Annotated in this window: 54 protein-coding genes, 1 tRNA gene and 1 rRNA gene (1 of these 56 running past the window's edge); 39 read left to right on the top strand and 17 right to left on the bottom strand. The window is 37.7% G+C overall.

Translation table 11 applies throughout. From position 1 onward, the window contains the following. Nucleotides 1-475, top strand: the end of a protein-coding gene (locus tag ACIQZI_RS17485) for an aminotransferase (RefSeq protein WP_403075385.1). The gene continues 692 nt to the left of window position 1, outside the view; the window shows 475 of its 1,167 coding nt (coding positions 693-1,167); its start codon lies beyond the left edge, outside the window; it ends in the stop codon at nucleotides 473-475. A gap of 281 nt (nucleotides 476-756) precedes the next feature. Here ACIQZI_RS17485 and ACIQZI_RS17480 read toward each other — a convergent pair whose 3' ends face one another. Then, complete coding sequence (locus tag ACIQZI_RS17480) at nucleotides 757-2,100, bottom strand: sodium-dependent transporter (RefSeq protein WP_403075382.1); 1,344 nt, start codon at nucleotides 2,098-2,100, stop codon at nucleotides 757-759. Between the two features lie 336 nt (nucleotides 2,101-2,436). Here ACIQZI_RS17480 and yugI point away from each other — a divergent pair, with 336 nt between their 5' ends. The 3 genes from yugI (at nucleotide 2,437) to ACIQZI_RS17465 (ending at nucleotide 5,861) form a co-directional block, all read left to right on the top strand. Beyond that, a complete protein-coding gene (gene yugI / locus ACIQZI_RS17475; RefSeq protein ID WP_028393739.1) occupies nucleotides 2,437-2,844 on the top strand; it encodes a S1 domain-containing post-transcriptional regulator GSP13 in 408 nt (135 codons plus the stop codon). A gap of 317 nt (nucleotides 2,845-3,161) precedes the next feature. Beyond that, nucleotides 3,162-4,325, top strand: coding sequence for an iron-containing alcohol dehydrogenase (locus ACIQZI_RS17470; RefSeq protein WP_403075378.1), 1,164 nt, complete (start codon nucleotides 3,162-3,164; stop codon nucleotides 4,323-4,325). A gap of 186 nt (nucleotides 4,326-4,511) precedes the next feature. After that, nucleotides 4,512-5,861: a glucose-6-phosphate isomerase gene (locus tag ACIQZI_RS17465; RefSeq protein ID WP_403075376.1), complete on the top strand. Its 1,350-nt coding sequence runs from the start codon at nucleotides 4,512-4,514 to the stop codon at nucleotides 5,859-5,861. Nucleotides 5,862-5,972: 111 nt separating this feature from the next. Here the strand turns inward: ACIQZI_RS17465 and ACIQZI_RS17460 are convergent, their stop codons facing one another. Continuing rightward, a complete protein-coding gene (locus ACIQZI_RS17460; protein WP_403075373.1) occupies nucleotides 5,973-6,956 on the bottom strand; it encodes a potassium channel family protein in 984 nt (327 codons plus the stop codon). A 318-nt stretch (nucleotides 6,957-7,274) separates the two neighbouring features. Continuing rightward, entirely contained in the window at nucleotides 7,275-8,561 is a 1,287-nt protein-coding gene (locus ACIQZI_RS17455) for a glycoside hydrolase family 18 protein (protein WP_403075370.1), read from the bottom strand. Between the two features lie 157 nt (nucleotides 8,562-8,718). Between ACIQZI_RS17455 and ACIQZI_RS17450 the strand changes: the two genes are divergently transcribed. The 10 genes from ACIQZI_RS17450 to ACIQZI_RS17405 all read left to right on the top strand — a co-directional run bounded on the left by ACIQZI_RS17450 (nucleotide 8,719) and on the right by ACIQZI_RS17405 (nucleotide 18,696). Beyond that, nucleotides 8,719-8,922, top strand: a complete 204-nt coding sequence (locus ACIQZI_RS17450) for an alpha/beta-type small acid-soluble spore protein (protein ID WP_062185941.1) — start codon at nucleotides 8,719-8,721, stop codon at nucleotides 8,920-8,922. Between the two features lie 212 nt (nucleotides 8,923-9,134). Then, nucleotides 9,135-9,962, top strand: coding sequence for an undecaprenyl-diphosphate phosphatase (locus ACIQZI_RS17445; RefSeq protein WP_483878425.1), 828 nt, complete (start codon nucleotides 9,135-9,137; stop codon nucleotides 9,960-9,962). A gap of 479 nt (nucleotides 9,963-10,441) precedes the next feature. Next, entirely contained in the window at nucleotides 10,442-11,896 is a 1,455-nt protein-coding gene (locus ACIQZI_RS17440; RefSeq protein WP_403075366.1) for a catalase, read from the top strand. 774 nt (nucleotides 11,897-12,670) lie between these two features. After that, nucleotides 12,671-13,003 (top strand): hypothetical protein, encoded by a 333-nt coding sequence (locus ACIQZI_RS17435; protein ID WP_062185947.1) that lies wholly within the window; start codon nucleotides 12,671-12,673, stop codon nucleotides 13,001-13,003. 172 nt (nucleotides 13,004-13,175) lie between these two features. Next, nucleotides 13,176-14,429: a methyl-accepting chemotaxis protein gene (locus ACIQZI_RS17430; protein ID WP_403075363.1), complete on the top strand. Its 1,254-nt coding sequence runs from the start codon at nucleotides 13,176-13,178 to the stop codon at nucleotides 14,427-14,429. 346 nt (nucleotides 14,430-14,775) lie between these two features. After that, nucleotides 14,776-16,722, top strand: a complete 1,947-nt coding sequence (locus ACIQZI_RS17425; protein ID WP_403075360.1) for a hypothetical protein — start codon at nucleotides 14,776-14,778, stop codon at nucleotides 16,720-16,722. Then, nucleotides 16,712-16,975 (top strand): zf-HC2 domain-containing protein, encoded by a 264-nt coding sequence (locus ACIQZI_RS17420; RefSeq protein WP_403075358.1) that lies wholly within the window; start codon nucleotides 16,712-16,714, stop codon nucleotides 16,973-16,975. Before ACIQZI_RS17425 ends, ACIQZI_RS17420 begins: the two co-directional genes overlap by 11 nt. Nucleotide 16,976: 1 nt before the next feature. Then, nucleotides 16,977-17,501, top strand: a complete 525-nt coding sequence (locus ACIQZI_RS17415; protein ID WP_403075355.1) for an RNA polymerase sigma factor — start codon at nucleotides 16,977-16,979, stop codon at nucleotides 17,499-17,501. Then, on the top strand, nucleotides 17,491-17,787 hold the full coding sequence (locus ACIQZI_RS17410; protein ID WP_403075352.1) for an anti-sigma factor family protein: 297 nt from the start codon (nucleotides 17,491-17,493) through the stop codon (nucleotides 17,785-17,787). Before ACIQZI_RS17415 ends, ACIQZI_RS17410 begins: the two co-directional genes overlap by 11 nt. 63 nt (nucleotides 17,788-17,850) lie before the next feature. Then, nucleotides 17,851-18,696 (top strand): GNAT family N-acetyltransferase, encoded by an 846-nt coding sequence (locus ACIQZI_RS17405; RefSeq protein ID WP_403075349.1) that lies wholly within the window; start codon nucleotides 17,851-17,853, stop codon nucleotides 18,694-18,696. A 99-nt stretch (nucleotides 18,697-18,795) separates the two neighbouring features. On the opposite strand, the gene ACIQZI_RS17400 is transcribed toward ACIQZI_RS17405, so the two are convergent. After that, a complete protein-coding gene (locus tag ACIQZI_RS17400; RefSeq protein ID WP_403075347.1) occupies nucleotides 18,796-19,128 on the bottom strand; it encodes a phage holin family protein in 333 nt (110 codons plus the stop codon). A gap of 260 nt (nucleotides 19,129-19,388) precedes the next feature. Continuing rightward, nucleotides 19,389-20,291, bottom strand: coding sequence for a TetR/AcrR family transcriptional regulator (locus tag ACIQZI_RS17395; protein ID WP_062185956.1), 903 nt, complete (start codon nucleotides 20,289-20,291; stop codon nucleotides 19,389-19,391). Nucleotides 20,292-20,532: 241 nt separating this feature from the next. Between ACIQZI_RS17395 and ACIQZI_RS17390 the strand changes: the two genes are divergently transcribed. Together ACIQZI_RS17390 and gntK are read left to right on the top strand one after the other, a co-directional pair. Further along, complete coding sequence (locus ACIQZI_RS17390; RefSeq protein ID WP_403075344.1) at nucleotides 20,533-21,372, top strand: YitT family protein; 840 nt, start codon at nucleotides 20,533-20,535, stop codon at nucleotides 21,370-21,372. Between the two features lie 339 nt (nucleotides 21,373-21,711). After that, nucleotides 21,712-23,256, top strand: a complete 1,545-nt coding sequence (gntK, locus tag ACIQZI_RS17385) for a gluconokinase (RefSeq protein WP_403075342.1) — start codon at nucleotides 21,712-21,714, stop codon at nucleotides 23,254-23,256. Nucleotides 23,257-23,489: 233 nt separating this feature from the next. On the opposite strand, the gene ACIQZI_RS17380 is transcribed toward gntK, so the two are convergent. From ACIQZI_RS17380 to ACIQZI_RS17370, 3 genes are all read right to left on the bottom strand, one after another. After that, nucleotides 23,490-24,158 carry a DUF2642 domain-containing protein gene (locus ACIQZI_RS17380; RefSeq protein WP_403076186.1) on the bottom strand — a complete coding sequence of 223 codons (669 nt, stop codon included), beginning with the start codon at nucleotides 24,156-24,158 and terminating at the stop codon, nucleotides 23,490-23,492. 122 nt (nucleotides 24,159-24,280) lie between these two features. After that, a complete protein-coding gene (locus tag ACIQZI_RS17375; RefSeq protein ID WP_403075339.1) occupies nucleotides 24,281-25,639 on the bottom strand; it encodes an arsenic transporter in 1,359 nt (452 codons plus the stop codon). 1,042 nt (nucleotides 25,640-26,681) lie between these two features. Beyond that, entirely contained in the window at nucleotides 26,682-27,269 is a 588-nt protein-coding gene (locus ACIQZI_RS17370) for a GNAT family N-acetyltransferase (protein WP_403075337.1), read from the bottom strand. Nucleotides 27,270-27,377: 108 nt separating this feature from the next. Between ACIQZI_RS17370 and pdxR the strand changes: the two genes are divergently transcribed. Continuing rightward, nucleotides 27,378-28,772 (top strand): MocR-like pyridoxine biosynthesis transcription factor PdxR, encoded by a 1,395-nt coding sequence (gene pdxR / locus ACIQZI_RS17365; protein ID WP_403075334.1) that lies wholly within the window; start codon nucleotides 27,378-27,380, stop codon nucleotides 28,770-28,772. 262 nt (nucleotides 28,773-29,034) lie between these two features. On the opposite strand, the gene ACIQZI_RS17360 is transcribed toward pdxR, so the two are convergent. From ACIQZI_RS17360 to ACIQZI_RS17350, 3 genes are all read right to left on the bottom strand, one after another. Beyond that, on the bottom strand, nucleotides 29,035-29,460 hold the full coding sequence (locus ACIQZI_RS17360) for a hypothetical protein (protein ID WP_403075332.1): 426 nt from the start codon (nucleotides 29,458-29,460) through the stop codon (nucleotides 29,035-29,037). A 201-nt stretch (nucleotides 29,461-29,661) separates the two neighbouring features. Continuing rightward, a complete protein-coding gene (locus ACIQZI_RS17355) occupies nucleotides 29,662-30,864 on the bottom strand; it encodes an MFS transporter (protein WP_403075329.1) in 1,203 nt (400 codons plus the stop codon). After that, nucleotides 30,848-31,471, bottom strand: coding sequence for a TetR/AcrR family transcriptional regulator (locus tag ACIQZI_RS17350; RefSeq protein ID WP_403075327.1), 624 nt, complete (start codon nucleotides 31,469-31,471; stop codon nucleotides 30,848-30,850). The genes ACIQZI_RS17355 and ACIQZI_RS17350 overlap by 17 nt, the downstream gene beginning before the upstream one ends. A 295-nt stretch (nucleotides 31,472-31,766) precedes the next feature. On the opposite strand from ACIQZI_RS17350, the gene ACIQZI_RS17345 reads away from it, so the two are divergent. The 13 genes from ACIQZI_RS17345 (at nucleotide 31,767) to ACIQZI_RS17285 (ending at nucleotide 45,518) form a co-directional block, all read left to right on the top strand. After that, nucleotides 31,767-32,399, top strand: coding sequence for an FMN-dependent NADH-azoreductase (locus tag ACIQZI_RS17345; protein ID WP_403075323.1), 633 nt, complete (start codon nucleotides 31,767-31,769; stop codon nucleotides 32,397-32,399). Nucleotides 32,400-33,409: 1,010 nt separating this feature from the next. Beyond that, the gene (locus ACIQZI_RS17340) at nucleotides 33,410-34,600 is read left to right on the top strand and encodes a M14 family metallopeptidase (RefSeq protein WP_403075318.1); all 1,191 of its coding nucleotides are present in this window, start codon (nucleotides 33,410-33,412) and stop codon (nucleotides 34,598-34,600) included. A gap of 317 nt (nucleotides 34,601-34,917) precedes the next feature. Further along, nucleotides 34,918-35,754, top strand: a complete 837-nt coding sequence (locus tag ACIQZI_RS17335; protein ID WP_403075315.1) for a peptidoglycan-binding protein — start codon at nucleotides 34,918-34,920, stop codon at nucleotides 35,752-35,754. Nucleotides 35,755-36,255: 501 nt separating this feature from the next. After that, entirely contained in the window at nucleotides 36,256-36,957 is a 702-nt protein-coding gene (locus tag ACIQZI_RS17330) for a polysaccharide deacetylase family protein (RefSeq protein ID WP_403075312.1), read from the top strand. Nucleotides 36,958-36,972: 15 nt separating this feature from the next. Next, on the top strand, nucleotides 36,973-37,572 hold the full coding sequence (locus ACIQZI_RS17325) for a DedA family protein (protein ID WP_403075310.1): 600 nt from the start codon (nucleotides 36,973-36,975) through the stop codon (nucleotides 37,570-37,572). Nucleotides 37,573-37,737: 165 nt separating this feature from the next. Beyond that, nucleotides 37,738-38,874, top strand: coding sequence for an MGDG synthase family glycosyltransferase (locus ACIQZI_RS17320; protein ID WP_403075308.1), 1,137 nt, complete (start codon nucleotides 37,738-37,740; stop codon nucleotides 38,872-38,874). A gap of 117 nt (nucleotides 38,875-38,991) precedes the next feature. After that, nucleotides 38,992-39,444, top strand: coding sequence for a hypothetical protein (locus tag ACIQZI_RS17315; protein ID WP_403075306.1), 453 nt, complete (start codon nucleotides 38,992-38,994; stop codon nucleotides 39,442-39,444). A gap of 183 nt (nucleotides 39,445-39,627) precedes the next feature. Next, nucleotides 39,628-40,839, top strand: a complete 1,212-nt coding sequence (locus tag ACIQZI_RS17310) for a TerD family protein (RefSeq protein ID WP_403075302.1) — start codon at nucleotides 39,628-39,630, stop codon at nucleotides 40,837-40,839. A 142-nt stretch (nucleotides 40,840-40,981) separates the two neighbouring features. Further along, the gene (locus ACIQZI_RS17305) at nucleotides 40,982-41,380 is read left to right on the top strand and encodes a hypothetical protein (RefSeq protein ID WP_403075297.1); all 399 of its coding nucleotides are present in this window, start codon (nucleotides 40,982-40,984) and stop codon (nucleotides 41,378-41,380) included. Nucleotides 41,381-42,326: 946 nt separating this feature from the next. After that, on the top strand, nucleotides 42,327-42,641 hold the full coding sequence (locus ACIQZI_RS17300; protein WP_403075295.1) for a thioredoxin family protein: 315 nt from the start codon (nucleotides 42,327-42,329) through the stop codon (nucleotides 42,639-42,641). A gap of 482 nt (nucleotides 42,642-43,123) precedes the next feature. Next, nucleotides 43,124-44,941, top strand: coding sequence for a glucose PTS transporter subunit IIA (locus ACIQZI_RS17295; RefSeq protein WP_403075292.1), 1,818 nt, complete (start codon nucleotides 43,124-43,126; stop codon nucleotides 44,939-44,941). A 194-nt stretch (nucleotides 44,942-45,135) separates the two neighbouring features. After that, entirely contained in the window at nucleotides 45,136-45,318 is a 183-nt protein-coding gene (locus tag ACIQZI_RS17290; RefSeq protein WP_056524041.1) for a hypothetical protein, read from the top strand. A 68-nt stretch (nucleotides 45,319-45,386) separates the two neighbouring features. Then, nucleotides 45,387-45,518 carry a DUF6254 family protein gene (locus tag ACIQZI_RS17285; RefSeq protein ID WP_403075289.1) on the top strand — a complete coding sequence of 44 codons (132 nt, stop codon included), beginning with the start codon at nucleotides 45,387-45,389 and terminating at the stop codon, nucleotides 45,516-45,518. Between the two features lie 135 nt (nucleotides 45,519-45,653). On the opposite strand, the gene ACIQZI_RS17280 is transcribed toward ACIQZI_RS17285, so the two are convergent. Beyond that, entirely contained in the window at nucleotides 45,654-45,821 is a 168-nt protein-coding gene (locus ACIQZI_RS17280) for a hypothetical protein (RefSeq protein ID WP_172796890.1), read from the bottom strand. A gap of 234 nt (nucleotides 45,822-46,055) precedes the next feature. Between ACIQZI_RS17280 and ACIQZI_RS17275 the strand changes: the two genes are divergently transcribed. The 5 genes from ACIQZI_RS17275 (at nucleotide 46,056) to ACIQZI_RS17255 (ending at nucleotide 50,955) form a co-directional block, all read left to right on the top strand. Further along, entirely contained in the window at nucleotides 46,056-47,021 is a 966-nt protein-coding gene (locus tag ACIQZI_RS17275; protein ID WP_403075286.1) for a bile acid:sodium symporter family protein, read from the top strand. Between the two features lie 259 nt (nucleotides 47,022-47,280). Further along, nucleotides 47,281-48,420 (top strand): histidine kinase N-terminal domain-containing protein, encoded by a 1,140-nt coding sequence (locus tag ACIQZI_RS17270; protein WP_403075283.1) that lies wholly within the window; start codon nucleotides 47,281-47,283, stop codon nucleotides 48,418-48,420. 650 nt (nucleotides 48,421-49,070) lie between these two features. Next, on the top strand, nucleotides 49,071-49,271 hold the full coding sequence (locus ACIQZI_RS17265; RefSeq protein WP_028393766.1) for a cold-shock protein: 201 nt from the start codon (nucleotides 49,071-49,073) through the stop codon (nucleotides 49,269-49,271). Nucleotides 49,272-49,527: 256 nt separating this feature from the next. Then, nucleotides 49,528-50,088 (top strand): hypothetical protein, encoded by a 561-nt coding sequence (locus tag ACIQZI_RS17260; RefSeq protein ID WP_403075279.1) that lies wholly within the window; start codon nucleotides 49,528-49,530, stop codon nucleotides 50,086-50,088. Nucleotides 50,089-50,475: 387 nt separating this feature from the next. Then, nucleotides 50,476-50,955 (top strand): C40 family peptidase, encoded by a 480-nt coding sequence (locus ACIQZI_RS17255; RefSeq protein ID WP_403075277.1) that lies wholly within the window; start codon nucleotides 50,476-50,478, stop codon nucleotides 50,953-50,955. A gap of 243 nt (nucleotides 50,956-51,198) precedes the next feature. On the opposite strand, the gene ACIQZI_RS17250 is transcribed toward ACIQZI_RS17255, so the two are convergent. The 3 genes from ACIQZI_RS17250 to ACIQZI_RS17240 form a co-directional block, all read right to left on the bottom strand. Continuing rightward, entirely contained in the window at nucleotides 51,199-51,738 is a 540-nt protein-coding gene (locus tag ACIQZI_RS17250) for a GDYXXLXY domain-containing protein (protein ID WP_403075275.1), read from the bottom strand. Next, nucleotides 51,728-52,789 carry a DUF2157 domain-containing protein gene (locus ACIQZI_RS17245; protein WP_403075272.1) on the bottom strand — a complete coding sequence of 354 codons (1,062 nt, stop codon included), beginning with the start codon at nucleotides 52,787-52,789 and terminating at the stop codon, nucleotides 51,728-51,730. Before ACIQZI_RS17245 ends, ACIQZI_RS17250 begins: the two co-directional genes overlap by 11 nt. Before the next feature lie 182 nt (nucleotides 52,790-52,971). Then, nucleotides 52,972-53,044: transfer RNA gene (locus tag ACIQZI_RS17240), tRNA-Ala, on the bottom strand. Nucleotides 53,045-53,624: 580 nt separating this feature from the next. On the opposite strand from ACIQZI_RS17240, the gene ACIQZI_RS17235 reads away from it, so the two are divergent. Further along, nucleotides 53,625-54,230, top strand: coding sequence for a DUF421 domain-containing protein (locus ACIQZI_RS17235; protein ID WP_403075269.1), 606 nt, complete (start codon nucleotides 53,625-53,627; stop codon nucleotides 54,228-54,230). Between the two features lie 59 nt (nucleotides 54,231-54,289). On the opposite strand, the gene ACIQZI_RS17230 is transcribed toward ACIQZI_RS17235, so the two are convergent. Next, nucleotides 54,290-54,664 carry a nucleotide excision repair endonuclease gene (locus tag ACIQZI_RS17230; RefSeq protein WP_403075266.1) on the bottom strand — a complete coding sequence of 125 codons (375 nt, stop codon included), beginning with the start codon at nucleotides 54,662-54,664 and terminating at the stop codon, nucleotides 54,290-54,292. A gap of 145 nt (nucleotides 54,665-54,809) precedes the next feature. Between ACIQZI_RS17230 and ACIQZI_RS17225 the strand changes: the two genes are divergently transcribed. Continuing rightward, entirely contained in the window at nucleotides 54,810-55,112 is a 303-nt protein-coding gene (locus ACIQZI_RS17225; RefSeq protein WP_403075263.1) for a type II toxin-antitoxin system HicB family antitoxin, read from the top strand. A 70-nt stretch (nucleotides 55,113-55,182) separates the two neighbouring features. On the opposite strand, the gene ACIQZI_RS17220 is transcribed toward ACIQZI_RS17225, so the two are convergent. Beyond that, nucleotides 55,183-55,911 (bottom strand): MgtC/SapB family protein, encoded by a 729-nt coding sequence (locus tag ACIQZI_RS17220; protein ID WP_253722749.1) that lies wholly within the window; start codon nucleotides 55,909-55,911, stop codon nucleotides 55,183-55,185. 139 nt (nucleotides 55,912-56,050) lie between these two features. On the opposite strand from ACIQZI_RS17220, the gene ACIQZI_RS17215 reads away from it, so the two are divergent. Beyond that, nucleotides 56,051-56,941 carry a DMT family transporter gene (locus ACIQZI_RS17215; RefSeq protein ID WP_403075260.1) on the top strand — a complete coding sequence of 297 codons (891 nt, stop codon included), beginning with the start codon at nucleotides 56,051-56,053 and terminating at the stop codon, nucleotides 56,939-56,941. 653 nt (nucleotides 56,942-57,594) lie between these two features. After that, a 16S ribosomal RNA gene (locus tag ACIQZI_RS17210) occupies nucleotides 57,595-57,671 on the top strand; the annotation flags it as partial.

Raw genomic sequence — 57,671 nt, 5'->3', positions numbered from 1 at the left:
TAATGGTTTTTCCAAAGGGTTTGCTATGACAGGTTGGCGTCTTGGATTTGTTTGTGCGCCAAAAGACATTACCGAGGCGATGCTAAAGATCCATCAATACACGATGATGTGCGCATCGACAGTGGCCCAATATGCAGCTTTGGAAGCACTGCGTAGCGGAATGAATGATGTAGAGAACATGAGGAAAAGTTATCGTCAGCGTCGAAATTATATTGTGAAATCGTTCAATGAAATGGGACTAGATTGTCATATGCCAGGCGGTGCATTTTACGCATTTCCATCCATTGAGAGAACTGGATTGTCTTCACAAGAATTTGCTGAGAAGCTTTTATTTGAAGAAAAAGTTGCTGTAGTTCCAGGTAATGTGTTTGGTGAGAGTGGAGAAGGACATATTCGATGTTCCTATGCCTCCTCTTTAGAGCAACTTCAAGAAGCAATCAAGCGGATGAGCCGGTTTGTTGAAAAATATAAATAAAAAGATAGGATCTCCCATAAGTAAAAGGGCAGACTCGCAAAGTCTATCAACTGTTTTATGAGGTGTAAGTAACCTGAAAAACGTTGATGGAATGCAAGTTTGCCCTTTTTTGGAGATCTTTTTCTTTTTTTAAAAGACTCATTTGGTTGATTGGAGCGGAAGTGCGAGACTCCTGAGGAGGAGGCTCACCGCCCGCTCCGCAAAAAGCGAGAAACTGGAGCGGAAATCAACTAATCCGCACTGCTTGGTAAATAGCAACAAAGTATGCGGAAACAGCCTTTTTAAATAATACCAAGCGAACTTAGTAGAACAAGGATAATTCCAATTGGTGCGATGTACCGAATGATAAAATACCAAATCTTAAATACTTTAGATGAAAGGGTAGAACCAAGCTCTAGTTCATTTTGGACATGTATTCGTTTCATTTGATAGCCGATAAATAGTGAAATGAACAGTGCCCCGACTGGAAGGGCGATATTACTTACAAGGTAATCTGCCATATCGAATATTGATTTGTCAAATATCGTAACATCAGAGAGCACATCGAAGGAAAGCGCGCTTGGGATACCTAAGATAAATACAAAAATACCAGCTAGCCAAGAAGACTTTTTCCGTTTCGTTGGGTCATTTTTTGACAACGCTGCGACAATAATTTCAAGGATTGAGAAAGCTGAAGTAAAGGTCGCGAACGCAAGCAGGATGAAGAATATGAGCATGAAAAAGCTACTAAAGGCCATTTCATTAAATACAGCAGGTAGGACTACAAAGACGAGTCCAGGTCCGCTTGCAGGATCAAATCCGAGTGCAAAGACAGCTGGGAAAATGACCAGTCCAGCGAGAAGACAGATGAAAATATTCAAACCAACAACAGATAATGCTGATTTTGTTATATCTTCCTGCTTCCCTAAATAAGAGGCATACGTTACCATGACAGAAATCCCGACACTAAGTAGGAAGAAGGCCTGACCTAACGCCATTAAAACCGTTTGTCCTGTTAAAATAGAGAAATCAGGCTTTAAGAGAAATTCAACACCAGCATAGGCTCCTTTAAGTGTCAATGAACGAATCAGCAGCACAAGAAAAAGAATAAAAAGTGCAGGCATCATAATTTTATTTGCCTTTTCAATGCCATTTTGTATGCCGCCTTTTACTACAATAATCGTTAAGATCATGAAGACAAGTTGAGCTAGTACTGTTTCATAAGGGTTGCTAATGATCGTTTCGAACAACTGTCCGTATTCATTTTGAGATAATCCTGAAAGGGAACCCGTTATGCTTCGAACAATATAAGAAAGTATCCAGCCGCCAACAACACTATAAAATGAAAGCAGTATAAAAGAAGCGACCACTCCACCATATCCAACGAGAACCCATGGTTTACCCGGAGCGATAGATTTATAAGCAGATACTGCATCTTTTTGGGCATGTCGGCCGATAATAAATTCGGCGATTAAGATAGGTGTTCCAATTAATAAAGTGAATAGAATGAAGAGCAAGAAGAACATGCCGCCTCCATTTGTTCCGGTCATATATGGGAACTTCCAAATAGCACCCAATCCAATTGCAGAACCAGCAGCTGCAAGGATAAAACCAATCTTAGATGTCCATTGTTCTGGTTTTGCCATAGATGTGTAACTCCTTTTTGCTTTTATTATCGTCAAAATACGTAAAACTAACGATTAATTTTATTATCGTACTATTATATTGTCGAAATGTGTAGACTTTTTTTAAAAGATAGTCTATTTCCAACAATTCCCCTTCGATAATGTGTTTAAAGGTAGTACGAAAGAGGCAACTTTTAAATAAAGTGATGGGGATCTTGACTCTCCGTTAATGCGGGATAAAAAGGGTTCGTTTTTTAAAAATGGAAGGTTGTTCCCTTTGATTATTTTCGAAATCTATGATAGAATTTCTAATTGCATGTAAAGAGAAAAAATTTACTTAAAAATAGGAGTGTTACAATGTCTACAAATTACGAAATTGGAGCAGTTGTTGCTGGTAAAGTTACTGGCATTCAACCTTATGGTGCTTTTGTTGCATTAGATGAATCTACACAAGGTTTAGTTCATATCTCTGAAATTACTCATGGATATGTTAAAGATATCAATGACCATTTAAAGGTTGGCGATGAGGTTCAAGTGAAAGTTCTTTCAATTGACGAAGCAAAAGGGAAAATCGGTCTTTCCATCCGTGCTACAGAAGAAGCTCCTGAACGTACAGAAGCTCCTGCTAATAAAGCCCCTAAAAAACGTCAAGCAGCTGTTAAAACTTCAACTAACACTGATTCTTCTGAAGGCTTCAACACATTGAAAGATAAACTTCAAGAGTGGATTGAACAATCTAAACGTGAAGATTTAATCAAGAAATAATGACTTAGTAAGCTGGTGGTCCTTTTGGATCAACCGGCTTTTATTTTTTTATGGAGCAGATTTAGATTTTGGAGAGGTTGTTCAAAAAGTCCGGTAAAAATAGTTGTCGAATTGCTTCAAAGCTCTGTCTCTCCGGTTCTCTCGAGATGCGCACCTCCAACTTCTCGGCTCTTTTTATCCTCCTTTTTGAACATGAATTTGTAGTGATTACAAATGCGAATTATGGTAGCCTCCTTAACTTTATAAAGTTCTAATCGTATGTTTTGTAATTGTCGGAGTTCTTGTAGATAATAAGAGTATAAAAAGGAGGGGATTGAGTGGAGAATTTTGTATATAAGAATCCAACTAAGCTTATCTTCGGAAAAGATCAACTTAGTCAGTTACAACAGGAAATTCCGTCATTTGGTAAAAGGGTACTCGTTGTTTATGGTGGGGGCAGCATTAAAAAGAATGGATTATATGAACAGGTGATGGCGATTCTAAATGAAATCGACGTCAAAACGTTTGAGCTGGCTGGTGTGGAACCGAATCCACGTATTGCGACAGTTCGTAAAGGCGTAGAGATTTGTAGGGAACATAAGATTGACTTTATCCTTGCTGTTGGCGGTGGCAGTGTGATTGATTGTACGAAGGCAATCGCAGCTGGTGCGAAGTATGATGGGGATGCATGGGATTTGGTGACGAAAAAATCACCAGTAAAAGCAGCGCTTCCTTTTGGAACCGTTCTAACCCTTGCTGCGACTGGTTCTGAAATGAATGCTGGATCGGTTATCACCAATTGGGAAACGAAAGAGAAATATGGCTGGGGAAGCCCTATGACGTACCCGCAATTCTCAATTCTTGATCCAGAGAATACTTTCACAGTACCGAAAGATCAGACTGTCTATGGAATCGTTGACATGATGTCTCATGTGTTTGAACAATATTTTCATCCAGCCGCTCATGCACCGTTGCAGGATCGCTTTTGTGAATCACTGCTAATCACCGTAATGGAAACGGCACCGAAGCTATTGGAGGATTTAGAGAATTACGAGCATCGGGCAACGATTTTATACAGTGGCACAATTGCCTTAAATGGATCTTTAGGAGTTGGATACAGAGGGGACTGGGCATCTCATAATATTGAGCACAGTGTCTCAGCTGTTTACGACATTCCACATGCAGGCGGACTAGCAATTCTGTTTCCAAACTGGATGAAGCATGTTCTGCATGTTGATGTTAGCCGTTTTAAACAACTTGCTGTCCGAGTGTTCAACGTGGATCCAGAAGGCAAGACAGACGAAGAAACCGCTCTTTTGGGCATTGATAAGCTTCGTGAATTCTGGTCAAGCCTTGGTGCACCAACGAGACTTGCAGATTATGACATAGATGATTCTGAAATTGAAACTATGGCAGACAAAGCGATGGTATATGGAGAGTTTGGTAAGTTCAAATCATTAAATCGTGATGATGTATTAGCGATTTTGAAGGCATCTCTGTAAGTGCTTCTTACTTGAACAAACATGCTGAAGACCCGTTCAAGCAATGTTGATTTTTTTAGGATTTGTTCATTTGTAAAAACATTCAGATAATTTTTTTGGTTGGTTACGCTTTCATTGAGCTGAAGTCTTGATTATCAGGGAAGCTTTCGTTAAAGTGAAAGAGTAATCTAAATAGATGGAGGAACGATGATGACACATGTACGTTTTGATTATTCCAAAGCATTGTCTTTTTTTGGAGAACATGAAATTACATATTTACAAGATGCAGTAAAAGCGGCACACAATTCTTTGCACGAAAAAACAGGAGCGGGAAATGACTTTTTAGGTTGGATTGACCTTCCTGTTGATTATGACAAAGAGGAATTTGCCCGTATTCAAAAAGCAGCAAGTAAAATTAAATCTGATTCTGATGTGTTGCTTGTTATCGGAATCGGCGGTTCTTATTTGGGCGCTCGTGCAGCAATTGAAATGTTGCAACATAGCTTCTATAACGCGCTATCTAAAGAACAACGTAAAACGCCGCAAATTATCTTTGTAGGCAATAATATCTCTTCTACTTACATGAAGGATGTTATGGAATTGCTTGAGGATAAGGATTTCTCAATCAATGTGATTTCAAAATCTGGTACGACGACAGAGCCTGCTCTTGCATTCCGTATTTTCCGTAAGCTATTGCTTGAAAAATATGGTGTCGAAGAAGGAACTTCACGGATTTTTGCCACAACTGATAAAGCGAAAGGTGCACTTAAAACCCTTTCAAATGAAAAAGGATATGAAACATTTGTCATTCCTGATGATGTTGGTGGACGTTATTCTGTATTGACGGCTGTTGGCTTATTACCGATCGCGGTTAGCGGTGCCGACATTGAAGAAATGATGAAAGGTGCAGCTGCTGCACGCACGGATTTCAGCTCTCCTGAATTAACGGATAATGCTGCATATCAATACGCGGCAGTTCGTAATGTTCTGTATAACAAAGGCAAAACGATTGAAATGCTAATCAATTATGAGCCAGGTCTTCAATATTTCTCTGAGTGGTGGAAACAATTGTTTGGTGAAAGTGAAGGGAAAGACCAAAAAGGAATTTTCCCAGCTTCTGCAAACTTCTCAACAGATCTACATTCAATGGGGCAATACGTACAAGAAGGACGTCGTGACTTATTTGAAACGGTTATCAAAGTTGAAGAGGCACGCCATGAATTGACGATTGAAGCAGAAGATAATGATCTTGACGGTTTAAACTATCTTGCAGGTGAAACTGTTGATTTCGTAAATAATAAAGCATTTGAAGGCACGTTGCTTGCTCATACAGACGGAAATGTTCCGAACTTAGTTGTGAACATCCCTAAAATGGATGCATACACATTCGGATACTTGGCCTATTTCTTTGAAAAAGCATGTGCGGTAAGCGGCTACCTATTAGGTGTCAATCCATTTGACCAACCAGGCGTAGAAGCATACAAAGTCAATATGTTCGCGCTACTTGGCAAACCAGGCTTCGAAGAAAAGAAAGCTGAACTTGAAAAAAGACTTTAACAATAAGAAATGCAAAAAAGGCACAGTCGACCGACTGTGCCTTTTTGCGAAATATTTAGGGGTCAGACCCCATTTCCCAGAATATTTCCCGGATTCGTATTGATCGTCCATTCAGCGCATGACTAGCAGGATATCTTCAGAAGAGACTTTGGTTTCCAGAGGGGGAGGGAGTAGCTTCTTTTCTTTTCGGATGATTCCAATCACGACTGTATGTTGTTCAAGCAGTAGGATCGTTAATTCTTTGTATGTTAGCTGTTCCCATTCATTTTTCAAAGCAAGTGAGCCTAGTGATACATTCGAATCATCTAACAACTCAGCAACATCCATTTCTCCCATTATTTTTTTGAGCATATAGTCGCTGGCAAAGCGATTCGTCTCGATTAACCCATCGGCCCCAGCTCGCCAAGCATTTTCACGTTGATCGACTGTTAAGATTTCCACTAAACAAAATAGATCTTTTTTCAAACCTTTGATGGCCAATAATGTCAAAATAGAAAACATGTCTGTTTGAAATTCATTTTGCCTTAAATCTGCAGTAATTAAAACACGATCAGCATGACTGATATTCGCTCGAAGCAAAACGGTATCAGTTGTGGCCTTACCGTGTATGAAATGGATATTTGTCAATGGCAGAGGATGTTCTGTTAATGACTCATCGATTAAGACGATTTGTAAGCGTTGATTTCTTTCATGAAGTTCTTCAATAATTCCACGAGAGCGTTCGTTCCACCCGACAATGATCACATGACCTGCACCATTAAATTTCTTCTTCCCTTGGCGATAGGTTTGCTCTGAGGTGGCAGCAATGGCGGAAACAGAAGCGAAATAAGAAGAGACAAGTCCTGCACCAGATAAAATGAGCAAGATCCCAATGGCCCGTCCAAAGTCGCTATTCGGCGCATAATCCCCATAGCCAACAGTAGCCATTGTCACGATTGCCCACCAAATTCCTTCATAAAGAGTAGGGAATGTTTTAGGTTCAGAGAAATGAATCAGCATTCCGAATGAAAAGAGAAAAATAGCAATTACACCAAGTAACCTGAAAAGACTTGGCCACCTTGAAAACCTTCTATCAAATTTCCTCAATCGAATCATTGAAGACACCACCTGTCCTTACTGTATCTCTTATCAGTATGGACAATAGGATATGGCTTTCATAACAAAGTCGTTAAGTTTTAGGCGTGTGCAAAAATAAAAACCACAAAAAGCCCTCAGTTATTTTCAAACATCGAATAATTAGTTGGCATAAATCTCACTTGTCTATATTCGGTAGTCAAACATAAAAAAGGGATATCCCTTAAGAAAAGGGTCACCCACCAACTACTATAAATATTTTATATGAAATATAGGTAAGGTATGAAAACTGTGTGTGGTATAGGAGATCGGACCCGTTTAGGCTATCCTTACAAACCATTAGCCTCTTTTTCGTACATGAAAGTTATCGCTGATTAACAGCCAATTTTGCGGGAAAGCAAGCCCAAGCTTCCAATAACTCATTCCGCGGATCTTCAGTTCTTTTAGTAAGTCAAACTTAGCCTGAATCGAACGGGCGTCTTCAAACCAGACTTCATGGTTTTTGTTTTCGCTATCTTTGTATATGAAAAAAGGTGCCTGCTCTTCATAATTATATTGAATTTCGACTGAGTGCTCTAAAGCTAACTGTATGGCTTGTTGCGGACTGACGGCTTTTGCGATTGTTCCCTGAACGAAAGGAAGTGTCCAGTCGTAGCCATATAAGTTTTGGCCCATGAGAATTTTTGATGCAGGCATCTCTGTAATGGCATACTCAAGAACGTCTCGCACTGGACCAATGGGTGAAACGGCACGCGCAGGTCCACCACTATAGCCCCACTCATAGGTCATAATCACAACAAAATCAACAATTTCTCCATGAGCTTTATAATCATGCCCTTCGTACCAAAGTCCTTTTTGATCCGCGCTCGTCTTAGGTGCAAGCGCCGTCGAAAGTAACCATCCTTCTTGTTGAAAGCGTGTTTTTGCTTTTCTTAAAAAACGATTATAAGCTTCTCGGTCTGCTGGTCTAATGAACTCAAAATCAAAATGAATATCTTTAAAGCCATATTTTTGTGCTGTATTTACAATATTATTTAGAAAGGTATTTTGAATGGTCATATCATTTAAAAGTATCCTCGCTAGTTCATCGTTGAATTGGTCATTCTCTTGATTCGTAATCACCATCATTAAGACATTTCGATTGTTTCGGGCAATGGTTGGGAAGCCATCAAGAAGTGGCTCTTTCAATGAACCATTGCGAAGGGCCTGAAAGCTAAAGGGAGCTAAGTAGGTTAAGTAGGGTGCTGTTTCTCTGGCGCTACTTATCAAATTAGGGCTAACTGTCGTTCCGCGCGGTTCCACATAACCGTTAAATTCAGCTGTTCTTTTTGGTTTCGCAGGAATATATAACCGAAAACCGACAGAAAGTGTTTGATTGACTGATAGCTGGTTAATTCGTACAAGCTCTTGAACAGGAATACCTACCTTTTGTGATATAGATGATAAACTATCTCCTGGTTGAACGAAGTAATAACTGCCTACGATGGGTATAACAAGGGCCTGCCCGACGACAAGGCGATCTGGATTTTCCAATTGATTGGCCTCACTTAAACGGTTAGCAGGCACACTATATGCTTCGGCGATGCTCGTCAGTGTTTGATTTCGCTGGACTACATGAATTTGCAAGTGCATAACCTCCTGAAAAAGATGAGCGGATGATGAAATATATCCGTTGTAAAAAGTTTATGATAGATAAACCATTTCATGATGCAAATCGTTTCCGCAAATTCCCATTCATATAAAAATAAAATTTACAAATAATTAATAACAGGAGGTGATAAACATGGCAAATAACAATAACAGCAATAACTTAGTCGTACCTGGAGCAGAGCAAGCACTAGAACAAATGAAGTATGAAATTGCTAGTGAATTTGGCGTGAATTTAGGAGCCGAAACTACAGCACGTGCAAACGGATCTGTAGGTGGAGAAATTACAAAACGTTTAGTGCAAATGGCTGAACAGCACTTAGGCGGTTACAGCAAATAATTAAATATAAATGGATGAAAGAAGGGGACTTTAGTTCCCTTCTTTTTGTTGTTATTCCTATTAAACAGGTAGGGATGAAGAGAGTCTCCTAAGTAATTGAAACTTCACTTTATGATAATTAGATTAAAAACAACAAATTAATTAGACATTCTCTTTAGTGGGAGGTACAATCTATTTTGTGAATAGAAGCCGTAATAAATGAGGTGGAAGAAATTAATATGTGGGAAATTTTTGTGGCGATTGTTCTTGGACTTGTTGAAGGGTTAACGGAGTTTGCTCCAGTTTCTTCTACAGGGCATATGATTATCGTCGATGATCTGTTGTTTAAATCAAACGAGTTATTTGGAAATGAAATAGCGAACGTGTTTAAGGTTGTCATTCAATTAGGTAGTATTTTAGCAGTAGCTGTTATTTTTTGGGATCGGATTTTGGATTTATTAGGTCTTCGTAAAATGAAAAATGTGGATAGACCGAGTGGGGAAAGACTAAGTCTCCTGAAAATTATTGTCGGTTTAATCCCGGCGGGAATATTAGGCGTTTTATTTGAAGATTACATAGACGAGCACTTATTCTCAGTTAAAACAGTGGCAATTGGTTTACTAATCGGTGCGTTCTTAATGATTGCGGCCGATAAAATCAAGCCGAGAATTCAAACAGCAACGGTAGATGAAATTACTTATAAGCAAGCATTAGGAGTAGGGTTAATTCAATGCTTGTCACTTTGGCCTGGTTTTTCACGTTCAGGATCAACCATATCTGGAGGCGTTCTGCTTGGGCTAAGCTATCGAGCAGCGGCTGATTTTACTTTCATTATGGCCATTCCTATTATGGCCGGTGCCAGTTTATTGAAAGTTGTCAAGTACTGGAGCTTCTTTTCACTAGATGTGTTGCCATTTTTCATTGCAGGTTTCATCAGCGCCTTTATCTTTGCTTTAATCTGTATCCGTTTCTTCTTAAAATTAATTGAAAAAATTAAGCTAACACCGTTTGCGATTTACCGAATTGTTTTAGCTGCGATCATTTTATTTATTTATTTGTAATACATTTGTGTAATTTTTTATTATCTTCGATTCCTCGTGGGAAATTTAGAATTAGTACATGAAAAAACGAACCTTCACCTCTTTTAAAAAGAGGTGGGGGTTTTTGATTATTAAAGATAGTTGTAAAAATAAACTTTGTCAGTAACGAATTCATGTATTATAAATGAATATTTCCTGTGTTGAATTATCGCATTATTAAGTCTTTTTATTGGCGTGATATCGTACGAACACGTATAATATAGTGGAGTGATATCACGCTTACTTGAGTCATTTTATTCGGTTTTTAATGAATCTGCATGTAATCGCTTTCTTTTGTAAGTTTTGATTGCGTCTTTATGTGTATTTTGTAAATTTTTTATTCTGAATATTTACATTAAAATAAATAATATTACATTACAATTATTATAAAAAAGGATTGATTTTTTTATAATAAGTATTATTATTATAAGTATACAAAATAAATTTAGAGGTGATTCAAAATGACAAACCAGAAAAACCTTACAACTAGCTGGGGAGCTCCAGTTGGAGATAACCAGAACTCGGCTACTGCTGGTCAGCGGGGTCCAGTATTAATTCAAGATGTACATTTACTTGAGAAACTTGCTCATTTTAACCGTGAGCGTGTACCTGAACGTGTAGTTCACGCAAAAGGCGGCGGCGCGCATGGTACATTCACAGTAACAAATGACCTTTCTAAATACACAAAAGCAAAACTATTTAACGGCGTTGGGAAAGAAACTGACATGTTTATCCGTTTCTCATCAGTAGCAGGTGAGCTTGGTTCTGCTGATACAGCACGTGATCCACGCGGATTCTCTGTTAAATTTTATACAGAAGAAGGAAACTATGACATCGTTGGGAACAATACGCCTGTATTTTTTATCCGCGATGCCATTAAATTCCCTGACTTTATTCATACACAAAAAAGAGATCCAAGAACACATTTAAAAAATGCTACTGCTGTTTGGGATTTCTGGTCTCATTCGCCAGAATCTCTTCACCAAGTGACAACTTTGATGTCTGATCGTGGGATTCCAGCAACTTGGAGACATATGCATGGATACGGAAGCCATACCTTCAAATGGGTAAACGATGAAGGACAAGCTGTTTGGGTGAAATATCACTTTAGAACAGAACAAGGTGTCAAAAACCTTGATGTCGATCTTGCTGCAAAAATTGCTGGTGAAAACCCAGACTATTATACAGAAGATCTTTTCAATGCAATTGAAAAAGGCGATTTCCCTGCATGGAGACTATATGTGCAAATCATGCCTTTAGAAGATGCGGATACATACCGCTTCGACCCATTTGATATAACGAAAGTATGGTCACAAAAAGATTACCCACTAATCGAACTTGGCCGTATGGAATTGAATCGTAATCCTGAGAACTATTTTGCTGAAGTAGAGCAAGCTACATTCTCTCCGGGAACATTTGTACCAGGTGTTGAAGCTTCTCCAGACAAAATGTTACAAGGACGTATATTCTCTTATGGTGATGCACATCGTTACCGCGTTGGTGCAAATCATAACCAACTTCCAATTAACCGTCCAAAAGTAGAAGTGAGTAATCATCAACGTGATGGTTTCATGGCTGCAGACGGAAACGGTGGACGTTCTGTCTACTACGAGCCGAACAGCTTTGGTGGACCAAATGAAGTACCGGAGGCAAAATTAACTCCATTTGAAGTATCAGGACAAGCGGCACAAGTAGCTTATAACAGTGATGATCATTATACGCAAGCTGGTGACCTATACCGTTTACTTAGCCAAGAAGAACGCACACGTCTAGTTGCTAACATCGTTGGAGCAATGGAACCAGTGGAATTAGAAGAAATTAAATTGCGTCAAATCGGCCATTTCTACAAAGCTGATCCAGAATACGGTACTCGTATTGCTGAAGGTCTTGGCTTAGCTGTACCACAAGAAGTGTAAGAATCACTCGCTTTATTCTCTTATATGGACGAGGGTATCCCAAAAAAGGGTCTTGACCTCATGCTCTATACACCGTTTATTGTGTCATGTACACATTATACAAACGATATATAGTAGACGTGGGGCCTGATCTTTTCGTTATGGGGATAGCCTCGTTTTTTTCTTTTTAGAGGTTGTTCAAAAGTCCTATTCAGATGATTCTCGAATTACACCCAAGCGCTGTCTTTGGACTTCGCATAATCATTCATAGCAGGCGTAGAGACTATTGCTCCTCAAACTTCTTGGCTCATTTGTAGAAAGGGGGCGGGGGCTTCGCAAAATCAGCTACGCACCGCGACCTTCATAAGGTGATACAATTTGAGAACCTGAACCTTTTTCATCGCTTTAGTTTTAGAGCAGACACTTATGGATGTTTTTATCTTCTTTTTTTAACCAGCACGTCTAGCAATATGCCTTCCACTATTTGCTGAATCGTTTTTTTTGCATCTCTTATAGAAAATTTCGTAAGCTATTGAAAATGGCTTTATATCTTCATCTGTGTGAATGGTTACCTCAACTAAACGCTATTAACATACTGGTAAGTTTCATTGATATTTCATGAATTGGGGAATTACTTCAAAAAGAAAGGCGACAAGGTGTAGCTAGATTTCGCTGATACCTTCTAACCAATAGTTTCTAGTTTTTTTCGCGAAAATTTAGGGTAAAGTGTCATACATCCTGTTAAACTGAGATACATATAGATTAAAAGCTTTATTAAAGTGAGGATTTCATTCAATGATAAAAAAGATAGTGCTTCTAAGTAGTTTACTTATTATATTGGCTATATTAGTATACGTTTCATTTGGTGACAAAATAAATCGGGTAGAGCATGTAACAATTGTGGACAAGTATTATCCAGAATCATCTGATGGGAAAGCTGTTGGTTATAAAACGGATAAAGTAATCGAAGTATCTAAAAACGGAAAAGGCTATAATTGCGCGATGGAATTCGATAACGGAAAAATATTGGAGTTAGACTGCAGTGTAAACGTAGATTATAAAATTGACGAAAAAGTGTTTGTTACAAGTGATGGGAATCAGATTACAGAAATTCGTAGAAAGAAATAAAAGGGGAGATTATTGGAATGGAATCGTATTATTCAAAATACTAAATAGTACGATAGACTTTTCTGAAAAACAAATTTATTAGGAGTTTAGTAGCTTATTTCTAGTAAGTTTTTCATAATAATAGTATGATTCCCTTATGTAAGTTCATTATCTTATGTAAGGGGAGTTGTTAGTGAGTCGTTTGAATTACGTATTTCGAACTAGCCTTTTAGTTATCCCGGCCTCATTTTTGATAGGATTAGTAGTAACTCAATTGAATAGTTTAACTGGAGTTAACTTTTGGATGACTCTTATCGGTCTGACGATCGTTGGCGGAGTATTAGCAGTTGTGTCTTCCATAATCAATTATCAACGGTTTGTTGTACCGATTGACTCAATTAATCAATTTTTAGAGCAATTGGCCGATGGTGATGTGCAAAATCGGCTTAATCCGAAAGAAGTCGGTCTTTTTCATTCGGTGGCAGATAGCATCAACAAAGCTACGGATTCTTGGGGGAATGTGCTGGCTAAACTCCAAGAGGCATCAAAAAATATGGCTGCTTATACAGAGGATTTGGCTCAAGGAGCAGAGCAAACGAATCAAGCAACTGAACAAATTACAGATATAATTGAAAATATTGCCAAAGGGGCAGGGAGTCAAGTAGAAGGAATGCATCAAGCTTCTGCAACGATTTATCAAATGTCTGCTAGTTTATCTCAAGTGTCTACCAATGCCGTCACAGTGACAGAAAGCATGGATGAGACTTTGAAAAAAGCAGATACTGGTTCCGTAACGATTGAAGTAGCCAGCAAACAAATGGAGTCCATTCATTCAAATGTAACTGAATTAGCTCGAGTGGTACAAGGATTAGGCGAGCGTTCGAATGAAATTGGCAAGATTTCAGAAGTCATTACAGGAATTGCTGCACAGACGAATTTACTTGCTTTGAATGCGGCTATTGAAGCAGCTAGAGCAGGGGAACATGGAAAAGGCTTTGCGGTTGTTGCGGATGAAGTGAGAAACCTAGCTGAACAATCTGGACAGGCGACAAAACAAATTAGTGAAATCATTTCTCATATTCAAAAAGAAACGAATGAAGTCGTTGGAACGATGAAAGCTGTGAACCATGAAGTTGGCGAAGGAATTGAAGCGATGAGTGGTGCTGGGGATTCGTTCTTGCAGATTCAAGAATCCGTTAATTTTGTCTCAGAACAAGTGGAGCAGGTTTCAGCTGCCATCCAGCAAATGACTGCAGGAACGGGGATGGCTGTATCATCAATGGACACGATCTCGAATGTTGCAGCGGAATCCGCAAAATCAACTCAAAGTGTGTTAGCGGCGACGGCTGAACAAGCAGAATCAATCAAGGAAATTAGCTCCTTTGCTGGTTACCTAAAGAAACAAGCAGGAGAATTACAGGAAATGATCTATACATTTAAGCTATGAGAAAGAGTGCCTATGTAAAATAGGTGCTCTTTTTTGTATGAGGACATGGGGACGGGTCTTCGCGACTTACTCATATTGCCATTCTCCTTAGTGGGTATATTTATATGATCGAGAAAGCATCCGAAATTCCGGCTCCGCACCGCCACCATTTTGATTAGGTGAGTGTAGCGTGCTTAATGATACATCCTTCATAGTAACTGGTGGCGTTTTAACGCTATTCGGATTTTGTATAGGAAATATATGATTATTTTAGTTCAATCTTCAATATCGATGAAACCTTTTGAGAGGTCCGTTGTCAAAGTTAATGTGTGGCCCACAGAATAGAACAAATAAAGGAGTTATTAATATGGAGTGGATTAGCCGATTTGTTTTGCACGTTGATTCGTACTTTCTTTTAAGTACATATAGTAAATGGATTATTCAGTGGACATTAGCAGGATTGATCGTATATTCTTTATTATCTTTGTATGATAAGAAATGGGACCAGCCTAAAAACTGGTTATATGTAGGGGTTATTATTCGATTCGTCCTCATGATTGGTTTGTCGATTGAGATGTTTCACCAAGTACATGTTACGCAATTGGCTCATATATATTGGGATAAGGAGCCGTCCGTCCGCCAGTTTCTGCATTTCATGTTTTTCGGTTATATCGTCGTTGTTGGATTTTATTATATGATGACGATTCACCAATCGAAAAATAAAGGTCTGTTTTATACATTTGATATTTTGCTATTAACCATGCCGATTTTACAGCTTTTGACCGGTTTGATTTTCTCTATACGGGAGTATGGGATTACGCTTTCAGATGTAGTGTTTTCATTAGTCATCGTACTTATTACTGGCTTACTCATTTATCTTTTTTATGTGAATTATTGGGGAGTAAAGTGGTACGCAATCATTACTTTTTATGTTGCAGGATTTAGCTCTTTAGTAGTTTTATATATCAGTGAATTTGGCAACTATCGATTGAAAATACCAGAACTAACGAATTTATTTGTATTTTTAGTACTATTGATGACCTATCATTTCATAATAAAAGGTAACCAAAGTTGGCTGAATCCTTATAAAAAGGGATTCAAAATCGGAATGGTCATTGTATTCCTCTTTTTAATCAATCCCATTTACAATTTAGGTCATGTTGCCTTGGCAAAAGCCGATGCAGAGGTTCAACTGCAATACTTTGAATCAGCTGAATTAATTACTTTAAAGGAAGCGGAAGGTCTTGCAAGAAAATTGACTGGTGATCAAGACTTTTTCTTAAGGCAAAGCAATGAAGACTTTCATAATCGATATCCACTCGTTTCTAAAAACTATGATGTGGATATTCATGGAATGTCAGGTACGTTCTTTAATCTAGGGCGAAAGACTCCTGCACAAGGGCAAGAACTTTCCGACAGCCAGTATGTTACTCGTTCCAAGCAGGTTTTGAATACATTGGGAAGGAAATGGAAGGAAGACTCGATTTATATCGAAGTCTCAAAGGGTGATGAAGGGGCAACGATTGTGACGATGCGACCGCAATTAGCAGATGGTACACCAAGTACAGATGATTGGGCTGTGACGACATTTTACTGGGAAAAGGAATCGCTAATGGGGTTACATGAAGAGGCCGCTCTATATTCGCTTGAATCGCTAAAAGGAGTTAGCGTGACAGAAGCTAAGATTGAAAGAAGTATAAAGGGATGGTACGGTTTGCTCGGGCAAGTAACACCGGAGTATGCGCTTTTAGAAGCCCAATATGATTATGGAACTGGACCAATCGAACTAAAATATTTCACGAAAACGGGGGATGCGTTTACAGTTAGCGGAAAAACAGCTGAAGTCCTGCGTTTTTCCGGGAATCTATCAAATAGGGTTCCTTTTGAAACACTCGAGAATACCATCATCAGCGAAAAAGAAGCGGATCTCTCTCAGTGGAAACGTACACGAGCACAGGATTCATGGTACTGGAGTGAAGAGAGTTTGGAGGATTCGCAAGTTTCATATCGGTATACTTTCGAATATAAAGAGGGAGTACCAGCTTTTAGCTATTCGAAAAATATGAACTATCGGATTCCTTCTGACAGTGGGATAAAAGCAATTGATCGGGAAGAGGCATTCAAAGCCGTTGCGAAAAAAGTAGGCAAAACATCTGTTTATGCGAAACGGGCAAAACTTACCCAAGTTATCAATGACGAAGGGGAGATAAGAAAAGCATGGCTTGTTGTCATTCAGCCATTTGGCACGGCGGAGCATAAATTATACTTAGTCGATGTCGAAACCAATAAGGTGGACGCTTTATATGAAAAGTAACCAAGATTGTGCTGTGTTTCAAGATTTATATGAGCTATATGTCGATTGCGAGCTGGAGCCTGAAACGATGGAGTGGATGAGAGAACACGAAATGGGATGCCAGCATTGTCTAAATGAAAATCAGACAAAAATAGAGAATGTTACTTTTCTTGAGGATTTTGAAAAAATAAAAACCATCCGTATTTTGACGGTGCTGCTTTATGGGTCTTTTGCTGTGCTATCATTATGGATGTCTGTCTGGTATTTTTGGTAAAATGAGTAACTGGCATAGTTTAGAAGACTTGTATAAGCTGCATTATACGGAAATTTTTCGTTACTTGCTTCGGCGAGTTCGCCATAAGGAAATTGCTCAAGATCTTACGCAAGATACATTTTTAAAGGCATTTAATGGTTTATCGACATTTAAAGGGAATTCGTCAGTGAAAACATGGCTTTATACGATTGCCCATAATACGTTTATTAACTGGTATCGAAAAGAAACAAAATATAAACAAGATCTATTTGAGCATATCGACCTGATTGATGAGAACTTTTATAAAAATCCAGCCGTGTTTTTAGAAAAAAAAATCACACAACAAAATATACTCCACGCGATTCATGCTTTAAAAGTGGACTATCAACATGTCATCATTCTTCGAGAATTCCAGCAACTATCATATGGGGAAATAGCAGAAGTATTGGACTGGAAGCTTTCTAAAGTGAAGACGAATTTACACCGGGCAAAGCTGGAACTTCGTAAAAGTTTAAGTAAAGTCGAAGGTGATAGAAATGAAATGTAACATAATCAGAGATGTATTGCCGCTATATATAGAAGGGGATTGCTCGAAAGAAACAAGAAAAATAGTGGAAGCACATATCGCTCATTGCCGGGAATGTCACGAATTGTTTGAACTTATGCAAAATCCATTGGAAATTGAAGCGACATCGATGGATGGAACGGAAGATATACAAGAAGCTGGTAATGACGTTTGGAGAAGATATTATGGAAGGCTTATATTAAAAGGCACAGGCCTATTTATAGCTGTTTATATCTTAATCATTGTGATTGCTTTGTTGATGAAGTAGTAGTTTATGATTGGTGGAAATGTAGTATTATACCAGTGGATACTTTACTAAGGGGGGATTCATTTGAAAGAAAAGCAATTAGTAGAGATAGAGGAATTACAAAAGGTGTGTGAGCAAGGAACATTTTCTTTAAAACTAAACTGGGATACATTGCGAAGCCGAGTGGGAAAAGTGGGAGAAGATTTCTTCCATTATGAAGGTGACAGGTTGATCGGGTATCTTGGGATCTATGATTTTGGAGGAAAAATTGAATTATGCGGGATGGTTCATCCAGACTACCGAAGACAAGGGATTTTTACAAAACTAGTAGAGAAGGCACTTGTGACAGCGAAGAAACGGGATCCAAGGGCAATCTTGTTAAATGCTCCAGCCGATTCCCAATCAGCAAAGGGTTTCTTAGCTGCTCTGCCATGCCGATTTGACGTAGCTGAATATCAAATGAAATGGCAGGAAACAGAGCTTACAGATTATGAAGGCGTTACACTCCGTCTATCTACAGAAGCAGATAAGGCTATGGAAATTGAATTAGACGTCGATTGCTTTGGGTTTTTACAGCATGAAGCAGCTTCCTATTACGAGCGGATAAAGAAAGAACGCTTGAACACGTTTGTGATTGTGTATGAAGATCAAGTTGTTGGGAAAATTCGCGTTGAGGAAAGTGATGGGGAAGCTTGGATTTATGGGTTTGCCATTGCTCCTGCCTTTCAAGGAAAAGGTATTGGCAGAAAGGTACTTAAGCAAGTGATTCTAAAACAGCAGAAGAAGGGAAATCCTATCTATCTTGAAGTAGAGGCAACGAATCCAGCAGCGTTAAAACTTTATGAATCTTGTGGTTTCAGAAGCTATCACCAGCAGGATTATTATGTGTATGTACAGGGGTCAGACTCCATTTCCCGGCCTTTATTGTGACTCTGGAAACTAGTGGTATCAAGGTTTCCAGGATGGGGGGAAGGGGTCAGATCCTATTTCCCAAGATGAAAAAAGAGTAAACCTTTCATAATCGCAGGTTTACTCTTTTTTTTCTAACAAACTTTGTGCAAATCCTAACAACACCGAACCGACAAGCGCTCCCCAAAAGGATGTTACCTCAAATCCGCTTACAAGCAGGGAGGCGAGGGTAAACGTTACCGCATTAATCACAAAAGAAAACAGCCCAAATGTCAAAATGGTAATGGGGAATGTTAGGAGGTGCAAAATAGGTTTGACAAGAAAATTAACAATCCAGAGCATAAAGACCGCTAATAAAGCACTGCCGTAGGAGTCAATGGATATGGAGTCAAATAGCCAGTCAATTACGAGTAAAACTAGGCCACTTATTAAAAAGCGTATAAAGAAATTCATGTGATAAGCTCCTTAACGTTGGAATTCTTTCTTTCAATCATTATTACTATTCTATTAGCAAAATCCCTTTTTAGAAGAATACACGTCATTATTCTAATTGTCTAACTCTGCGCATTATTTCTTATAGACTTCTCCGTGAAGAAAATGTCAAAGGGTGAGTTCGACGCCTTTACTCACCTCTTCCTGCGTTGAAACTAACTAGAGGGCAAGACGAATGTCCACTCGCAAACATCATGATCCCCCTGTCGTTAACATGGTTTTCATTTTCCCAAATGAGTCTCAATAAGACTGCTTAATTTCTTAATAGAGTGTAAAAGCTTGGGATGAGAGTATGAATGTAAAGTAGTAAGTACGCTTTCAATGATAAATTCACGTGGAGCCTGTTCCTGCATGAGTTCTTGTTCAAGGAAGCTTAGCAACTCGAAAAGTTTCGAGTTGTCATTTTCAGATTGGATATACTTCTGAGCGGTGCTTTTTAAGGTATGGATTGTCAAAAGCAGCTCTTCTTGAAGAGACAACGGCCCCTCTTTATGATCTGGTAGCCATTGCTTTAATAATTCTGGATAGAATATCTGTTCACCTTGTGTAGAAACATTTTGGACAATATTAGAAATTCTGTTAAAGCTATAGCGAATCAAATTTGAAACCTGGTACCCATCATGCCCTCGATTAATAACAAAATTAACATGCATCATATGATGGAGCATCCCTTCAAACAAGATTGCGCAATCTAACAAATAAGGTTTCTTTTCTTCACCAAAAATATCGATGAAGCGATGATACAACCAACACATACCTAACAGTTTCATCTGTTGAATGGATTGTCTTAATTCAAGTTCATTTGATACGAGTACTTCTTCAATCAATGTGAATATGTTGTTTTTTTTGTTGGAAATTAACTGAACTTCAATTTGTTTTATGAAGATATCCGTGTCTTTAGTGCTTTGCCCAATCATTAGCTCATTACGTTCTTTTTCCAACTTTTCATGCATGCTATTGAAGATTGCAATCATTAATTCACTTTTAGAGGAAAAATAATTATAAAATGTTCCTTTCGAAATGGCGCTATTTTCAAGGATGTCTTGTATAGATGTAGCTTGATACCCTTTTTCGATAAAAAGCCGATGGGCTACATTGATCGTATGCTGTTTCCGACTGTTCATATTGGTCCCCTCCGTCCCACGTTGGACAATTGGTCTTTTAACGTATATTACCCTAACCTTTGTTGGACTAATAGTCTGTACTGTTTATGATAATGGTGTTGGTCGGTAATATGCAATAAAATAAACTGTGAATTCTGTGAGGAAAGCTGTTGTTGTCTACCTTATAGCATCAGAGTATAATGGGGAAGGCTTGTTATGAACGTGGATTAACAGCGATTCTCTAACAGTAGTGAGGTAGGGTATGAAAAAAAGAGTTATAGACATTTTTATCATTTTATTAGGTGCTTTTCTTTTTGCTTTAGCAGTAAACTTATTCGTGATTCCGAATGAAATGGGTGAAGGCGGAGTTGTTGGGATTACAATCATTTTATACTATCTTTTTCAATGGTCCCCTGGTCTTGTGAGTCTACTATTTAACAGTTGCTTACTGATTGCCGGATATAAGTTCTTAAGTAAAATGACAATTGTCTATACGATTATTGCGGTGATCCTCCATTCGCTTTTCCTCCATTTAACGAAGGACTGGAGTATTGATTCGGATGAAATGATGGTAAATGCAATCTTCGGAGGAGTTTTTGCTGGGGTTGGGATTGGTTTGATTATTCGGGTTGGCGGCACAACCGCTGGGACTACGATATTGGCAAGAATTACGAACAAATATCTAGGTTGGAGTATCAGTTATGGTCTTTTGTTTTTTGATTTAATTGTTGCATTTTCTTCCTATTTTATCATTGGAGCAGAGAAATTGATGATGACCATCATCATGTTGTACGTAGGAACCAAAGTGATGGAATTTGTCATAGAAGGGGTCAATCCAAAGAAGGCCGTTACGATTGTTTCGAGCGCACCAGATGAGATTGCCAAACAAGTTAATGAACGGATGGACAGAGGGGTTACGGTTTATTCTGGACATGGCTACTATACAAAAACACCCAAGGATATTCTTTATATCGTCATTAGCAAACAAGAAGTCGTTAAGCTTAAGAAGATTGTTAAGTCGACTGATACGAGTGCATTTATAGCCATTCACGATGTCCGTGATGTTTTTGGAGAAGGATTTATCGATATTTCAAAAACTTAATCTGTCAGAGGTGTTACCGAAAGTATATCAACTCCTCCATTGTTATCGCGCATAAAGTGAAACTTCAATCAGTGGGGGTTCTTCATCCCCACTGATTGTTAGTTGAACCAATCGGGCTTTTACGGGCAGTTTATCCCCCGCCTACGCTTCTTCGATTCCTCAAGCCTTGAGGTGGGGGGGACTGCCCGTTGATGCGGGATAAAAAATGAGCTAACATTTTCGTATCTTGCGCGTCTTAAAGAAAAACAATTCAGTAAATAAAGCTGGCTTGTTTTTTCTTTTTATATAAGTGTAGTAAGATAGATAAGTAAATGACTTCTAGAGGTTTGGGGTGGGAAATTGTTGAAGACCAAGTATATGATAGGAATTGATATGGGAACGACGAGCACAAAAGCTGTTCTTTTTTCCAGAGCAGGAGAAGTGATTACTTCTTTTACAAAGGGGTATCCTCTACATAGTCCGACTCCCTCGGTGGCAGAACAAGATCCTGAGGAAATTTATCAAGCAGTTGTATTAGCCATTGGTGAAGTAATGAAGGCAGGCGGGATTAAGAAAGAAGAGTTAGGGTTTATATCGTTTAGTTCTGCGATGCACAGTGTTATAGCTGTTGATTCTAATGGACTGCCGCTAACGAACATTATTACCTGGGCGGATAATCGAAGTGTCAAATATGCAGAGCAGCTAAGAGCAACGGAACAAGGACATGCATTATATCGCCGTACAGGAACGCCTATTCATCCAATGTCTCCGATTACGAAGTTGATGTGGCTTCGTCATGAACACCAGGAAATATTTGCTAAAACGAGTAAATATTTAGGGATTAAAGAATATATTTTCTATAAATTTTTCAATGAGTATGTGATGGATTATTCGCTGGCGTCTGCAACAGGCATGTTTAATATCAACGATTTGACATGGGATGCAGAAGCATTAAGCATAGCTGGAATCGATGAGGAGAAACTTCCTAAGCTTGTACCGACAACGTATACTACGTCAGGTTTACATAAGGACCTTGCTGAACAGATGAATATTGCAGAAGATACTGTATTTGTCATTGGTGCAAGTGACGGAGTCTTGGCAAATTTAGGGCAAAATGCGATTGAACCAGGCGTACTTGCTGTATCAATTGGGACAAGCGGTGCGATCCGAACAGTTAGTGACCGACCGTTGACGGATCCAAAAGGTCGAACATTTTGTTACGCTTTAGTGGATAATCTTTGGGTGATTGGTGGTCCTGTTAATAATGGCGGGATTACGTTTAGATGGGCTCGAGATCAATTTGGCCGCGCTGAAATTGAAGCAGCTAAAGAGACTGGCCAAGATCCGTATGAAATCCTAACCGACATGGCTGCAAAAATTGCACCTGGAGCGGACGGTCTCATCTTCCATCCTTATATGGCAGGAGAGAGAGCACCGTTATGGAATGCTAATGCCAGAGGTTCGTTCTTCGGTCTTGCCCTTCATCATACAAGAGATCATATGGTAAGAGCGGTTCTAGAAGGTGTGATGTATAACCTATACAGCGTGCTGCTTGCGGTGCAAGAGTTAGCTGGACTACCGAAAAAAATTCATGCAAGTGGCGGATTTGTCCGCTCAAAGCTATGGCGTCAAATTATGGCTGATGTGTTTAACCAAAACGTTACGATACCCGAAAGCTTTGAAAGCCCAAGCTTAGGTGCTGCTGTACTTGGTTTGTATGCATTAGGTGAAATTGATAGCTTAAATGTGGTTTCAGAAATGATTGGGGAGACAAACGAGCTCGTACCAATTGCACAAAACGTTGAAGTGTATGAAGAGCTGATGTCGATTTATTTATCAGTCAGCCGTCAATTAGAAAGCGATTATGGCCGCATTGCGGATTTCCAGCGCCGTCATTTAGAATAAGTGTTGAGAAGTAAGGGTCTGACTTCGCCCTTTAAATCAGTATGTAGTGTTTCATTCACGTATCTCATCCTGTATTTAAATGTTGCGGGGTCTGACCCTTCGCCTGTGGAACAACACCTTTAAAGATATGCTGATTACTTAAATATCTAAAAAACCATTCGAATTTTTCGAATGGCTTTTTAGATATTTTGAAACGGAATACGACTACCTTTAGAATTATGAAAAATCTCTATTTAAAAATCAGTATTAGGAAAATGCAGGGATTTAACATGAGTAAGTTTTAAATACACGGTTTCTCCACTTGCAATGGCTATTTTCAACAGGTTATCTTTTACACCTTTTAACAATCCGATTTTCATTGGATCTCCTCCACCATCAATCACCACCAGTTTTCCCTCTACCTTTTTTAGTTGGTCTTCAAAGGAGCGCAATAAAGGGACGTTTGAAGGATTAACAGGCAGGCTTGTGTTACTGAGAGTATAAGGAGTAATATTTTTATTGTATGGGGTAATCCATTTCAAGTGTGATAGGGAAATGTACATCGTCTTAAAAACTGGTGAATAAAAAACAAAGTAATCACTTAAGACGCTGAGAATATAGCCGTGGAAAGTCAGATTGCCAATCACAGAAATTTCGGCAAACATTCCTTTGGCATTCGTTAATATTTTACGATAGGAAATGGATTCCGTTTCTTCAGCTAATGACGACTCTGTCGGCTTATCAACCTGGTCATCCGTACTACTATTAAGTTGGAGGCTACGGACATGAAGCCATGGGATATAAAAAAACTTATGACCATCATATAAGATTAGTATGTCTGAACCTACATCTATAAGCATACCTTTAAAATAGCTTTTCTTTGTCAATTCTATACAAACATTATCTCCAATTAATTCCGTCATACTGCCCAACAAAATCTCCTCCTATTTTTAATTGATTGAATTTGTTTTGCTAATAACAACAAACTTTACAAAAAGAGCCTATATCAACGATTGTAGTCTTAATATACATGTTGTCTGTACCTCTATGAAGAGAAGACGAGTTGTATCCAGTTATATAACAAAAATAAGGTTACAATCACTGTTGGTGGAATGACAATTAATGATACGCTTAGATAATCTTTCCATTTCACTTTGATCTTATTTTTCTTTAAGATATGCAACCAGATTAAGGAGGCAAGTGTCCCAATAGGCAGTAATAATGATCCTATATCGCTTCCGATAATACTTGCAAGATATATGGTCTTCAGCGTGATAGGATCCAGGTTCATTTCTGTTAACGTAATGGTTCCAATCAACAAGGCGGGATGATTATTAAAAAGGTTAGATAATATGGAAACTAATCCCCCCATGATGAAACTTGCATGGAATAATCCCTCCTTTACAATCGGTTCACATACATATAAAAGTAGGGCTGTTAATCCTGAGTTGTGAAGGCCATAAATGAGCACATACATGGAAAAAGCGAAAATCAGGATGTGCCAAGGCGTTTTCTTCAATATATCAATAGGATTTGTACGTAAGTGGTACCATCTCCATATAAGCAACACGAGTGATCCCGATATCGCAACAAACTCAATTGGAATCGCAAGGAAAGATGCAACAAAGAGTGAACAGCGCATGACAAAGACAAACAGCAAGATCTTTAACATGAATTTTGTGCGTTGACGTTTGGAATCAACTGAAATTTGTCCTTTTAAAGGATGAAAGTTTTTTGTGAAAAATATGTGTTCAATGTCAAATGCTGACTTTGGTAATTGTTTTGGCAATTTCCGTTTTACCACTACATACATTAACCATGACATAAACAATAATCCTAACGATGACGGGATAAACATCATCGCAGTATGCATGTAAAGCGTCATGTTAACAATTTTCAATGCAATTAGGTTCACAATATTACTTACCCCGATAGGTGCGCTTGAAGCTGTGGCAATAAGTGCTCCAGTTAAAAGGTAGGGAATTTGCTGATGGGGTTTTAACTGCAGATTTTTGAGGAGTAGAATTAAAATTGGGGTAGTGATTAGGATACTGCCATCATTATTAAATAATAGTGTCATCAAAAAACATAACAACTGAATGTACCAGTATAGCCGATAGCCTGAACCTTTAGCTAAAATGGCAAGTCGTGCTGCTGACCAGTGAAAAAAACCGAAGCTTTCTAGAATAACTGCCATAACTATTGTTGAAATAATAGTGATTGAAGCGCCGCCAATCTTATGGATAATGTCTAGAACATCAGCACTTGATACAACGCCTGTTAATAAAATCATCGTTGCGCCAATTGATGCTGGCCAAGCTTCATTAATGCCTTTAGGTCTCCATAAGATTACTGCCGTTGTGATAAGGAACACAAAAACTGAAATCATGATGTGAATATCCATTGTAAAGTATTACACCTTCCTTTCTAAAATCTCTTAGTATCTAATTGAGCGATAACTAATTGGGATCTTACCAACATTACAGAAAGCTTGCACGCAAAGTCCTTCCTAAAAGAGTTTCAAATCAGATGGATGAAGCTTTGTTTTATGAGCGAGTTATGGTTCGATTTTTAGAGAATATATAACCTTGGTTCTTTTCTTTTAAATCAAAGATTGTAGCCTTAACGTTCATTTTTTCGACATGTTGTCTGTACTCCTACTAGAATAATCCCTAATCCAAACGATGCTGGACAAACATTTACCCTTCTTGGATTCTATAATATAATTAACATTGACAATAGGAACACCAAAGCAGCTATGGATGAACAATTTACTTTCCCTTCAATGACTGGACATTAGATACTACATGTCCGATTACTCATATGTATATTCATCTCTACTGATTAATAGCTGGATATGCGACTAGATTTATTAAAATGTGCGTTTGTGCTTCTAGTAAAAATATCTTATAAAGATGAGTGACTAGTTGTCTAAATGAAAAAGGTGCCCACCGACCTAGTTAGATAGACAATTAAAAATTTTAAAATGATACCGGTGGATATACAAATTTCATCGAGTGGATAGGAAACAAGCGGGTATCTCATAAGGGGCTACCCCTTTGACTTTTCGGAGATGGATAGCTGAACAAGAACAGAATATTATTTAACATTTTGAATGAAAATTTATAGCTTTTTTTGTGCAGTTACTCCTTATCGGAATTTGCAAGAGCTAATCTTAGAAGTAAAATCAGGAATATAGCTACCTACTCTCCATCATTACAAGTGACAGACATATAGAAAATAAGTGATGTTGTCATTTCTTCATACTTTATTTTGAACCAAGGAAAATGGGGAAAAAGAGTAATCTAAATATAGACTAAATTACTCTTTTTTTGACTAATTTTTGTTAATTCTACGTTAGCTTCTTAATTTTGCTTGCAACTTTTTCTATAATTAACTAAACATCTGAAAAAGGAACCCCTTTTACAAGATCTTTAAAAGGACTATCACTTTTCATGCTCTGACAAAAAGTCACGTAATCGTTGTCTCACACTTGGCCATTCATCATTTAGGATGCTATAGACCATGGTGTTTCTCATCGTTTTGTCTGTTAATCTTTTTTCTCTACGTAATCTACCTTCCTCCATAGCGCCCAAGCGAAGAATGGCCGCACGTGATCGAGCATTTCGTTCGTCTGTACGAAACTCTATTCGGCCTAATTTCCATGTTTCAAAAGCGTGTTGCAAAAGTAAATATTTGCATTCAGTATTGACAGCTGTTCTCCATTTAGACGGATGATACCAGGTTGATCCAATTTCTAAGCTTCCATTATCCAACTGGATGTTTCGATAAGAAGTGCTTCCAATAACCTTGCCTGTTCCGTTTTCAATCACAACGAATGGATATTGCTTCCCCTCTTCCATCGCACGCAATCCTTGATTCATATAAGCAACAGCATCTTCACGAGAATAAATCTTCGTCACCAACCAGTCCCATATCTCAATGGGTTTGGACGCTTCATAAAATCCTTCGAAATGTTCTTCAGATAAAGGCAAGAGTGTAACGGTTTTCCCTGTTAATTTGATGTATTCCATACGATTCTTCTCCTTTTTTTAGCAAGTATGTTAGCATTGTAATAAAAAACTGGTTCTGGTATAAGAATCAGATTTGGTCTATTTAATAGAACCAGTTAGGAGAACGAGATGTTTGAAATGACCCCGCATTTTCAAAAAATAAAAAAACACCCTTTGTATCTTCAACTTTATGAGTATATTAAACAAGAAATACAAGAGGGAAGGATTCAAGCTGGAATGAAATTGCCTTCAAAACGAAAGCTGGCTGTTCATCTGAACCTCGGTTTGAATACGGTGGATGCGGCTTATCAGCAACTAATCGCAGAAGGTTATGTAGAAAGTAAGTTACGAAAGGGATATTTTGTGGTCGAGTTTGAAGAGGATGTTATAACGAAAAAGGACCCGATCCCTTCACAGCAATCCAATATTCCAGAAGTAAAGCCGGAATATAAGATTAACTTTAATCATGGAATAGTGGATATGGCACACTTTCCTTTCACTGTCTGGCGGAAATTACTTGTGAATACGTCCTGCCAGCATGAGTTATTCATGAATGGAGATCCTCAAGGTGAACGAAATCTTCGTGCGGCTATTACTGATTCTATTTTTCAATCAAGGGGAGTACGCTGTTCGCCTGATCAGATCATTATTGGAGCAGGTACACAATATTTGATGCAGCTCCTTTGTTTGCTCCTTGGTAAGAATAGAACCTTCGCGATGGAAAACCCAGGCTTTCACAGAGTTCGCCAAGTATTTCTAGATTTTGAAAGGAAAATTGAAGGAATCCCATTAGATGAAGATGGGTTAATCGTCGAGCATCTACTTCGCATTCATGCTGACATTGTCTATGTGACACCCTCACACCAATTTCCAACCGGCACAATCATGCCGATTTCAAGGAGAATGGAATTATTGAAATGGGCGAGAGAAAAGCAAGCTTATATTATTGAAGATGATTATGATGGGGAATTTCGTTATGTCGGTAAACCAATCCCTTCCTTGCAAGGGCTTGATTCGGATAACAGGGTCATCTACTTAGGGACGTTTTCAAAGGCATTCATACCATCCATTCGAGTCAGTTATCTGATTTTACCACCTGAGTTGCTGAAGATATATCATCAAAAATTTAGAGGGTACAAGCATACCGTCCCGCGCATCATCCAAGAAGCACTTAATCAATTTATCGAGAATGGCCATTGGGAACGACACCTAAACAAAATGAGAACCATTTATCGAAAAAAGAACCATATTTTGACCGAAGTAATTCAGCAGCATTTCGGGGATCGCGTAAATGTAATTGGTGAGAAGTCGGGGTTGCATATTCTCCTGCAAATTAATAATGGATTGTCTGAAGCTGAGCTTGTGGAAAAAGCATCGCAAGTAGGCGTGAAGATTTATCCTACTTCGTTGTATTATGAAAAAGGCAAATACAGTCATGAACCAACTGTCTTATTAGGCTATGGGGGACTATCACATGAAGAGTTGCAAGAGGGGATTTTGTTTTTGAAAAAGGCGTGGTTTTAAAAAAGTAAGCAAGTGATCGGATGAAAGTCATCATTACTATACAAAACAAATATGGCGTTAAAACGCCACCATTTGCTATGAAGAATGTATCATGAAGCATGCTATACTCACCTCATCTCAAAGGTGGCCGTGCGGAGCCTGAATTTGGGATGCCTTCTCAAATCAGTATACCTGATAAATAGATTGGCTATATTCAGAAGGCGCAAAGCTCCGTCCCTATGTCGCTCATACAAAAAAAGAGACCTTAATCAGATCTCCATGCTCATTTACGATAAAGTTCCTTATAAGCGATAACTTTTAAAGCAAGTAGTTCTTCTTCAGATAACTTTCCTTGAAGGTCTGTAAGCACTTCTTCTTTAGATAGTGTTCCATCTTGAGCTTGCACTTTTATGTCCAGAAGTTTAGTTATGCCGACCTTTTTGACAAGAACACGTGTCGCTGCTTCTTTTGTCGTGAAAGGCAATGAACTTTCGTCAACAGATTTCGCTTCTTCTATGAATTTTTTCAGCTGTGGGTCATTTTCTATAAATTGCTTTACTTCTTCTGTTTGTCCATTATTCTCTAGCTCAGTCGAAACAGCATCCATCAATTTTTGAGAGGCCATGTTTGTGCCGTAATAATAAATGGCATACCCAGCAACACCTACAAAGACTACTAGCACTACAATGAATAGTAAGAACTTCTTCATCGTCTCACTCCTAACTTAGAGAATACTATACTATAAATAATGGAGATAGAGAAGAATATCATTAGTCCCAATTTTTACAAAAGAGTGCTGTTACAAATTCCCCTTACGTAATCGAATTCTTTGATCAGGACTATTGGTTTTTGAATATCCTGAATTTGTTGAATGGTCATTACAATAAAGTTATTTAAAACTCTTACAATGCTATTCAACTAAGACTTCTACCATTTGTTTTTCTTTCCACATAACTGTAATACCGAGGCCGACGACCAAAATAACAGCAGAGAAAAGATAAGGATAGTGGATGTTTACGTCAAATAGTATTCCGCCTATGGATGGCCCGACGATATTACCTAAGCTCGTATAGGTTGAGTTCATCCCAGCAACAAATCCTTGCTCTTTCCCGCCAGCTTTTGACAAAAATGTCGTCAATGCCGGACGAAGCAAGTCAAATGCGAGGAAGATGAAGCAAGTTACCGCCAGTACGGCTACAAAGCTAGAGACCATGGTGGACGCTATCGCCAATATGGCACCTATAATTAAACATAATTGGATCAGTTTCTTTTCACCGAGTATATCTACCATTTTTCCAAACATAAATACTTGCACAACAACTCCGAAGATTGAGCTTATCGTAATAATAGTTGCAATGTCCTTTGGCGTGAAGCCGAATTTATGATCAGAAAATAGGCTGAAGACCGTTTCATATGCTGATAAACCGAAAGCAAGTACAAATACAATGATAAAGGCAATAAAATAGCGCGGATTAAGTGATTTTTTTAAATCGCCTATAAAGTTTGTTTGGTTAGTATCAGCAGAGATTTCTGCAAGCTGTTCTTTTGTTAGCGGCTCTTTTAAAATAAATATTGATGAAATGCATGCTAAAAAAGCAATGGCTGCCGCAACAAAGAAGGGCACGCGTATACCATATTCTGCAATAAAGCCACCGATACCAGGTCCTATAATAAAGCCAGTGCTAATGGCGGCAGAAATATAGCCCATCGCTTTTGGCCGTTCCTGAATGGAAGTAATATCTGCAACATATGCCGTAACACCTGGCATAATGAAGGCAGCACTAAATCCCCCTAGAATCCTTGATAGATAAAGCACCGATACGTTCGTGCCTGCACCAAAGATAAGTTCTGAAACACCAAAAAGAAATAAGCCGATAATGATGATTTTCTTTCTGCCGTAACGGTCAACCCAACGTCCTGCGAATGGTGACATAAGCAGCTGTGCTATCGCAAAAACGGCAACAAGATAGCCCATCGTACTTCCTGATAAATGCATGATATTCATAAAAGACGGCATAACGGGGATGATGAGTCCAATTCCTAGAAAGGCAATGAATAAATTGCTTAGAAGAATCATTAGGACCATCTTTTGTTCTTTAATTGGTTTCTTCATGTATGAACACCTCTTTCTGTATGGATGATTGATGTGAGATCCCTCTCCAAAATACTGTCCAAGAGGCAGCTAATTTAGCCTTCAGCCGTTTGTCATCATTGCCATATACAAGCTCCAGCATAATGGAATCGACTACTCCTAAGAAAGCAAAGGTCGGCGTTATTGCTGCATCACAAACGATTAATTTAGCGTTGATCCAATCTTGAAATTTACTTTCCAGCATCGCCTGTAACTTCTCCTCAATATCGATTACTTCCACTTCGATTGCTTTAGCAAGATGTGCGGGCGGAAAAAAAGACATGCGCAGCCAAAACTTTAACTGCTCACTTTGTTGAAAAAGTTCGATGACCAATTGTAGAAATCCGTATAAATCTTTTTCAGGATTGTTTGAACCAATTTCACTGAAATATTGCCGTTTTGAAGAGAGCTCTGTCTGTTTCGCATCACGTAAAACTTGAAGAAAAAGATCATCCTTACCTTTAAAATGGGCGTAAATGGATTGCTTTTTCATGCTGACTTCTTCAGCTATAAGAGAAAGGGATGCCCCTTCATACCCATGAATTGTGAAATATTTTAAAGCGGCCTCCTTAATTTCATTGGTTTTCAATACTATCACCTCGAATCTAACGAACGTTCGTTAGTTAGTTTAGCAAATAAAGGAAGTATAAACAAGTGGAAAATTATATTTAGAGAGATATATAATTCAAATATATTTCACTATATGAAGCGGCATAAAAGTGTTAACGACCACAACGAATGAACAATGCTTATGAGATGCCGATTTCGTGTCTTTTGGGTTGTAGTTTGTGGTTGAGTTGTGTTTCGTTGACATTTACACTACTTTAATATATTATTAATTCGAGATAAATAAATTAACGATAAAAAAGGAGAGTTACAATATAATGAACGTATTAGTAGTAAAAGCAAATAACCGTCCAGCAACAGATGCTGTATCAAGTAAAATGTATGAAACTTTCATGGAGAACGTAGAAGGTGTTAACGTAACAACTTACGATGTATTTGCAGAAGATATGCCTTACTTTGGTCAAGATTTATTCAACGCCTTCGGTAAACTAGAATCAGGCGAAGAAATGACAGACGTAGAACAACGTATTTTAGCTGCCAAACAAAAAGCAATGGATGCATTAACTGCAGCAGACGTAGTTGTATTCGCATTCCCATTATGGAACTTAACAATCCCAGCTAAATTACAAACTTTTATCGATTATGTATACCAAGCTGGTTTCACATTCAAATATGACGAAAATGGCCAATTAGTAAGCTTAATGACTGACAAAAAAGCCGTTATTCTAAGTGCACGTGGTGGCGTGTACTCAACACCAGAAGCAGCACCTATGGAAATGGCTGCTAACTATATTAAAAATGTTGTTGGTGGCGTATTCGGTATGGCGATCGAACAAGAAGTTATTATTGAAGGTCACAATGCAATGCCAGGTCAAGCTGAAACAATTATCGCTGAAGGTTTAACAAAAGTTGCAGATGTAGCAAAAAATCTTTCAGCAGTGACGGCTTAATAAATCTGTATAGATGAAATCTTTGAAACGTATCATCGTTTTTGAAGATTTTCAAAACAAAGAAGGGTCTGACCTCGTACTCTAAATCAGTAAGTAGTGTTTCATACACGTCTCTTATACTGTATTTAGTTGTAGCGGGGTCTGACCCTTTGTATTTATCCACTTCTTTTATTCTACGCAATTTAGCTTATACATAATTGTCTTATAATCCTCTTAAAAAAAAACTTAATTCTCAACAAAATTAAAATTGCTATCCATGCTTACTTCTTAAGGAATTTTATCCCGCATTAACGGACAGTAAGATCCCCACCTCAAGGCTTAGAGGAATCGAAGAAGCGTAGGTGGAGGACAACTGCCCAATCTAGTTGCGGCTCCTAGCCCCTCTGAGGTCATAAGCTGTAATACTCTGTGGCGAACTACGCCACGCCGATTCCATCTCATCTTATGCTTGTCGGACTATCACAGGATGTGATGGCGTCTCTGTTGCTCACAGGACGTGAGCGATCTTAGGAGACGTTCCTTGTACCAGTCGCCTCACTTTTTGAAGTAAAAGTCCGATTGGTGAGAAAACTTACCTTTGTGGTTTTCAAAGGTTTAGTTGAGGCCCACAGGATGTGGGTCACACAGACGAAGGCATGAGGACGGGGCGCACTTAGTCTGTGAATCATTGAATCAGATTCGTACTGTCGATTGATCGAAGTGGTAGCGAAGATCTTAGCGACAGTAGAACGGGACTAACAATCAGTGGGGGGATGAAGAAAATCCTCACTGATTGAAGTTTCACTTTAATAAACATTCTTTTAATGCTACTGGACAAGTGGTGAGTGAAAATGGTGTTTTAATCTACTAGACGACGTGTACATATTTGAGCTCGAATAGATCTAAAGATTCCATTTTCCCGCTTAATTTGATGGGAACATAAAAGGGTTCCTTCTTTCAAAACTAATTCTGATTCTTCCTTCATTGCATATAGTGTATATAGCAGCCTTGGTCAAACGAGGAGGAGAGCTATGGAAGTTATTGTGAGAGAGGGAGATTCCCTTTGGGGTTATAGTCAGTTATTCGGTGTGAACGTCCAATTAATTGTTGATTCAAATCCAGATGTGAATCCGAGCCAACTTACGATTGGGCAGAGGATTAAGATACCAGGATATGTTACGGTTGATTATCGTGTTGTTGCTGGTGATTCATTGTGGTCGATTGCAAATCGGCGGCATATCTCGGTTGAATCCATTAAGCTTGTGAATGCAAATATAAATCCGAATGCCTTGAAAATCGGCCAGGTGATACTTGTTCCATTACGAATTACTTGGCGGCTTGTGCAAGGGAAACAAAATTATGACTATGAAACAATGAAAAGAGATCTGACAAGGCTGCAGAATGTGTATCCTTTCATACAGATGCCCTCGATTGGAAATTCGGTGCTGGGAAATGAAATTCCTGAAGTGTTAGTTGGGAGTGGGAATAAGCGGGTTCACTACAATGGGGCATTTCACGCGAATGAATGGATCACGACACCTGTTATTATGACGTTTCTCAATGACTATTTACTGTCTTTGACAAACAACGTATCGATTCGTGGGCTTCAAACATTCCCGCTTTATCAGGAAACGATGTTGTCCATTGTGCCGATGGTGAATCCTGATGGAGTGAATCTTGTTTTGAAAGGACCGCCATCCATTGAACCATATCAAACGAAAGTAGTTGAGTATAATAACGGCAATACTGATTTTAAAAGTTGGAAAGCGAATATAAATGGAGTCGACTTGAATGATCAATTTCCAGCAGAGTGGGAAAAAGAAAAAGCACGGCGTAGGCAGAGTCCTGGACCACGAGACTATCCGGGCGAATCCCCCTTATCACAGCAAGAAGCAATCGCGATGGCTGCTTTGACGAGGAAGCGGGACTTTCAAAGAGTCCTTGCTTTTCATACACAAGGTAAAGTGATTTATTGGGGATTTGAAAATTTAGAACCGCCTGAATCGGAAACCATCGTGAAAGCATTTAGCAGAGTAAGCGGCTACGAACCAGTTCAAACCATTGATAGCTATGCAGGCTTCAAGGATTGGTTTATTCAAGATTGGCGTAGACCGGGATTTACCGTAGAGCTTGGCATGGGGATCAACCCGCTGCCACTATCACAGTTCGATGAAATTTATGAAGATGCACTCGGGATTTTGCTCGCTGGTTTGTATATGTAGAAGTAGGAGGGGGTCTTATAAGGGTCTGACCTCGCACTCTAAAACAGTATGAAGTGTTGCATACACGCATCTTTACTGTATTTAGTTGTTGCGGGGTCTGACCCTTTGCTTTGGGACAACGCTCCTGTTTTGCGTTTTTAGAAAGAAGCCAATAAAAAGATGAAAGTTTTTCTTGATCTAGTCTATCCGACTTTGACTATTCAGCTTATAAAGTAGTTGAATAACTAGTTTCACTCGCTATTTGCTGTAATTCATAGATAATAGTCCGAACCGGTTGTTCAATTTTTAAATAGGATAGTGGGAAAGGTGGGGAAAGAATGGTATTTAAAATGACATATGATCAAAGGAATTTGGCTAATATTAACAAACTAGCAAACAACACACAAAAAGCCGCCTTACAATGGTACCAGTACTGTAGTGAACAGGAAATTGACCTGTTAATTTATGAAACGACAAGAACATTGGAAGATCAAGCAAGGAACTATCGATCAGGCGCTTCACAAACAATGCGATCTTATCATTTAGTAGGGCAAGCGCTGGACTTCGTACCAGTTAAAGACCGTAAGACTATTTGGAATGGATTTGGCTCGCCAAAAATTAAAAAGGCCATCGCAAAGGCGAAGCAACTAAGGTTTACGTGGGGCGGAGATTGGACGACACTTGTCGATAAGGTCCATCTGCAATATGAATATAGAGGATACGGCACAGATCCTTTTGGCAGTGGGCAAGAAGCAGTCACTGTTCCAAGTCCAATAAATGTAGGAAGCAAAACAATTATGAACATACAAGAAACAGTAAATAGTTGGTACGGAACCGGACTGAAAATGGATGAGAAATATGGGCCTGCCACAAAAAAGGCACTTATAAAAGGCTTCCAAACAGAATTAAACAAACAATATAAGGCAGGGCTTACGGTTGACGGAATTTGGGGGTCAAAAACAAAAGCTGCCGTTCGAGTTGTTAAAAAAGGGGCAAGAGGCAATATCACTTACATTCTTCAATCCACACTCTACCTCAGAGGTTTTGATCCACAAGGCATAGACGGCATTTTTGGAACAAACACGGAAATGTCCGTAAAGAGCTACCAAAGATCGAAAAACCTTACACAAGATGGAATGGCAGGGCGTAACACATGGAACGAGTTATTTGCATAATATTTGCTAGAACAGAGGTTATCTAAAAAAAGATCTAACCCTTTCGTTACGTTACAGCCTCTTTTCTAGTTTAAAGAATGATAATGGATACCTCGGAAAGCAGTTCTAACTGAAGTGGCTTCCCCCTGATATTGTGATCATATGGGAGAATATGCGTCAAACCGAGATCATTCATAAAAAAAACACTTGAATTCCTTTACAGTTCAGGTTAAGGAAACACAAATTCAATCATACGACAATATTCGATATATGAAAAAAAGTAATATTGAACTATACCTTGACTACTTTACATACAGAAATTCCTTCGTATCATCCTCCGCCAGATCACGCGGTATCAAGTCCTTCATATAACCAAGCATTTCTGTCACCATAGATTAAGCCCAAAAAGTTAGGATTCAGGAGACTATAGAAAAACATATAATAAAACATTATAATAGGAAAAAAACGTAAAAAGGCTATCTAGAATGAATAAATAGTAATGGGAAGGAACGGTATTTTTTCGTGATAAAGATCTTGATCATTAGTTTTATTGTTATTGTGTTACTTGTTCTTGTTTATTCAGTGCTCCCGACGCTACTTATTCGGATCTGCAACTTAGGAATAATAAAGACAGTCCAAAAGGAAAATAGGATAGCTCTAACGTTTGATGACGGGCCTAATCCTCAATATACGCCCCTTTTACTAGATATATTAAAAAGCTATGGTGTGAAGGCAACTTTTTTTGTAGTGGGCAGCAAGGTGAAAAGAAACCCTGAAATCATCAAACGAATGCATGAAGAAGGTCATGCAATTGGGATCCATCATTACGATCATATTTCAAGCTGGTTGATGTCCCCATTTAAATTAAAGGACCAGCTTATGAGAACGGAAAAAGTAATAAATGAATGCACACATGAGAAGGTTACTCTTTATCGGCCACCTTGGGGGCATTTTAATCTGTTTACATTATGGGGAAGTAAGAAGTATAAGGTCATCATGTGGTCGAATATTTTTGGCGATTGGAAGGTAGAGACGTGTAAACAAGAATTGCTCGATCAATTACGAAACACGACGGCCGGAGGCTCTATTCTTCTGCTTCATGACTGTGGCGAAACATTTGGTGCAGATCAAGAAGCACCGCACTATATGCTCGAAAACTTAGAAATTTATCTTAAGGAAATGACAGAAAAGGGAAGGCGTTTTATCACACTAAGCGAATTATAAGTAGATGAGGGTTATATGAATAGTGATACGATTTTACATTATATAGATTTATACGGATATTTGATTATTTTTCTGTTTTTATTTTTGGGAATTGTAGGGATTCCTGCTCCCGAAGAATCATTGCTATTTTTAATTGGCGTTCTGATTGTTCACCATAAACTTAGTTTTGGTTGGGCTGTAGTAAGTTCCATTTCTGGTGCGTTTATTGGCATGCTTACAGCGTATGTATGTGGCAAATACATTGGTCTCCCATTTATCAATAAATACGGCAAGTACGTGGGGATAACCAACGAACGACTAGGGAAAGCGAGTAGTAAATTTACGAAAAATGGATACAAAACAATCTTGTTTGGATTTTATCTTCCGGGTTTACGTCAAATAAATCCGTATTTTGCGGGTATTTCCCATATACGTTTTGGCGGATATCTCTTATTTTCGCTGATCGGCTCGATTCTCTGGACCGTTCCATTCATCGTTGCTGGGTATTATATTGGTGGTACTTTTCCGATTAATCCTGCCTATGTACCCTATTTAGGTGTTTTGTTCTTAGCTCTTTTTCTATTATATGTTTCATTTAACTTTGTTAAAAAGAAGCTAAAATCCAGAAATAGGTAGTCGATTCAACGAATAAATACCCTACTAGTATCATTAAAAATTCATTTTAGCATGCCCTAAAGAATGATACATTGTAAGAGGAGAATGTCCTAAAAAATGTAGATCGTCTTTTTATGGTAAATGTATAATAGGATGGATGGTTTATGAAATTAGGAGATGACATATATGAAAAAAATCTTGTTTTTACCTCTCTTACGAATGCAGTCTGGACACCACCAAGTGGCAGACGCGTTAATGGATATGTTAAAAATGAGGACAACTGGGGTTGTTCTTAAAAAAATAGATTTGTTAAGTTATACAAACGAATCGTTAGAGAAAATGATTTCCAATGGTTATCTAAATTGGATTCGGTATGCGCCTGAAACGTATAATCTTGCTTATAAGAATTTTTTCTATGTACCCCCTACAAAAATACATTTCTTTAAATGGTATCAACATATATTCTTAAACAAAATGAAGCGATTGTTATCAGAGGAAAAGCCTGATTTAATTGTGTGTACACATGGCTTCCCTTCTTATCTACTAAGTCAGTTAAAAAGAAAAGGGAAATGTAACATCCCGACTATTAACGTGTACACTGACTTTTTTATCAATAATATATGGGGAAAGGAAGGCATTGATGTTCATTTTCTTCCTAGTCAAGAAGTGAAAGAATCCATGATAAGGAAGCATCAAATTCCGAATCAAAGCATGATTGTTACGGGGATTCCGGTACATGAAGAAATTATGACGACCGCTTGTATCCCGAAAAGCGTAAGTCGACCAAAGATCCTAATATCTGGGGGAAATAGCGGCCTTGGAGGGATATTAAAGCTATCTGAAGAGTTAAAGAAATCGAAAGGACTCGACTTCTATGTGCTTTGCGGCAATAATCGAAAGCTGTATGACGAAATCATTACTTGGGATTTAGACCATATTAAACCATTCCCTTATATATCATCAAGATCAGAAATGAACAAGCTATATGAAGAGGTAGATGCAATCGTTACGAAACCTGGTGGTGTCACCATTAGTGAAGCATTAAGAAAAAGACTGCCAATTTTTGTTCATTCGATGCTTCCTGGTCAAGAGGAAATCAATCTACGCTATTTAAAAGACTCGTCGCTTGTATTCGAACTTGATCATAAACAATCATTTGAAACGCAACTGTTTAGTATTTTCAATGATCATGAAAAAATAGAACGTTGGAATTTGGCTGTTGATTCGTATCATTTGGGACTAGAGCTGACAAGTGCGGAGTATATGGTGGAAGTTATGCAAGGGTTCCTTGACCTTAGATTGGAAGTAGGTACACATGCTTAATAGGTTTAAAAATCATGAATGAACATCTGGAAAGAAAGAGGATGCAATCGTGGGTAGGATACCATTTTGTCGCTCGTGCTAGAAGACGTGGGGATTTCGCTCTCAGGTAAAATCTTTTTGAGTACAGAATTTCTTTCCTATACGAACAAGATAAATAGGCTGCCTTTGGTAGCCTATTTATTACTATGGATCAATGAGTATGATACTCTCCTGGATTATGTCCATACATGGGGTTTTGCATCTGTGGATAGCCGTGATGATATCCATCGTGATTGTAATGATGTCCTTGATGCCAATTATGCTGAGGGTGCCAATGTGGTTGCTCATGCATGTGATGATAAGGGTTCCACTGTTGATGATGCCCAGGTTGATGGGGATTCCAGTAATTCCTATCATACTGTCCGGGAAATTGTACATATTGAATTTGAGGGTATACCATCTCTCCACCTTCTCTTTCTTAGAATTCCATACATGATATGTGCGGATGTGGAAATAGAGTATGTCTACCTGGCAATTGTGCTGGGAACATCATCAGCTTTGATGAAGATGACAACCAGCAATAGGAGCTAAAACGTGTGGCAGCAACTAGTGATGGCAACTACGCGACATTAAATAATAGAAAGAAGAATTTGAAGAACTCGAATAGAAGAGAATTGACATTAGATATCCAATTTTTCCTGATGCTATGAAAATCATAGCCACACAGTATAATTGATAGTAGGAATAAAGTATTGTGATTAGGGAGTTGTGAATATGATACCTACTTTAATTAGAGGGCAAAAGGCTGATGTAACGAAGAATAACTATGGATTGAGAAAACTAAGCGTGGGATTACACTGGGATGCTCAATTGAATATGGAGATCGATGCTTCTGCTTTTATTCTAGGTCAAAATGGAAAAATAACAAAGGAAGAAGATTTTATTTTTTATGGACAACCTGTGTCTAGTTGTGGATCTGTTACGTTACGACAATCTAATTCAGGGACAGATAAACAAGAATTCCTGATTGACTTGGATAGAATATCCACCCATGTACAAAAAATTGCTTTTTCGCTGACGATTCATCATGCTGAAGATAGAAAACACTTTTTCCAGGCAGTCTCAAATATGTGGATTCGCCTAGTGAATGATGAGACAAAAATGGAATTCTTGCGCTTTCCGATTACTTACTCCTTTACGGATGAAAGTGCCATTATCGTAGCGGATTTGTATAGATACTCGAATGAATGGAAATTTAATCCCGTTGGGGCAGGATATTTTGGTGGATTAACAGCTTTATGTCAGGATTTTGGTATCGATGTGGAACCAGAAATAACAACGACACTGGTTGCTGAACAAAAGCAAGTATCGCCGAAATCTCAACCAATACCAGCTGCTAAACCGATTAAAATAGAATTAAAGAAAAAGCAATCCGTTAATATCAAAAAATCTAAAACGGTAACTGCAACACTTGAATGGGAAACAGACAAAGATTTGGACCTTTATTGCTATTATGTAACGGACAATGGACGTGTGGGTAAAGTCTATTACCGAGATCTAGGTTCCTCTTCTGTGGCTCCTTATATCGTTCTTGATGGAGATTCACAGGAGTCAGGGAAAGAAACGATTCGTATTTTTCGACCGGAAGCATTACGGTATGTAATGTTTGCTGCCTATAGCGCGGTTAGTAACGGTGCTGGCAGTTTCTTCTCTTTGAGGGCGAAAGCGGTTGTTGACAACCATATGGGAGATGTAGTTATTGCACCTTTATTAGAAAGAAATGACAATGCATATTGGGTGTGCATCGCTCATATCGATTTCACGAATCCGAAGGAAATGAAGATCTCTCATGTTGAAAGCTATTCAAAAGATCATTCTGAAGCTTCGCCAGTATTATATGAAAATGGAAAGTTCCGTATGGATGTAGGACCCATTGAGTTTAAAGATGAGGTGGATTATGATATCTATTTTGGACAAATGCCATGAGTTGATCCAATAGAAGAATTATGAACAAAAGGACATAAATCATTCACACGAAATTTTATTAAACAAAATGATCAAGTTAAGGTATATCTCCCCTCCTAACACAATATGATGAACTATCAATAGATGGAATGAGGGGAAAGAATTGAAAAATAGCGAGAATAACTTGATTACAAGAGACAAGCTGGCTCAATTCATTGAGCTAAGTCGCAAGAAAAAGGAAATAGAAACTCAATTAGATGATTTAAAAAATGACTTTAATCAACACTTTGATCAATCAGTCGGAAAACTTGTTAAAGGTGATCTGATGATAAGTGATTACAAAGTGCAAAGACAAATAAGAACAACAGAAAAGTTTGATCAAGAAGTTACAGTTCATAGATTAGAAGAGTTGAATTTAACAGATCTTATTCAGAAAAAACCGGATGAAGGGAAGATAAAATCTGCCATACATCTACGTTTATTGAGTGAAGAGGATTTAGCAGGCTGCATAAGCAAAAGTTTTTCGCAGGCTATTTATGTGAAACAGGTAGATTCAAAATAAGAATGGCTTCGGGGACACTATTAAACTATTTTTAATGATAAAGTGTGTAGAGTTACGGATAGCCCCTTTTGGACTACGTCTATTTACGAGATATTAAGAACCTTGCAGCTTACACTATTCACTTTTGAAAAATCAGAAATCACAGTCGAATAAAAAGGGGCTAAATGTAACGTAGGTATCGAAAATGATGCTTCTTTTTTCTGTTTATCCCGGTTTAACAGGCTGTAAAACCCCCACCTCAATTTTTGTGAGAGAATCAAGAAATAAATAGGTGTGGGATAAACAGCCTGTAAATCCCCGATTGGTGAGATACAGTGAAACTTACCGATGCGTAAGCAGAGGTTTAGTTGAACCAATCGGGTTCGTAGTGTCGCTTTATCGGAGATTTAGCGACAGTAGAACGGGACTAACCATCAGTGGGGGATGAAAAAACCTCCCACTGATGGAAGTTTTACTTTATCAGCCAGATCCCATCGAACTACTATATGAACAGATCATTGGTTAGAACTTTATCATTTAACAGAGAGAATCCAGACGGAATCTTAGTATAGATGAATCTAGCAATAGTTCTTTTCGATGATCAGAACAAGCGAGATTCAAAGTATCTACAAACACATACTCGTTTCCTTGCTAAACATTTAATTAGCATGATAAACTACTAAATGTACCGAATAGTAGGTACATGAATATATCATCAGTCAATAAGCCTTAATAATTTTTCTAACAGACCGTAAGTGCGTGTTCAAAATGGAAGATAAAAAGAGCCGAGAAGTTCTGCGAGCGATCGCCTTGAGACCTTTCGCGTATATAATAATACGTGAGGACCGGAGAGACAGAGCTTTGATGCAATTCGCAAGTTTTTTTACCGGACTTTTTGAGCAAACTCTGTAAGTAAAGAAAGAAAAAATTGTATAATAAGATAGAGGAACTCATAGGAGGAGAAAACATGAAACAAATCAAAACTGAGCAAGAATATCGTGAACAGATCAAACAAGATGAAGTAACGATTGGCGTGTTTACGACAACTTGGTGCCCAGACTGCAAACGTTTAGATATGTTCATTGATGAAATTACAGATGAGCATCAAGATAAACAATGGTTTACAATTGACCGCGACGAGTTCCCAGAAATTTCAGAGGAACAAAGTGTAATGGGAATCCCTTCACTGTTAGTCTTTAAAAATGGCGAAAAGCTGTCTCATTTGCACAGCGCTAACGCCAAAACGCCAGACGCAGTTAGAGAATTCTTAAACAATTTATAAGAGGTTTTCTTTTGGGACATGGGGTCCTTTCTTTCCGAGGAACCTCATTTCTTGGGAATCTTTCTATGAAGTAATAATAGTGAAAAGCGAAGTGGGATATATTCCACTTCTTTTTTTTATGTGCCAGCATGTGTGCAGTCTATGGGGGAAAGAAAAAATAAAAGTGGGAAATCGCTTTCTATTTGTTTGTTTAATAAACAAATTAAAGATATAATAAATTGTAATATTTCAATAGTCAGTCAAATGATAGAAAACGTTTTCGCTTGGTTAGTAAGAAAATTGCGTGGTCAAGATTACTTGTTATGTCCAAAGAATGATGATTTTTGTTTAAAAGCCTAGGTTAGGTAAGTTAAATAAAAGAAAAATTTAAGGCGGAATTTTTACTGGTAAAGCAAACTTATTGAACAGTGGCTTATTGTAGAGTTTGACTGATTGATTTAAGGTTTTCTTTTTTGAATAGAGTAAGTAAAGGGGCGCATCATATGAATGATCAACAGTTTGTTAAGAAAATCCTTCAACAAATTGGGGGAGAAAAAAATGTGTCAAGTCTTGTCACCAGTGCAACAGAGCTCATAATTGAGGTGAAAGATAAGACAAAAGCAAATCAACTTGCCTTGGAAAATACGGAGGGAGTTATTAGTGTAGAAGAAAGAAACGGACATTTTTTAGTAAAAGTAGAGGGCACTGTTGAAAATCTATATAAGGAAATCAACAAATTGGGGGATTTTAATTCAGATGACGAAAAGGAGTCTGTGATGAATAAGGTTTTAGAAATAATCGGGGGAAGCTTCGGACCCATATTGGGCGTGCTTGCTGGTGCAGGGTTGTTATCAGCGTTATTAGCCGTGCTCACTATGCTAGGGTGGGTGTCTACTGAAAGCGGTACCTATGCGATTCTTTCGGCAGCTGGACATGCGGTTTTTTATTTCCTTCCTATTTTTCTTGGAATTACGCTAGCAATTAAACTTGGTGCCAACGCCTATGTCGGTGGTACTATTGGGGCGGCACTTTTGGAGCCGCATTTTACTGATTTAATAGGTAAAGCAGAACATGTAGATTTTATTGGAATCCCTGTAGTGTTAATGAACTATTCCTCTACTGTTTTTCCAATCTTCATTGCTGTTTCTATTTATGCGGTATTAGAAAAATTCTTAAAAAAGGTTATTTACAAAGATATTCAAATGTTTATCAATCCGTTGATCTCATTAGTTATTATTGTTCCATTAACGGTGCTTGTTTTCGGCCCTTTTGGTATGTTTGTCGGAGAGGGTATTGGGGCAGTTATCGAGTTTTTAAGTTCAAAAAGTGGACTTTTAACAGGGGCAGTATTAGGTGCCGTTTGGACTTTCCTTACTCTTTTGGGTCTTCATTGGGCGGTTATTCCTATTGCCATCGCAAATCTTGCGAATGGCCCTGATCCAATTATCGGAATGGCTGCAGCAGCACCTTTTGCCCAAATTGGGATGGCAACTGCGGTGTTATTAAAAACAAAAGATAAGAAATTGAAAACGCTCGCTGGTTCAGCAATCGTGCCTGGTGCATTGGCTGGTACTACAGAAATAATCAATTATGGAATCCTCTTACGATATAAACGAACGATGGTTTATGTAGCAGTGGCAGGAGCTGTTGGAGGCGCTATTAATGGTGCTCTTGGAGCGAAAGTGACCGTTTTTGCTCTCCCAAGTTTATTGTCTATTCCGGCATTTACACCGATCGGATTTTATGTAATCGGTATTATGGTTGCTTTAGTGTTAGGATTCATATTTACGTATATTTTTGGGTTTGAAGATAAAAACAAAAAAGTTTCTACTAAGTCAATATTCGAAACAGATTTAATTAGTGTAAAAAAAGAAACGATTATAAGTCCGTTAAGTGGGGCAATTATTCCTTTAAGCATGTTTAATGATCCACTTTTTTCAACTGAAACAGTAGGGAAAGGAATTGCGATTGAGCCGGAAATAGGAGAGGTAGTTTCGCCGGTAGATGGGTTTGTCTCTACATTGTTCCCAACGGAGCATGCGATTGGAATCACGTCAGAAGATGGAGCAGAAATTTTAATTTTTATCGGCATTGACACAGTGAATTTGAAAGGTCAATATTTTACATCCCATGTCCGGCTCGGAGATAAAGTGAAGCATGGCGATCTGTTGATTGAGTTTGACATAGAAAAAATAAAAGCTGAAGGATATCAAATAACGACTCCTGTTGTCATAACTAATACGAGTCAATATCTTGATGTGACGCATACAAACAACGCGACTGTTCGGGCTAATGAAGACTTACTAACTGTAATTGTGTAATTTATATGGGGGAGCCAATAAATTAGAAATCAACCCATTTGAGAAACTATTTAGGGGTTCACCTATTTAAAATATGTTATTCTTTTTCGCGAAATGTCCTTCATATATGGAGTATATAGTAAAGCTATCTGTTTTAAATCAAGGTATATTTCTTCTTTCTATTCTCATACTAAAGACAAGAAGGAGGGGTATCCATGGCAAAACGAACAAAGAAAAATGATGCGGATCAAAAGAACAAACAAGGATTTGATTCAAGCAAAACGGATTCAGAGTTCTCTCAAGAATTTGGCAGTGCAAACGCTAATCAAGCACATAAAAATAAAGCGAAAAAAGAAAAAGCGTCCAAAAACCAAGGTGAGTGGAAAGGCATGCACTGATTTACATTTGTCAGGCCTGATACATGAAATAAAGATGCCTTCACTTTATGTAAAGGAGACTTATCAAAATGACTCAATCTAAACGACAAGAAGAACGACAATGGAGAGAGCGAAAACAATCGCAAAATCCACATGGCAAAGTCAATTCTTTTGAGCAATTAGCTGAAGGTACGAGAAAAGATGAAACGGAAAACAAGTAAAGCCGTTTAAATTAAGAACCAAGATATTTCTATAATGTCTTGGTTCTTTAACGTTTCGAGGATAAACAAAGGAAAGGCCACAATCATCGTGAGTGACGATTATGACCTTTTTACGATTTGTATATACGTAGTAATCTAAGGCATTTCGTCCTCTTTTACCCGATTCTTAAATGCCTCATGTGTAACAATATCTTCAACTTGTTCAAACTGTCGACTGTGCTCCTTCTCCTCACTCAAGCTATTTGCAGGGAAGTTTCCAGGATGTCCTTTTTCTTTGTGATTAAAATGTTTACCGCGACTCATACTTATTCACTCCTTTCAATACTGACTTCTTTAGTTTGCACCATCTCAAAAAAAGTATCCCAGAATAGCTTATCGCTCCTTGAATAAATAGTGTTTCAAAGGAAGATGTCTGTCTAATGAATGAAACCGCTAACAAATATTCATGCAAATTTAATTATTTCGAATATTGTATTTATTTGTTATTTGACTTATACTATAGCAAGATATTAAATACACGGAAGGGTTTTGGTTATTATGAAAACTTTAGAACGAATCAGTCAATTTGTGGGGAAAACCTTTGCTATTTGGGTGCTTGTATTTGCCGCATTTGCCTTTTTTGCACCATCTGGATTTACATGGATTGCACCTTACATTACGATCTTATTAGGAATTATCATGTTTGGCATGGGGTTAACTCTTTCTGGTAACGACTTTAAAGAAGTGTTTAAAAGGCCGAAAGATGTTTTTATCGGCGTAATAGGCCAATTTATCATCATGCCGGGTCTTGCTTTTGCTTTAGCAAAAGGTTTGCAGCTACCACCGGAAATTGCAGTGGGTGTAATATTAGTCGGTTGCTGCCCAGGGGGCACTTCGTCAAACGTTATGACATATCTCGGAAAAGGAGATGTCGCATTATCAGTTGCAGTTACATCGGTTACAACTGTTCTTGCACCAATCGTAACACCAGCTCTTATTTTATTACTTGCCAGCCAATGGGTACCAGTAGATCCAAGCGGACTCTTTCTTTCAATTGTTAAAATTGTCATACTCCCAATCGTGCTAGGTTTAATTGTGAAAAAATTATTTAATAAACAAGCACAAGCGAGTGCTAAAGCGCTACCTCTCATATCTGTTATTGCAATCGTAGCTATTGTGACAGCCGTTGTATCTGTTAGCCAGCAACAAATTGCCAAAACTGGATTAGCCATTTTCGCTGTTGTTATTCTTCATAACTTACTTGGTTACTTGCTAGGGTACTTGTTCGGTAAACTCTTTAAAATGAATTTATCTAAGAAAAAAGCCATTGCAATCGAAGTGGGTATGCAGAATTCTGGCTTAGGTGCTGCGATCGCAACCGCACACTTTTCACCAATGGCAGCCGTACCAAGTGCCATCTTTAGCGTTTGGCATAACATCTCCGGACCGATCCTGGCTACGATTTTCAGCCGTATGAAAGAGACAAAAGTAGGAGAAGTAGAAGAAACGATTATTAGTAAATAGAAATGGAATGAACGTATGGAGCCTTCAGCAATATGTTGAAGGTCTTTGTTTTGTATAAATTAATCAGCCAAGCTAAGAGTTAGCGGTTAAAAAAAATTATGTATACAGACCCCTTCAGCTAAATAGAAGGAATAAAATGACACATCAAAGGAATATACATTATTATGTCGCAAAAAGTGCAGGAATTTGATGCATTGTGTCGAATGATTTTAGTATCAGGAAACTTAAAATTTAACAATAGGATGTGGTGGTCAATAATATGGAATCGTCATCGGACCAATTGAAGACTAAAAAAGTATTACTCCAATATTTAGAAGAACATCAATCATTGTTTTTAAATGAATGGAACGAGACCATGATAGTCAATGAAATTGACCCATACAAAGAAACGATTAAAGAAAATGGGTATGAGATGTTTTCTTTGGTCATGAATACAATTAAAGGGTCATTGTCCGAAGAAGTACTTAGGAAATTGGCATACAAGATTGCAACTGAACGCCTTGAAGCAAATATTAATATTGGAGACTTTCTGTACAATATTAATTTAGGGAGAAATATTATGGTCAGAAATATTTTTGGAGCAAATCTTCCTATTCATGATACTCAATTGTTCATTGAAGCCATCAACAAACACTTCGATACATTCAGCTATCATGCCGTGACAAGATATACAAATTTAAAAGATGATGTGATAGACGAAAAAGATACTTTTATAAGCGAAAATCACAAAGATAAATTAGCGGTCTTGGGCCAAATATCATCCAGTTTTGTTCACGAATTCAGAAATCCCTTAACGGCTGTGATGGGGTTTAATAAACTCCTGAAAAAGGAGAACCCCAATCTTAAATATTTAGATATTATAGATTATGAACTAAATCAGTTGAATTTTAGAATTACGCAATTCCTCCACACCTCTAGAGCTGATTTTAACGAAGGACAAAGAGAGCAGATCTCCGTTATGGAATTAATCGAAGAAATCCAACAACTAACTTATGCGAGTATAATCGATGCTAACATAAATGTAGAGATCGTATTTTTTCCGGACTTGTATGTAACGGCGAGCAGGAATGGGTTAAAGCAAGTTTTTCTAAACCTTTTTATGAATTCTATCGATGCATTAAAGAATAAAGAACAGCCGAGAAAATTGATTGTACACGCCTTCACTGAGCGGAATGAATTGGTGATAAGCATATCAAATAACGGGCCTGCCATTGCTAGTGAAATCACAGAATCAATTTTCGAGCCTTTTTTCACAACGAAAGAATTAGGAACAGGAATCGGACTTTACGTTTGTAAGAAAATTATAGAAAGTAATGATGGTTATATGAAATGTGTGTCTAATGGTGATTTAACAACATTCAGCATACATTTTCTCGATAGTAAAATGATGGATGACTAAGTGTGCAAAGGAATACGACAGTCAAAAAGGTAGTTTCGTAATAAGATGCTCCTGCTATGCACATATAGAACAATAGTGTCCATCCAAAATGGTTCAGGGGAGATTAGGGCGTGAAACAAAGTAATCGTACCTATTCAAATGGTTGCAGCTTCTACAAGTAGATGAAACTAATTATTTGAAAAATGATTGTAAAAGAAAAATAAGCAAAAGAATAGGGATTTGCCATGATGATTATAGGCATAATCGTTTACCAGTTTGCATTATTTCCGATTAAACTTATAGGTAAAGTTTAAATATTTTTGCCGAATTCCGTTTGAACAGTGAATCTCTTTGCTTACATGGCTCACAGAGGAATATGGATAAGGAAGGGATTGCTGATGTTCTTTATGTTTTTATCCATAATTTTGCCAAGGTACCGTTTCCTTCAGAAATAAATAGAAAACAATACTCCGAATAAATGTTAAACAACTATGAGTAGAATGAGTAATCATGTGAAATGATTTGCATTTGTTTACATTACCTGTTATGATAAAGAAGAATTATTTTTGTTCGGTGAAAAGGATTGTATAAGTTCAACTTTTCGTCTTAATGATCACTTTGGGCAGGGATAGTAATACATTGTGTGTTTTTCACACTAGGAGGCAACAAAAATGGAACAAGGTACAGTTAAATGGTTTAATGCAGAAAAAGGTTTTGGATTTATCGAGCGTGAAAATGGAGACGACGTATTCGTACACTTCTCTGCTATTCAAAGTGAAGGCTTCAAATCATTAGACGAAGGTCAAAAAGTAACTTTTGAAGTAGAACAAGGTCAACGTGGACCCCAAGCTACAAACGTTCAAAAAGCTTAATATTGACAATATATAAACCAGACTCTTTAATTAGAGTCTGGTTTTTTTATTTTATCCCGAATTTGGGCCATAGTTTTGTTCGGTCATTATTGCACTCATCTATCTACAGGAAATTCTTAAATATACAACGGATTTGGATAGGGACTATACATATTACCTATTCATATTCTAAGAATAGAGATATTTAACATGGCACAATGTCATTGCATGATACATATAAATACAGTGAAAATGATTATATGGAAGGGGCAACATTATGAATAAGGAATTGTTTACTCATATGATTGGTAAAGTGCTCAGGTTAGATAGAGGTGGGCCGGAATCTCGGATAGGAATATTATTAGGCATTACAGATGACCATTTAGCGATATTAACAGAGCAAGAAGGAGTTGTATACTATAAAACAAATCATATCAAGAGTATTACAGAAAATGTGAAAAAAGGATTAGATTTTAATCTAGAGATCCCCGAAGGTTTTTCATATAAAACTGCTCCTACATTTAAAAGTTTACTAGGCGATCTGAAGTCTCAATGGGTGAACATTAACCGTGGCGGACCTGAGAGGCTTGAAGGTGTGCTTTTTGATATTAATGATGAATTCGTTACGCTAATTTTTAACGAAGAAGTTATTCGCTTGGCAATGTTTCATATTCGCAGTATTAGTTATGGGGTAAAAGTAGAAAAACAAAAGAAAGAGGAGGGGAATTCAGGGAATAACAAAGATGATAAATCGGATGAAAAGTCAGGAAAGAATAAGGATAATAAATCGGATGAAAAGTCGAAAAAAAGTAAGGATAATAAATCAGAGAAAAAGTAGTGTACAAAAAACAGTCGCTTCTGGTATAGAAGCGACGTTTGTGTATAAGGACGCCCCTAATGTGATAAAGCGGAATTTTCCATTGTGATTTATTCACTGAAACTGATGCAAATTAAAAAAACAACTAGCCAATGCTAATTAATTAAAAACAAATAAAGGTAAAGAAACAACTAAATAAAGAGTCAGTTACCCAAGTTCAACTAAATGAAGAACAAGAATTTTTATATAGGGTAGTAGAAAGAACGAACTAAGTAGAAATAATCCATCGGACCTTAGAAGTTTTGTACATAAAAAATTGAAGAGAGAAAAGGAAAATCTAAGTATCAAAGGGAAAGTTCATCATATATTTAAAGTTGTGACTTATTTTAAGGTTGGGGAGGAAAAAGAATGAGTTTTCGTTTACCAGTTTTAAAGTGGCTTGTAGCAGTATTATTATTTGTGGTTTTGATCGTAGCGTTTATTTTTGGACCAGCTAATGCATCAGCATCTATCAATTATGGCGATGAAGTTGCGGCTGTAGCAGAGACTTATGTGGGAAGTCCTTATAAATATGGTGGGACGACTCCTAAAGGATTCGATGCAAGCGGGTTTACTCAGTATGTTTATAAAGATGCAGCGACAGAGATGAAGATTCCGAGAACAAGTGCTGAACAATATAAGACTGGGGAATCTATTAAGCAAGAACACTTAAAAACAGGTGATTTGGTATTCTATGTTACAGGAGAAAAAGGAAAAGTCTCTTTTGTTGGCATTTATAATGGTGATGGTGCATTTATCGGGAGCACTACAAAAGGTGTAAAAATTGTTAAAATGAGCGATAAATACTGGAAGGATCGATATATGGGGGCTAAACGGATTATTAAGTAAAGTTCGATATATATTCATATATAGTGGGGCAACAAGTCAAGTTAGGTGTAACCAAGGTTCATCTATTATTAAGGACAAAAAGAGCATCGAATCCGATGCTCTTTTTGCTAGTTACAATGAATGGAGTAGTTGACTTTCAGGATTTTCATAATGAATGATCATATATCATCAACCATTCACCTTATATTAGGTGTTAAATTAGGGAGTGATAACGAGTATTATCCAATTTGAAAATTTGTTCAATCACTCAACAGTAATCTTCGTCAATACTGCATGCCCATTTTTCACTTTTACCAAGGCTACTGCAGGTTTAATAGTGGCGGCAGTTTCCATTTCTTTTGCCTTTTCTTCAGAAGCGTAATAATTGTCTAGACCATATCTCACTTGAATAGTTGCAGCTTTTTCTAGTTCGTATGGAATTTCTAATTTTCCGTTTAGATACATGCCGTTGCTAGGTTTTTCTTTTGTTACAAGGTCGACCTTGTATAGGCCATCGCTATCTTGTTTTAGCCGTACATACACTTTTTTGTAATCACCAATATTCTTCCTTTTGAAATCGGATACAATCGAGTCATCTAGCTGTGACAGTTTAAGGGATTCTATCTCGTAATGTAAATTTACATAGTTACCTCTGAATAAATCTGTCGGATCGACTGGAGCGGTTTGTAGTTTGATTTCTTCTCCGGTCAAAGTCGTCCAGACGGGAGGAGTCGCCAAAACTAATAAAATCAAGACCGGAATGGAAAATACGATGAGTGGTTGAAAAAGTCGCTTATTCTTCAATTCGATCTCCTCCTTTTTTTCGTTGTTTTTCAAAAAAGAAGCCAAAACCGATCAGAATCATACCGCCGATGATAAAGGTAAGTGATTTCGGTAGGAAGTCAAAGGAGTCAAGATAATATCTAAAAATCAACGCACATATTATGACAATACTAGTCAAACTTCCTTTATGGATGAGGTAAAGAAGAAAAATAAAATAAGCTAAAGGGAACCATAAAGAAAATTCAAAGGTAAGAAATATAGCTGTAATCCCGTGCAAAAGATGCCCCTGTATATGTGTGGTTCTTTGTAACTTAGATGGAACTGGAATATATACCAGTACTATGCCCAGTATAAACAGGGTGGCAAGGATGACTGTATCCGATTTGTGAAAAATGAACTTCGGTATAAATTCTATTAGGAATAAGGCGATGGTATTGATGGCTAAAACGTTAATCAAAAAGGTCAAGAGCTTAGGGTAATCGAATTTTTTTAATAGGACGTATAAAGCTGGTAAAAACACAAGAATGGCAAGCGGATAGGACGTTTCATCAAGGAATATACTTCCGTTTAGATAAATGAAAAGCAGGACGGAAGTGAAAAGAAGTATGGCGATATCCTTTAAATAGTGGCCAATGAATATCGCTCCGATGGCCCATAATAAAAAGGAGCTGTTAAAATTAATACTGATGTTAAACATCTGTTCAATTAGAAAAATACCTGCTCCAAATATCAAAATACCGACATAATGCAAACTTCTTGCTGTTTTCGGAAAGCGTGTCTGCCATTTTACCCCTGTGAAATTCACCCCAATTAGACACGCGATAATAATCAGCAATTTTCCACCTTTACTTATATAAATCCAGTTGCTTGCTACGAAGGTTAATATACCTAGACCTAAAAGAAGTGCCCCGATAGCTAATAAAATAGTAATGAAATTTAATCCAACCCTTACATCATAGGAATTTAAAATTTTCTCTTGATCTTTCTTGGAGATAATACCTCCAGTTTCAAGGTACTTTAGTTCGTGTTCAAGAAAAACAAACTGTTTTTTCGTTATTTCCTTTTTGCTCAAAGTGACCCCTCCTTCCATCTTCTTCTATTATACAAGTTGAAAAGCAAATGATGAATGTAATTGGTGGAGAAATGATTTTTTTAGTGGTCAATTTGTGATCTTTTAGGTTGAAGCAGATAAATAGCAAAAAAATGCCCAATCTCTTGTTTACCATGAGATTGAGCATTTGTTCTCTTTTATTATGGAGACTAGCGGGATCGAACCGCTGACCTTTTGGCTGCCAGCCAAACGCTCTCCCAGCTGAGCTAAGCCCCCGTTAAAGTATATTTATAATTTTATCTATTTTTCTGAAAAAGTCAATGGGTTTTTACTAGAAAAATTTCTTTGTGTTTATCTTTCTGGAACTAAGTTGAATTGAATCACCCTTGTAAAGGGTTTTGAGGAAGAAATCTGAAAAATTTAGTGAAAAATCATCTCGATTGCATAGGCTTTTATATTTCCATTGCTAGATTTTTCGCTTTAAGAGGATGTTCAAAAAGTCCGGTAAAAAAGCTTACGAATTGAATCAAAGCTCTGTCTCTCTGGTCCTCGAGACTATCGCTCGCAGAACTTCTTGGCTCTTTTTATCATCCTTTTTGAACAAGCACTTTAAGACTTTCCCTTTAGAAAGCGATATGAAGAAAATTGATGGATTAAATAAAGGTCGTCGTAGAGGTCCAAATCCAGATGAAGTTTATCCGACCATTTGATTTTTAACAATATTAGTGGATGAGTATATCCTAAAAAGCGTCTGGCTCTTTGGGTTAGGACAGGCTGTTCCAGTAATGAACAGTATAGTAATTCTTAACATGGTTATCATATCACTATCCGTGAATCTGACAGGTAGGGGACATACATGAATCTAATAATTGTTTGGGAAGCGGTCGTTCTGGTGATAACTGGTATACTACTATTGAGGGTAATGGGCCGAAAATCAGTTGCACATATGACATTATCCCAGACGATGGTCATGGTTTCGATCGGAACCATTATTGCTCATCCGATTGTTGAGCATAGCGTAATAAAAGCGATCATTGTGGGTGGAGTGTTTGTTGTGACACTTGTAATAATAGAATATCTTCAAGTTAAATTTAATGGTTTAGAAAAATTTTTAACTGGAAAGTCTCGGGTCGTCATTGAAAATGGAATGGTGAAAGTGGATAACTTAAAGAAGCTTCGACTTACGGTGGACCAATTAGAAATGCAGATGCGCAATAAAGGACTCACGAATTATCATGATATTAAAATAGGAACGATTGAACCGAATGGGCAATTGGGCTATGAGTTAAATGATGATGCCAAGCCGCTTACAGTCGGGCAATTTAAACAGATGATGGCGACCTTTGCTACTCAGAATCCCACCGTGCCATCTTCTGAAAATGAAACTGTTAAAAAAGAAGAATCAAATATATTTCAAGAAATTAATCAACCAAACAAAGGTAACCCGCCGTTTCTAAAGTAAGTTAATAATTGATTATATCAAAAAAAGCTGAGTGCAAGTGCAATCAGCTTTTATCCATTTTATCTAAAAAAAACTTTATCTACATTATATGCCGCTTCAAGTTTATTAATGATATACGTTTCATAAATTTCACGGTCTGTCGGATCTTCCACATAGCAAATCTCAATTCTGGATACTTCGTTTCTATGCAGTTTGATCGGTGAAACGGAATCTTCGAAGTGCTTCTTGATTCTTTGGCGTAGCTTTCTAGCTTTCCCAACGAAAAGTAATTGTCCCTCGTTGTTAAAGAACGTAAAGATTCCACCTTTATCTCTTGGAATCAGGTGAAAGTCAATAAAACCGTAAATATCAGGAATGATTGGCTCGTCCCCTTCTACGATTTGTTTACGCTGTTTAATGGTTAGATCTGCTGTAGGGATTGTAATATTAATCATGAACAGTCACTTCCTCTATTTAATAAAGATAAATGGTATCATAAGTAAAGAAGAAAAGCTATTTGAGAAAAAAATCAATATCAAGTATGTTGTGGTAAGTTTATTTTGCTACAATAATGAACTAGAGCGTTGAAGGGAGATAATTATGACACAATATCCAGTGATTTATTATTATGAAGCAAGAGTGATGAAAGAAGATTATACAATTCATGTGGTTTTTCCGGATCTGAAAGCAGTGGGATTATCGGCTTCTACAGCTGGAAATGATCTAGAGGATGCAAGAGAGGCAGCCCAGGATTTATTGGCCATTGCGATAGACATGGCGGCAGACGAAGGGAAAACCTTGCCAGAAGTAACTCCAATTGAGAGAGTCGATATTGCGCAATTTTACGTAGAAGAAGAAGTAGGAAAACCATTTCGAATAGAAGTAGAATATATTTCAGTATAAGGAAAAGCGGATGTTCTTAAAGATGCGGGTTCTGTCCATTTGTTTAGGACAGCCGCTTTTCCTTATTCAATCATAAGTTTTCAATTTCTACTTTTGAGATTTCTTCAAATGTCGACACAAAATAATAGACGTCAGTCGTTTTTCGTTTTGTATCTACTAGGACTAGAAGTTGGACATAATGAAGATCGTCTTCAAGATCGTTAATACGAATATTTTTAACGAAAATATTATCCTCTTTAATTTTTTTCATGACGGTGGAGATATCATATTTGTTTGGAATCATCAATTTTAACATAATTTCCTTTTGCCGAAACTGTTTTGGTCCTATTAAGGAAACTAGCCAAGGGATAAGTTCGACACTAATGATTAATAAAATGACACCTGCAGTTGCTTCGATAAAGAATCCTGCGCCAACTGCTATCCCAATCCCTGCTGCCCCCCAAATAATTGCAGCGGTGGTTAACCCGGAAATACTATTATTATCGCGTCTGAGAATGACTCCTGCCCCGATAAAACCAATGCCTGAAACAATTTGTGCTGCAAGTCTAAGTGGATCCATCGTAATATTCACGTGATCGCTGCCTGTAAACGTATAAGCCGACTCAATCGAGACAACCGTAAGCAAACAGCTGATAATGGAGATAACTAGGCTCGTCTTCAAGCCAACAGGTTTTCGTTTAATTTCCCGTTCTAAACCGATTACTAAGCCCAGTAAAGCCGATACCCCGAGCTTTACTAAAATTTGTGCTTCTGAACTTAAATTTAAAAACCAATCCATGGCCATATCATCACCATTCATATGAAATTTTCTGTTACTATGTATTTGGTGGGCTATACCCTATACAAGGTTTCTTAAACGTATAGGTCCTCTAATTGTTAAAAAAGCGTACAATCTAACAGTATTACTTTCTATTATAAGTCTGAAAAGAGGAATTACTATGCTTCAACCTAAAATAAACCCTTATTTTGTATTATTACTTGCAGTAACATCTATTTCATTGTCAGCTATATTTGTCAAATTAGCCTCAGCACCATCAGGCGTTATTGCGTTTTATCGATTATTTTTCACAGTAGTAATCATGCTACCGTTCTTTCTGGTGAAATATCGTCACGAACTGAAACGTATAAATAAGAAAGACTGGCTACTTTCTAGTATCGCTGGAATATTTCTAGCGTTTCATTTTATCTTATGGTTCGAATCGTTAAATTACACATCCGTAGCTAGTTCGACGGTTCTTGTAACACTTCAACCGTTATTTGCTTTCGTTGGCGCCTATTTCTTTTTTAAGGAACGGTTTTCAGTGCGAGCGATCTTAAGTAGTGTAATCGCAATTGGTGGAAGCCTTGTTATTAGCTGGGGAGATTTCAAGATTAGTGGAATGGCCTTGTTTGGTGATATGCTCGCACTTATAGCCTGTGCTTTAATAACGGCCTATTTATTAGTAGGACAAACCGTAAGAAAAAGAATCTCCTCTATTACATACACCTTTGTTGTATACGGTATAAGCATGGTTACTTTATTTATTTATGTACTAGCAAAAGGAGAACCACTCGGTCCATATCCGGCAACAGACTGGATTCTATTTATCCTATTAGCTATTTTCCCAAATCTACTAGGGCATTCTCTGCTAAATTGGTCACTAAAATGGCTCAGTACAACAACTATTTCAATGGCTATTTTGTTAGAACCGGTTGGTGCAACTATTCTTGCTTACTTTATTCTTGATGAAACGGTTGTACTCACACAAATAATTGGTGGGGTTATCATCTTTGCAGGATTAATTTACTTTCTGAATGACGGTAAAAAAAACAAAGAGCGTTCGACTTAGAAAACGACAGTGTTTAAATGTCATCATCTTTTATGGGGGATTTAATAAAGCTAACGTACTCCAACCTATTTATCTTCATGAAAAAAAAGCAGTGTAGTGTTACTGCTTTTTTTTACTATTTGAAAACAAGAGCCACCCACGAAAAAATAAGAGTGAAGGTAGAGTTCGTAGTCGAAGTCTCACTTTCAACTGTTCCATCTCAAACAAAAGGAGTAATAAGTTATATGTGGAAATAAATGAATTATTCCGTCAGCACTAGGCTTATAAAAGAATAGACGAATCGAACTCGTAGTGAATTCTTTACTATTTATGAAGAAATGAATTGAAAATAAATAAGAGAGATGGTTAAATATAAAAAGTGATTAATAAGTGATGTAATCTTTTTTTAGAAAAAGATTAAAAAAGTATTGCAATCATGTTTTTACCGTGATATATTATTTCTTGTCGCTAAGCTAGTAACGAACGCCGACAGCAGTTAATATGAAAAACTTTTCAAAATAATTGTTGACACGGTATGCGAGCTTGTGATAAATTATAGAAGTCGCTTCTGAGAGGAACGGCAAGTAATGCTCTTTGAAAACTGAACAAAACAAAGCGCCAACGTTTTAATTGAAGTGAGTACACACTATAAAAACAATGAGCAAGTCAAACACTTTTTGGAGAGTTTGATCCTGGCTCAGGACGAACGCTGGCGGCGTGCCTAATACATGCAAGTCGAGCGAATGATAGG

It is taken from the genome of Peribacillus sp. NPDC096379 (genome assembly GCF_044762875.1).
In the GTDB taxonomy this organism is placed as follows: domain Bacteria; phylum Bacillota; class Bacilli; order Bacillales; family DSM-1321; genus Peribacillus.
The sequence above is the reverse complement of the archived record's forward strand: the minus strand, read 5'-3'. Positions and strand labels throughout refer to the sequence as shown.

Coding starts and splice junctions, on each gene's coding strand:
- pdxR (WP_403075334.1), top strand. CDS start 27,378: ATGTTTGAAATGACCCCGCATTTTCAAAAAATAAAAAAACACCCTTTG.
- ACIQZI_RS17390 (WP_403075344.1), top strand. CDS start 20,533: ATGAAAAAAAGAGTTATAGACATTTTTATCATTTTATTAGGTGCTTTT.
- ACIQZI_RS17215 (WP_403075260.1), top strand. CDS start 56,051: ATGCTTCAACCTAAAATAAACCCTTATTTTGTATTATTACTTGCAGTA.
- ACIQZI_RS17355 (WP_403075329.1), bottom strand. CDS start 30,864: ATGAAGAAACCAATTAAAGAACAAAAGATGGTCCTAATGATTCTTCTA.
- ACIQZI_RS17395 (WP_062185956.1), bottom strand. CDS start 20,291: ATGAACAGTCGGAAACAGCATACGATCAATGTAGCCCATCGGCTTTTT.
- ACIQZI_RS17290 (WP_056524041.1), top strand. CDS start 45,136: ATGGCAAAACGAACAAAGAAAAATGATGCGGATCAAAAGAACAAACAA.
- ACIQZI_RS17325 (WP_403075310.1), top strand. CDS start 36,973: ATGAATAGTGATACGATTTTACATTATATAGATTTATACGGATATTTG.
- ACIQZI_RS17340 (WP_403075318.1), top strand. CDS start 33,410: ATGGAAGTTATTGTGAGAGAGGGAGATTCCCTTTGGGGTTATAGTCAG.
- ACIQZI_RS17440 (WP_403075366.1), top strand. CDS start 10,442: ATGACAAACCAGAAAAACCTTACAACTAGCTGGGGAGCTCCAGTTGGA.
- ACIQZI_RS17320 (WP_403075308.1), top strand. CDS start 37,738: ATGAAAAAAATCTTGTTTTTACCTCTCTTACGAATGCAGTCTGGACAC.
- ACIQZI_RS17300 (WP_403075295.1), top strand. CDS start 42,327: ATGAAACAAATCAAAACTGAGCAAGAATATCGTGAACAGATCAAACAA.
- ACIQZI_RS17415 (WP_403075355.1), top strand. CDS start 16,977: ATGAGTAACTGGCATAGTTTAGAAGACTTGTATAAGCTGCATTATACG.
- ACIQZI_RS17335 (WP_403075315.1), top strand. CDS start 34,918: ATGGTATTTAAAATGACATATGATCAAAGGAATTTGGCTAATATTAAC.
- ACIQZI_RS17270 (WP_403075283.1), top strand. CDS start 47,281: ATGGAATCGTCATCGGACCAATTGAAGACTAAAAAAGTATTACTCCAA.
- ACIQZI_RS17420 (WP_403075358.1), top strand. CDS start 16,712: ATGAAAAGTAACCAAGATTGTGCTGTGTTTCAAGATTTATATGAGCTA.
- yugI (WP_028393739.1), top strand. CDS start 2,437: ATGTCTACAAATTACGAAATTGGAGCAGTTGTTGCTGGTAAAGTTACT.
- ACIQZI_RS17285 (WP_403075289.1), top strand. CDS start 45,387: ATGACTCAATCTAAACGACAAGAAGAACGACAATGGAGAGAGCGAAAA.
- ACIQZI_RS17375 (WP_403075339.1), bottom strand. CDS start 25,639: ATGGATATTCACATCATGATTTCAGTTTTTGTGTTCCTTATCACAACG.
- ACIQZI_RS17345 (WP_403075323.1), top strand. CDS start 31,767: ATGAACGTATTAGTAGTAAAAGCAAATAACCGTCCAGCAACAGATGCT.
- ACIQZI_RS17275 (WP_403075286.1), top strand. CDS start 46,056: ATGAAAACTTTAGAACGAATCAGTCAATTTGTGGGGAAAACCTTTGCT.
- ACIQZI_RS17425 (WP_403075360.1), top strand. CDS start 14,776: ATGGAGTGGATTAGCCGATTTGTTTTGCACGTTGATTCGTACTTTCTT.
- ACIQZI_RS17435 (WP_062185947.1), top strand. CDS start 12,671: ATGATAAAAAAGATAGTGCTTCTAAGTAGTTTACTTATTATATTGGCT.
- ACIQZI_RS17480 (WP_403075382.1), bottom strand. CDS start 2,100: ATGGCAAAACCAGAACAATGGACATCTAAGATTGGTTTTATCCTTGCA.
- ACIQZI_RS17410 (WP_403075352.1), top strand. CDS start 17,491: ATGAAATGTAACATAATCAGAGATGTATTGCCGCTATATATAGAAGGG.
- ACIQZI_RS17235 (WP_403075269.1), top strand. CDS start 53,625: ATGAATCTAATAATTGTTTGGGAAGCGGTCGTTCTGGTGATAACTGGT.
- ACIQZI_RS17400 (WP_403075347.1), bottom strand. CDS start 19,128: ATGAATTTCTTTATACGCTTTTTAATAAGTGGCCTAGTTTTACTCGTA.
- ACIQZI_RS17380 (WP_403076186.1), bottom strand. CDS start 24,158: ATGACGGAATTAATTGGAGATAATGTTTGTATAGAATTGACAAAGAAA.
- ACIQZI_RS17225 (WP_403075263.1), top strand. CDS start 54,810: ATGACACAATATCCAGTGATTTATTATTATGAAGCAAGAGTGATGAAA.
- ACIQZI_RS17465 (WP_403075376.1), top strand. CDS start 4,512: ATGATGACACATGTACGTTTTGATTATTCCAAAGCATTGTCTTTTTTT.
- ACIQZI_RS17360 (WP_403075332.1), bottom strand. CDS start 29,460: ATGAAGAAGTTCTTACTATTCATTGTAGTGCTAGTAGTCTTTGTAGGT.
- ACIQZI_RS17370 (WP_403075337.1), bottom strand. CDS start 27,269: ATGGAATACATCAAATTAACAGGGAAAACCGTTACACTCTTGCCTTTA.
- ACIQZI_RS17280 (WP_172796890.1), bottom strand. CDS start 45,821: ATGAGTCGCGGTAAACATTTTAATCACAAAGAAAAAGGACATCCTGGA.
- ACIQZI_RS17255 (WP_403075277.1), top strand. CDS start 50,476: ATGAGTTTTCGTTTACCAGTTTTAAAGTGGCTTGTAGCAGTATTATTA.
- ACIQZI_RS17265 (WP_028393766.1), top strand. CDS start 49,071: ATGGAACAAGGTACAGTTAAATGGTTTAATGCAGAAAAAGGTTTTGGA.
- ACIQZI_RS17220 (WP_253722749.1), bottom strand. CDS start 55,911: ATGAATGGTGATGATATGGCCATGGATTGGTTTTTAAATTTAAGTTCA.
- ACIQZI_RS17450 (WP_062185941.1), top strand. CDS start 8,719: ATGGCAAATAACAATAACAGCAATAACTTAGTCGTACCTGGAGCAGAG.
- ACIQZI_RS17460 (WP_403075373.1), bottom strand. CDS start 6,956: ATGATTCGATTGAGGAAATTTGATAGAAGGTTTTCAAGGTGGCCAAGT.
- ACIQZI_RS17230 (WP_403075266.1), bottom strand. CDS start 54,664: ATGATTAATATTACAATCCCTACAGCAGATCTAACCATTAAACAGCGT.
- ACIQZI_RS17260 (WP_403075279.1), top strand. CDS start 49,528: ATGAATAAGGAATTGTTTACTCATATGATTGGTAAAGTGCTCAGGTTA.
- ACIQZI_RS17310 (WP_403075302.1), top strand. CDS start 39,628: ATGATACCTACTTTAATTAGAGGGCAAAAGGCTGATGTAACGAAGAAT.
- ACIQZI_RS17295 (WP_403075292.1), top strand. CDS start 43,124: ATGAATGATCAACAGTTTGTTAAGAAAATCCTTCAACAAATTGGGGGA.